This is a genomic window from Legionella sp. PATHC039, from assembly GCF_026191275.1.
GTDB classification, from domain to species: Bacteria; Pseudomonadota; Gammaproteobacteria; order Legionellales; family Legionellaceae; genus Legionella; species Legionella pneumophila.
Genome location: NZ_JAPHOP010000001.1, coordinates 2,896,886 through 2,945,000 on the forward strand (window position 1 = coordinate 2,896,886; position 48,115 = coordinate 2,945,000).

Genomic DNA, 48,115 nt, shown 5'->3' on the forward strand with positions numbered 1-48,115 from the left:
AATTTTTCATGGCTCGGGTTTTGATGAATTAGTCAAACAGGCACGAGCGTCTTTTGAAAAAGTGGTAATCCGTAAGCCATCCGCTTCAAGATCTCGTTCAAAAGAAACCTATTTGCTGGCAAAGGGCTATAATTTATAGTAGTTTTATATATATTTATAAATATGCTTGGCGTTGTTTTGGATGATATGAGCTGTGCAAGAGCTATTTTGGGTCTCGCAACAAAATTGTAAGTAACTAACGAGGTTAATACATTGAACGACATGGTTAAAAATTTATTTTTGTGGCTGATAATAGCGATAGTTCTTGTCTCTGTTTTCAGTAATTTTGGTCCTCGTAACTCAGTTGCTGAGAAAATTTCTTATAGCCAGTTTTTACAGGAAGTGGATCAAGGGATGGTTAACTCCGTTACGATTGAGGATAACAAAATCATCAAGGGCGTAACCAAAAATAATAAACGCTTTGTCACCTACATGCCGATGCAAGACAATGCTTTGTTAGGCGAATTGTTGAAAAGCAAAGTCGATGTCAGTGGTCAGGAAAAGCAACAAGAAAGTTTCCTTTTGCATTTATTTATTAACTGGTTCCCAATGTTGTTATTGATAGGTGTATGGATATTTTTCATGCGCCAAATGCAAGGCGGCGGTGGTCGCGGCGCAATGTCTTTCGGCAGATCAAGAGCTCGGCTATTAGGTGAAGATCAAGTTAAAGTCACCTTTGCAGATGTTGCAGGTGTTGATGAAGCCAAAGAAGAAGTGAAAGAGCTTGTCGATTTTTTACGTGATCCAACAAAGTTTCAAAATTTGGGTGGACGCATTCCCCGTGGTGTTTTGCTGGTCGGTTCCCCTGGTACAGGTAAAACATTATTAGCCAGGGCAGTTGCCGGGGAAGCGAAAGTCCCTTTCTTTACCATTTCAGGTTCTGATTTTGTTGAGATGTTTGTTGGGGTCGGTGCGTCTCGAGTGCGTGATATGTTTGAGCAAGCCAAAAAGCATGCGCCATGTATCATCTTTATAGATGAAATCGATGCAGTAGGTAGACACAGAGGCGCCGGCTTGGGTGGCGGTCATGATGAACGCGAGCAAACACTTAACCAATTGCTTGTTGAAATGGATGGATTTGAAGGTAATGAAGGAGTTATTGTCGTAGCGGCAACTAACCGTCCCGATGTTTTGGACCCCGCGCTTTTACGTCCCGGCCGCTTTGATCGTCAAGTCGTTGTTCCTTTGCCTGATATCAGAGGTCGTGAGCAAATATTAAAAGTTCATTTACAAAAGGTCCCTGTAGATAGCCATGTAGAAGTGAAAGCTATTGCACGCGGCACCCCAGGTTTTTCAGGAGCGGATTTAGCCAATCTTGTTAATGAAGCCGCATTATTTGCTGCCAGGGCTAATAAACGCAAAGTGGGTATGATTGAACTGGATAAAGCAAAAGATAAAATTATGATGGGGGCTGAAAGACGCTCCATGGTAATGGATGATAACGAGAAAAAACTCACCGCATATCATGAAGCAGGTCATGCTATCGTTGGTCTGTCAGTTCCTGAGCATGATCCAGTTTATAAAGTATCAATAATTCCTCGAGGCCGAGCTTTGGGTGTAACTATGTTTTTACCAGAACAAGACAGATATAGTCACAGCAAACGCCGTTTGGAAAGTCAATTATGCAGTCTGTTTGGTGGTCGAATTGCAGAGGAATTAATTTTTGGTCCTGAAAGTGTGACAACGGGCGCTTCTAATGACATTATGCGGTCTACTGAGATTGCTCGCAAAATGGTTACAACTTGGGGCTTATCTGCTTTAGGTCCTCTCACTTTTGGTGAGGAAGAGGAAGAAATATTTTTAGGACGCTCAGTGAATAAACACAAGGAGATGTCCGATAGAACAGCACAGCAAATTGATGACGAGGTTCGTGCTATTATTGACAGGAACTATCAAAGAGCAAAAGAAATATTGGAAACTAATATCGATAAATTACATTTAATGGCACAAAGCCTCATCAAATACGAAACGATAGACACCAATCAAATCCAAGAAATTATGTCTGGTAAAGAGCCTACCCCCCCGGAAGATTGGGGGTCAACAAAACCGATGGATAAGGCTGAGTCAGTTAATGATGCTCCTGCAAAGCCTATTAATGGCGAAACAATAGAAAATCCGGCAGAAGAACATTAATTTTATCACTAGTTATTTATCGAGAGTACCCTGTGAATTCTGAACAGTTCCTCGGTTGGCTTGAGCGAAAGAGCCAACCTCCTTCCTCCATAGTTTTTGAAAAGCCATTAATTATGGGTGTGCTGAATGTTACAGCGAACTCATTTTATGATGGTGGCAAGTATCTGTCTGTTGATAGAGCCTGTGATCAGGCCTTAAAATTAATTGCATGTGGAGCTGACCTCATTGATATTGGTGGGGAATCAACCAAACCTGGTGCTCCGCCAGTCCCTTTAGATGTTGAACTATCAAGAGTTCTTCCCGTAATCAAACAACTTCGTGCGATCGCAGATGTGTGTATTTCTATTGATACTAATAAGCCAGAAGTGATGGAAGCGGCAATCGATGCTGGTGCAAATGTTATAAATGATGTTTATGCTTTAAGAAGGGATGGTGCTTTGAATGTTGCTGCGCAGTTAGATGTTCCTGTTTGTTTAATGCACATGAGAGGAGAGCCGCGAACTATGCAAGAAAATCCTTCTTACCCAGAAGGGATAATTAAGGAATTACAGCATTTTTTTGAAGAGCGCATCGATAAATGCCAGAAAGCCGGGCTGAATAAGAATAAATTAATTCTTGACCCTGGCTTTGGTTTTGGAAAGCGCGTTAAAGATAACCTAAAATTAATTTATTATCTGAACGAATTGCGTTCTTTTGGATTGCCAATTCTTTTGGGCGTTTCACGCAAAAGCACAATTGGTGCTGTATTGAATAATGAAGTTGAGCAACGTTTGATTGGAAGTATTACGCTAGGGATATATGCTGCTCTTAAAGGCACCGCAATTATCAGGACACATGATGTGGATGAAACGAATCAAGCATTAACTATGATTAGTGCAATTTATCAAGCTGCTAAAGAAATTAGTTACTAGCTCATGTGATGATTAGAAGACAACTGAGACTAGAAAAATTAAATAATAAGGTAGGTAAGGATGAGTCAACGTAAATATTTTGGTACAGATGGAATACGGGGTCACGTTGGATTATCAAATATTAACCCTGAATTTGTTTTAAAATTAGGCTGGGCAGTAGGTTGCGTTCTTGCGAACGGAGCGAGGAAAAAGGTAGTGATTGGTAAGGATACCAGAGTATCTGGTTATATGTTGGAGTCGGCTTTGGAAGCAGGTTTGTCCGCAGCTGGAGTTGATGTGGCATTATTAGGACCAATGCCTACTCCTGGAATAGCCTATCTAACACAAACATTGAGGGCTAATGCAGGCATCGTGATTAGCGCTTCTCATAATTTATTTGAAGACAATGGCATTAAATTTTTTTCTGCTGATGGAGGAAAACTTCCGGATAGTGTAGAGCTTGCAATTGAAGCCCAATTAGAAAAACAGTTGCAAACTGTACCTTCAGCCAAGCTGGGTAAAGCAACACGTATTAATGATGCAGCAGGTCGTTACATAGAGTTTTGTAAATCTACGATTCCTTCCCTATCTCGACTATCCAATTTGAAAATAGTTGTGGATTGCGCCAATGGGGCAACCTATCATATCGCCCCAAATGTATTCTCTGAATTGGGTGCTGATGTAGTTCCTGTAGGAATTAAACCAGATGGTTTTAATATCAATCAAGAATGTGGTTCGACAGCGCCTGCATTATTAAGAGAAAAGGTGATTGCTGTTGGGGCTGATATTGGTATTGGTTTGGATGGAGACGGGGATCGAGTTATTTTAGTGGATTCGCTGGGAAATCTCGTAGATGGCGATCAAATTATTTATATCATTGCCAAGGACAGACACCAACGAGGAGTACTGCATGGAGGGGTCGTAGGCACGTTGATGAGTAATTATGGTCTTGAATTAGCAATTACCTCATTGGGAGTTCCTTTTCAACGCTCAAAAGTAGGTGACAGGTATGTTCTTGAAACGCTGCGAGATAAAGATTGGAAGATTGGAGGTGAAACTTCTGGACATATTGTTTGTTTGGATAAAACAACAACAGGTGATGGAATTGTAGCAGCACTACAAGTTCTTTCAATCATGGTGAAGCAAAATAAAGCACTGCATGAGTTAACTGCAGGTATTCAATTGTTACCTCAAACTTTAGTGAATTTAAAAACGAATAATGCTGCCTTGTTAGCCTCTAATCCTGATGTAATTCAGGCGGTTAAAAATTTGGAAAAACATCTTAATGGGGAGGGTCGAGTGTTACTCAGACCTTCTGGCACTGAGCCTTTACTGAGAGTTATGGTGGAAGGTGCTAATGCATCGATAGTCAAGCAACAAGCACAAATGTTATGTGATGACATCAGTCAGATCGATAAAAAAATGACTGAGAGCCTACCGTCCACTTGAGCATCTGTCTTTTTAAGTTCTAATGCAGGGGCTTTTCCAAAAGCCCCTCTGATTCACAGTATTAAGGTATTAACTACTTGTTGGAGCCATGGAGTGGAGCATTGTGTCAGCCTCTTCAAGTAATTGGTGAGTTCTTGTTTTGAAAAAACAAGGCTTTTTTGAATACTCATATTCATCTTGCCCTGTTAACTTACCTATTAACATTCGGAAAAAATCTTCAATATATTCCCATGCTTTTATAAATCCTCTATGCCGTTTTAAAGGCTCATATCGGGGATCTTGAGTAATGAGGGGTATGGCTTCTCGGCTTGAAGTTTTTGCATCAGGGAGTTCCATCAAATGTTTAATTGAAATAAGTGAATGAGTTGCCTGAATAAATAATTCAGCTTCCAATGGATGTTCCTTTTTCAATTTTACATATTGCTGATGAAATTTTTGCAATTCTTCAGGCCAACTCTTTAACTGCTGTTCTTCATCAATCGATTCATCAAGTATAGGCAAAGCAGGTTTTAAACGGAGAATATTTTGTATATCTTGTAATGGGATTGGGCACATGCGCTTGTATGCCAGTAATACAGATAAATCATTTTGATTTTTAAATTCAAACAAGATGTCTTTGAAAAGATGAAGTGCTTTAAGACCCAATGCCTCATTTAAACAAGAACTTTGCGCTGTATCATATAAACCTTTATACCATAGCTGTATTTCTTCTGAATGCTGCTTTATATATTCCATGTTTTGTACATGAAATGAATCTAATTTTTGCTTAAGCAGGATAGAAGATGGTGGTAAAGGGGAGATGCTAGGGGCAGATTCCTGGTGTTGAGGATTTGATAATTTATCTAACTCATGGCCTGTAGAAACAAGCTTTTCTCTAAATGCTTTATCAACTCCTGAGGAAATTACTTTTCCTCTGTCTATGGTCAACGTCTCAGAATCTTCTTCAGATGGGATGCTAATTTGATTACCAGCCTCATCAAAAAAGGCTAAAATATTATCTTCTGATAATTCATCGTGACCATTGAACAATGACAATCCATTTGGTTTCCTGGATATAACTGGAACCTCAGGTGTCGATGGTCTCAATGGTTCCGATGGTGCTGATTTCAGATCAACTTGTTTTTCTTGCCCTTTCTTTATTTCCTGTTTTTTAACTACATGAGTAGATGGTGTTGATTTGACGACAACTGGTGTTTCTTGTCCATTGAGTACTTGTTGTTCTGCGCCAGACTCAGAGTCTTGCTGAATCACTTGGGTAGGGTGCGTTGATTCCAGGACGATTGGTGCTATTTGTCCATTGTCTACTTGCCGTTTTTCGACGATAGTTGCCGAGTCCTTTTGGATCACTTGAGTTGTGTGTGTTGACTCCAGGGCAACTGGTATTTCTTGTCCATTGCCTAATTGCCGTTTTTCGACCGTAGATTCAGAGTCTTTCTGAATCATTTGAGTTGGGTGTGTTAGCTCTAGGGTAACTGGTATTTCTTGTCCATTGTCTACTTGCCGTTTTTCGACGGTAGATTCAGAATCTTTCTGAATCATTTGAGTTGGGTGTGTTAGCTCTAGGGTAACTGGTATTTCTTGTCCATTGTCTACTTGCCGTTTTTCGACGGTAGATTCAGAGTCTTTCTGAATCATTTGAGTTGGGTGTGTTGACTCCAGGACAACTGGCGTTGCTTGTCCATTGTCTACCTGCCGTATTTCGACAGTATATTCAGAGTCTTTCTGAACTACTTGGGCAGGGTGCATCAATTCGACAGTAAGAGGGATTGCTTTATCTACTGCTATTTCCTGTTTTTCCAATGGAGGATCAATTTTTTCGCCGGACAGATTAGGCAAAGGTAATTGATTTAATTCAGACACAAGGGATTGGATTTGATTGGTAAGAGTAGATAAATTTTCTTTAATAGAGTTTATGTCTTCGCTCTTTAGTGGTTGATTTGAAATTAAACGCAATTGCTCAATAAGTGCTTTTGCTTCATTGGTTGTTTGTCCATGATCTTTCATAAGCAAATCAATTTGCTTGGCTGTTTCAAGATAAGACTGGCATAGTTTAATCTGGCTTTTTAACTCTTCTTTAAGTGGATCCTCTTCATTCAATGAATCTTTATTTTCTTCAGCTTCTTGCAAACTTGGAAGTTGTACGTCCATAGTTATAGGTAAATCGTATCCACTTCTTAGTTGTTGTATTTGTTTGCCCAGAGCAGGCATTTCTTGAAGTTTTTCCAATGCTTGTGAAAATTGTTCTTTCTTTTCCGAAACTTTTGGCATGAGAATGAGAAGTACCAAATAAAAATCAGCCGGTGAAGAGTCATAAGAAAGGCCACTTGGTAAAACAAAATTTGGTATACTTTCTATTGGTATTTCATTTATCAGGTCAATGGCATCAGGAACTAATTTTTTATAAATATATATATCCTCTTCATTTGAAGGAGTTTCTGGTATCGCTTTAATCAACAGTTCTTGCTGTTTCACAAGTTCATGATGTTTGATTTTTAGCTCTTTTTGTTGAGCTAATAATTGGAGGAAGCTAACTGAATTCTTAAGTTTTTGCTGATTATCAGAATAATTAGAATCCGAATACCATGAAAGCCAGGCAGATGGGTTAAAATTAGATAATAATCCATCAATCTGGTTTTGGTATTCCTGTATCAATCCTCGAGGCTCTTCACTTTCTTGAAATTTCCTGGTTAACTCTGCTTTTAAATCGGGTGCCAGGGAGTGGTCAGTTACTACGGCTTCAATACGACCCAAGTCTTTAAGTAATAGTTCAATTTGTTTTTCTAGCTCAGTCTCTTTTTTATTAATATCAGTTGCAGATAATTGTTTGGCGAATCGCTTTTGCAATCCATCCCATTTTTCACAAGCGCGAGTTAATTTTTTAATTTCCAATTCAACTGCAGCTATAAATTTTTGTAAACTATCAACAGTATCTTCTTCCACAGGGGGTTGAATGCCCAACTGAGACAAATCTGTCATTAAGGCATTCCATTTATTTTTGAGTAAAACCAACTTTAATTTAGCACGTGTAGTTTCTATTTCCTTAGTGGTTTTGAAGAGATAACTGTAGTGTCCGACGACAATTGATTTTTGAACCTCTCCGTACTCAGGGAATTTATAAGGAGGCGCTAATGGATTTTGTTTGGATAGGACTTCGTTCGCTTTAGGTTCGATTTCTTTGTATAAAGGATTTAATTCATTTTTTGCGTGTTCAATTTTTTTAGCCAAATCAGAAATTTTTCTTTGCAGTTCTTCTCCTTTTTTCATGACCTCATCCAGTTTATGTTTTTTCCTTTTATACTCCTCTTGTTCTTCAGCTAAACTGGAATATTCGTCAACATATTTTTTAATTAACAATAAAAGAATTAATTGGGATTCAACTTCAACAGGAGCTTTTCCTTCCGGCAGTGGGGTCGAACTAAATATTTGCTTTAAATTTAAGGGGTTAATTGGTGGAGTCAAGGTAGAGACTTCATTCATTAAGTGCAGTATGATTTCGTTCATTATAAAACCCTCCTGGTTAAATCATAGTAGGATTCTATCGAAATCAAACTACGAAGCAAGTAGAAAAATGTATTTTTTGCAAAAAAAATGAATAATTAATTCTGAAAAAAAACATAGATAAAGCTACACATCTGAGTGAAGTTTCGGTATATTTCACAGCTGCACACTATCAGTTGTTTACTGATAGGCTGGAAATAACAGAAAGGATTTTGTCCGGCTATACTAGAAATTGTTGGAGGGAGTGTGAGGCAAAAGATAGTTGCTGGTAACTGGAAAATGAATGGCCAGATTCAACAGGTGACTGAATTGGTTTCGCAAATTGAGGAATTAATTGCCTTTGATTGCGCAGCACAGGTTGCTGTAATGCCTCCCAGCATTTATATACCCAAGGTAAGAGACTGCTTAAGGACGGGGAAGATTGTAGTAGGTGCGCAAAATGTTTATCCAAAAGATTATGGTGCCTACACAGGTGAACTGTCAGCTCCCATGCTTAAAGATTTTGATTGCCGATATGTTCTGGTGGGGCACTCGGAGCGCAGGCAATTTTTTCATGAAGATGAAAATTTTGTGGCGCAAAAATTCCACCATGTCAAAGATCATGGTATGATACCTATTCTTTGTGTTGGTGAAACTCTTTCTGAAAGAGAAAATGGAAAAACAGAGCAGGTTATTGCTCAACAGGTGCTCGCAGTGAGTGCAAAAGGGAAAGATTGTTTTCGTGATTGCGTAGTGGCTTATGAGCCTGTATGGGCAATTGGGACAGGAAAAACTGCTACACCTGAACAGGCACAAAAAATACACCAGTTCATTAGAGATCTGGTTGGAGAAATAAATGATAGCGATGCGAAACATTTGACGCTCATATATGGTGGCAGTGTTAATGAAAATAATGCAATAGCCTTATTTTCCATGCCAGATATTGATGGAGGGTTAGTGGGTGGAGCATCGTTGAATGCAAAACAATTTGTGGAAATTGTGAAATGTATCAATTGATATTAATGATTCATGTCTTAATTGCTGTAATTTTAATAGGCTTGGTTCTTATCCAACATGGCAAGGGGGCTGATATAGGTGCTGCTTTTGGTTCTGGCGCATCAAACACGTTATTTGGAAGTCAAGGTACTGGTGGCTTCTTGTTCAAGTTAACTGGTGGTCTGGCAATGACTTTTTTTATTACCAGTTTGATGTTGTCTTATATGGTTTCTACGCAGAACCAAAAGGCAGGACAGTTAGCTATTCCTCAACAAACCGGTGCTCCAGTCAGTTCAGTCCCAGTGCCAGTTGAAAAAAATAATAAGAAGTAACTAAAAAGATGTAGTGTCTTTAGGGCTGTTGTCTTTTGTGATGAACTCAGGATAACAAAAATAAAAATAAGCCGAAGTGGTGAAATTGGTAGACACGCCGTCTTGAGGGGGCGGTGGCGCAAGCCGTGCCGGTTCGAGTCCGGCCTTCGGCACCATTTTAAATCGAGCAAGGTGAACTGATGCTATCTCAATATCTACCCGTTCTCGTTTTTATAATTGTTGCCTTGATTTTAGGTGCAGTAATGATAGGCGCTGGTTCTTTGCTTTCCAAGCATAGTCCGAATAGCGCTAAAAACTCCCCCTATGAGTGTGGTTTTGGCGCCTTTGAAAGCTCCCATATTCCGTTTGATGTACGGTTTTATCTGGTGGCTATTTTATTTATTATTTTTGATTTGGAAACAGCATTTTTTTTCCCTTGGGCCTTGGCATTACGTAAAATAGGATGGTTTGGCTTTTATGCTATGATGTTATTTCTTGGACTGTTGGTTATAGGTTTTATTTATGAATGGAAAAGAGGCGCTTTGGAGTGGGAATAAGGTTATTTCATTCTTTTAAAATATTTGATTTAATCTTTGGTTTTAGCCATTACTATGGGAAGCAAAGGATGCTTAGCAAATCATTACAGAGCTTTTTGCTTTTAGAGGAACCTGATGGATTTTTAGGTTGTTTTTTAAAACTTGGTCATCCTTTGCCAAAACGATAGCTGAGATTATATTTTAAGCCATTGTAATAATGGTTATGTAAAAAAACTGGATTATTAATTATTTAACTGCTTAGAGGCGAACTATGGCGGTTGCAGAGCTAGAAAAAAAAGGTTTTGAGTTGACTACGGTCGAAAAATTGGTTGGTTGGGCACGCAGTGGCTCTATGTGGCCAATGACATTTGGCTTAGCTTGCTGTGCCGTGGAAATGATGCACGTGGGAGCAGCACGCTATGATTTGGACAGGTTTGGTATTATTTTCCGCCCCAGTCCACGCCAGTCAGATGTCATGATTGTAGCAGGGACTTTATGTAACAAAATGGCCCCGGCACTCAGAAAAGTTTATGATCAGATGCCAGAACCACGCTGGGTTATTTCGATGGGGTCTTGTGCCAATGGTGGGGGATATTATCACTATTCCTATTCAGTGGTTCGTGGCTGCGATCGTATTGTGCCAGTCGATGTCTATGTTCCTGGCTGTCCACCAACAGCAGAAGCGTTGTTATATGGCATTATTCAACTACAGAATAAAATCAGGCGGAAACCTGTTTTAGAGGCATAAGCTCATTAAGGGTGCAGATTAGATGACAAAAAATGAGTATTTGATTGAAAAGCTACAAGCTGATTTAGCAAATTATATCACCGAGTTGACCTCCGCATATGGTGAAGTAACTATTGAGTGTGAAGTGCAAAATTTATTGCCTGTTATGATCGAGTTGAGAGACAGAGAGGAATTTTCTTTCGATCAGTTAATTGATCTCTGTGGCGTAGATTATTTGCATTATGGTGATTATGATTGGGAAACAGAATCTGCGACAGAACATGGATTTTCACGAGGTGTCGAGCGTCAGGAAGCCAAGGCTTATGCCGTAAATAAACCAAGATTCGCCGTAGTCTATCATTTATTATCAACAAAAAAAAATCATCGTTTACGAGTCAAATTATTTGTAGAAGAGTCCCATTTAATTGTTCCATCAGTACATCATTTATGGAAGTCTGCTAACTGGTTTGAGCGGGAAGCTTATGATTTATATGGGATTTTATTCGATGGCCATCCTGATTTAAGACGGTTACTGACAGATTACGGCTTTATAGGCCACCCTTTCCGCAAGGATTTTCCACTCAGTGGAGAGGTGGAAATGAGATATGATGCAAAACTGCAAAAGGTAATATATGCCCCTGTAGACATTGTGCCAAGAATTGTAGTTCCAAAGGTTATTCGTAACGATAACCGCTACATAGGTAATGAAGGTAGCAAAAATGATTGAACTTAAAAATTATACCTTGAATTTTGGCCCACAACATCCTGCTGCACATGGTGTTTTAAGATTGGTTCTTGAGTTAGAGGGTGAAACTATCGTTCGTGCTGATCCACATATTGGATTGCTTCATCGTGCAACGGAAAAATTGGCTGAGACCAAGCCTTACATTCAAAGCATTGGTTACATGGACAGATTAGACTACGTCTCAATGATGTGCAATGAACATGCTTATGTCATGGCAATTGAGAAGTTATTGGGTATAGAACCGCCTTTGCGAGCCAAGTATATACGAACTATGTTTGATGAGGTGACTCGAATTCTGAACCATCTCTTGTGGTTAGGAGCTACTGCATTAGATATTGGTGCAATGACAGTGTTTCTTTATTGTTTCAGAGAGAGAGAAGATTTGTTTGATTGCTATGAGGCAGTTTCAGGAGCACGTATGCATGCTACCTACTATAGGCCAGGAGGGGTAGCAAGAGACTTGCCAGATACTATGCCGCAATACAAACCGTCAAGATGGCATAGCGAAAGAGAGATTGAAAAAAAGAATCACAATCGTCAGGGCAGTCTTTTGGATTTTCTTTGGCACTTTACTGAACGATTTCCCCAGTGTGTGGATGAATACGAAACATTGTTGACCGATAATCGTATATGGAAGCAACGAACTGTAGATATTGGTGTCGTTTCACCTGAAAATGCCCTGCAATGGGGATTTACCGGACCAATGTTAAGAGGCTCCGGTATTGCCTGGGATTTACGCAAGAAACAAAGCTATGCTGCTTACGACAGTGTTGAATTTGATATTCCTGTTGGCAAGACAGGGGATTGTTATGATCGATACTTGGTAAGGGTCGAGGAATTGAGACAATCCAATCGAATTATAAGGCAATGTATTGAGTGGTTGCGCAAGCATCCTGGTCCAGTAAAAGTCGATGATTATAAAGTGTCGCCTCCACGCCGTGTAGTAATGAAACATGACATGGAAGCATTAATACATCACTTTAAATTATTTACCGAAGGCTTTTGTTTACCGCGAGGTGAAGTTTATTCATCTGTTGAAGCGCCAAAGGGCGAGTTTGGGATCTATATGGTGTCAGATGGAGCTAATAAACCTTACCGCCTGAAAATAAGAGCTCCAGGCTTTGCTCATTTATCAAGCTTTGATGACATGGTTAGAGGTCACATGCTAGCTGATGGAGTGGCTATATTGGCCAGTCAAGATATAGTGTTTGGAGAGATTGATCGTTAATTTAACGACATGCTTGCTTAAAGTGTATTAAGAGATAATAAACGATATAAAGGTTTCGAAATGTCTGCTAATTCAGCAAAAATATTAAATCAATTGATGCCGTCAAACCGTATGCGCGATATTGATCATTGGATATCAAAATATCCCAAAGATCAAAAACAATCCGCGGTTATGAGTGCTCTTCGAATAGTACAAGAAGAACATGGTCATTTAACAACGGAATTAATGAATGCAGTAGCTGAATATCTTGATATGCCGCCCATCGCAGTTTATGAAGTAGCAAGTTTTTATACAATGTATGAACACAAGCCAGTGGGGCGACATTTAATTAATGTTTGTACCAATATTTCTTGCATGCTGAGGGATTCTGCTGGCGTTGTTGAACATTTAGAAAAAAAATTGGGTGTTAATCTAGGTGGAACAACAGAAGATGGTCGATTTACTTTAAGATCAGTTGAATGCTTGGGTGCTTGTGTGAATGCGCCAATGATGCAAGTTGATAAAGATTATCACGAAAATTTGACTGCTGAATCTATAGATAAAGTATTGGAACAGTACCAATAGAAAATAAAGGTGTTTGCCATGGTTGAACTAAATCAAGTTTGTTACCGAACATTTCATTTACCAGAGCCCTGGTCGCTATCAACTTATGAAAGTATTGGTGGCTATAGCGCATGGCGAAAAATTTTAAAAGAGCAAACATCACCTCAATTAATAATTGAAGAGTTGAAAACTTCTGCCTTGCGCGGACGAGGAGGGGCTGGATTCCCAACCGGGTTAAAATGGAGTTTTATGAATAGAAACTCCCCTGTTCAAAAATACGTAGTATGTAATTCTGATGAAGGCGAACCGGGTACTTGCAAGGACAGAGAGATTCTTACTTTAAATCCTCACCAATTAATCGAAGGAATGGCCATAGCTGGGTATGTTATGGGCGCCACGGTTGGTTACAACTACATAAGAGGAGAATTCTGGCTGCCATTTGAGCGTACTGAGGCTGCAATAAAAGAAGCATACGATGCTGGCTTGCTAGGTAAAAATATATTAGGCTCCGGCGTTGATTTTGATTTATATAATCATTTAGGAGCGGGAGCTTACATTTGCGGTGAAGAAACTGCATTGCTTAACTCGATTGAAGGAAAAAAGGGAATGCCTCGTTTTAAACCACCATTCCCGGCAAATTATGGCTTGTATGGCAAACCGACAACTATAAATAACACTGAAACATTTGCGTCTGTTCCTGTCATTATGGAAAAAGGTGGAGAATGGTTTTTAAAATTGGGTAAACCGAACAATGGCGGTGCGAAGTGCTTTAGTGTTAGCGGCCATGTTAACAAACCTGGTAACTATGAAATTCCCTTGGGTACGCCATTCAAAACGCTGCTTGATCTGGCTGGCGGCGTCATTAAAGGCCGAAAAATCAAAGCCGTGATTCCCGGTGGTTCCTCTATGCCAGTGCTCCTAGGTGACGTCATGCTGGGACTGGATATGGATTATGACAGTATACAGAAAGCCGGCTCAGGCTTGGGTTCAGGCGCAGTCATTATCATGGATGAAACCACCTGCATGGTGGATGCTTTGTATCGTATTTCTGAGTTCTACATGGATGAATCCTGTGGACAATGCACACCTTGTCGAGAAGGCACAGGCTGGTTAGTCAGGTTATTACACAGAATTATAAACGGTCATGGTGAGCCGGGAGACGTGGAGAAGTTAGTGAATGTGGCGAATAACATAGAGGGAAGAACCATTTGTGCATTAGGCGAAGCGGCAGCTTGGCCAGTACAGAGTTTTGTTAAACATTTCTATGATGAATTTGAATATTTCATAAAGCATAAACGCTCGATCGTCGCAGCATAATTAAGAAGGTTAGACCATGGCTACTATTGAAATCGACGGTAAAACATTTGAAGCAGAAAATGGTAAAATGATTATAGAGGTTGCTGATGAGGCTGGCATCTATATTCCACGCTTTTGCTATCATAAAAAATTATCTGTGGCAGCTAATTGCCGTATGTGTTTGGTCGAAGTGGAAAATGGGAGAAAACCGGTTCCTGCTTGTGCTACACCTATAACCAATGGGATGAAAGTATTTACAAAGTCAGAGCAGGCTATACACTCCCAAAAGGTAGTGATGGAATTCCTCTTGATTAATCATCCTTTGGATTGCCCTATCTGTGATCAGGGTGGAGAATGTGAGCTTCAAGATATTTCTATGGGTTTTGGCGCTGATAAATCAGAGTATACAGAAAGCAAGCGTGCAGTAGACGATGAGAATTTAGGAACACTAATATCTACTGAAATGACACGTTGTATTCATTGTACACGCTGTGTACGCTTCGGCGAGGAAATTGCAGGGGTAAGAGAGCTGGGAGCTACCGGCCGTGGCGAAAAGACGCAGATTGGTACTTATGTAGAACACAGTATGACATCGGAAGTTTCAGGGAATATCATAGACTTGTGCCCTGTTGGTGCTTTAACTTCCAAGCCTTATCGTTTTAAAGCCCGGGCATGGGAATTGACTCAACACGACAGTGTTGCTCCTCATGATTGCTTGGGGTCAAATGTTCATATTCATACAAGAAATAATAAATTAATGCGTGTAGTTCCCAGGGAAAACGAATCGATCAACGAAACCTGGCTTTCAGACAGAGACAGATTTAGCTATTTGGGATTAAATGCGGCTTCAAGGGCGAGCAAACCACAAATCAAAAAAAATGGCCAATGGGAAGCGGTTGATTGGGAAACCGCACTTAAGTTTGCGGCAGAAGGGATAAGCCGAGTTATCAAACAACATGGCCCAGAGCAAATGGCCGCTTTTGCCTCCAGTTCTTCTACCTTGGAAGAACTGTATTTACTACAAAAATTAATGAGAGAGCTAGGTGTTCAAAATCTAGATCACCGGTTACAACAAATTGATTTTAGAGATCAGGCATTTTTACCTACTACGCCAGTAAGCACTTTGCCTTACGCAGAGATAGATCATCAGCATTCAATTCTGTTAATAGGATGCAATGTTCATAGAGAAGTACCGTTGGCAGGAACAAGGGTAAGAAAAGCTTTTCGCAATGGCGCAAAAATTTATGCCCTTAATCCGGTAGATTTTGATTATCATTTTGATTTGTCCGGACGAGTCATTATTTCTCCTTTGGAAATGCCGATGCAATTAGCTAAATTAGCTTTAGCGCTTACATCCGAGTTAGCATCGCTTCCAGCAGAAGTTCAAAAATTGTTAATAGGTTTGGAAGTAGATAAACAAACCAAACAAATAGCAAAATCATTAAAAGAAGAGAAAGCCTGTTTGATAACAGGAGCAATAGTTGAAAATCATCCAGAAGCTTCCTTACTGCGAACTTTGGTTGCTATTGTTCAAAAGCTGAGCGGAGCCAAATTAGTCAGATTAACGACTGGAGCAAACAGCGCCGGCGCATGTATTGCAGGTATGCTGCCGCATAGAACAGTTGCTGGGAAATCAATTGCAGAGCCAGGTTTTAATGTACAAGAAGCGTTAAATTCCAAGTTAAAAGGTTATTTACTCATGGGCGTTGAACCAGGCTATGATTTTGCAAATCCAGCCGGGGCAAGGCAATCAATGTTAGCTGCAGAGTTTGTTGTACTCTTATCAGCTTATGAGCATGGATCCATGCATGATTATGCAGATGTTATTTTACCGATTGCCCCTTATGCTGAAACATCTGGCACATACATAAACATCGATAATACCTGGCAAACAGTGAAAGGGGCCATGCTGCCACTTGGAGAATCCCGGCCAGCCTGGAAGGTGCTTCGTGTTTTGGGTAATTTGTTGCACTGTAAAAAATTTGATTATACCTCAACAGAGGACATCTTGGAGGAGGTTAAAGATGCAGTATCGATGACAATGGAGCATGAATACGAACCTTATTATCCTGAGTCATTGCCTGTCATTAATCAATCACTGGTAAGAGTTGGAGAATGGCCTCTTTATCGAATAGATGCTATTACTAGAAATGCAAAAGAGTTACAATTATGTGCAGCATCTGAATCTGCCTGTATAAGAATTCATCCATCAACTGCAGATAGATTGAAATTAGAAGAAACTGCTACTGTATCTCAAGGAGATATTGAGATAACATTGCCGCTAAAACGTGATGAGCGCATTGCGGTTGATGTTGTGTGGGTGGCAAATGCAATGCCAGAAACAGTTGACCTCGGTCACTCGTTTGCTGCAATAACAATAAAGCGCTAGAAAGGTAAAAAAATGCTTCATACTATTGGCATACTAATTTGGATTATTATTAAAATTCTTGTGATAGTTGTCCCTTTACTGCTTTCAGTGGCCTACCTAACCTATGCGGAGCGTAAAGTGATTGGCTATATTCAAGTGCGCATCGGCCCGAACAGGGTTGGTTTAAAGGGCTTGCTGCAGCCATTTGCTGATTTACTGAAATTAATTACTAAAGAAATCATAGTTCCCACTCGTTCAAATAAATACCTTTTTGTTATTGCTCCACTTTTTGCTTTAGTCCCTTCCTTGGTCGGTTGGGCGGTAATCCCTTTTCAGGAAGGTGTTGTTCTGGCAAATATTAACGCAGGGGTCTTATACTTATTTGCCATGAGTTCTTTGGGTGTATATGGTGTTCTTATTGCAGGGTGGGCATCGAATTCCAAATATGCCATGTTTGGGGCGCTGCGTAGTACTGCCCAAACAGTCTCTTACGAAATTGCAATGGGATTTGCTCTTGTCGGGGTACTCCTGGCTGCTGGAAGCATGAACTTGACTGATATCGTTAACTCTCAAAAAGGCGGAATGCTGCATTGGTGGTTTATTCCCTTACTTCCCCTATTCTTGGTTTTCTGGATCGCCGGTATTGCAGAAACTAACAGAGCTCCTTTTGACTTGGCAGAAGGTGAATCAGAAATTGTTGCTGGTTTCCATGTAGAATATTCTGGTATAGGGTTCGCCTTATTCTTTCTCTCTGAATACGCCAGTATGATTTTGATTTCAACATTTATGGCTATTTTATTCATGGGCGGATGGCTGTCACCTTTTGAAGGCATTACGTTCCTGGATCAAATCTTTTTTGTAGTACCCGGATTTGTTTGGTTAATTCTGAAAATTAGTTTCTTCCTTTTTGTGTATTTGTGGGTAAGGGCTACTTTCCCCCGATATCGTTATGACCAGCTTATGCGTTTAGGCTGGAAGGTACTTATCCCTGTGACTATAGTTTGGTTAATAGTAACCTCCCTCATGGTGGTTGCTCATGTCAAGCCATGGTTTTGACGGTTAGAAGAGAAGCCGATGAAAAAAGTATATCATTATATAATTCACTATGTTCGTACCTACTTACTGTTAGAGCTATTAGCCGGTTTATGGCTAACAGTAAAGTATTTTTTCAGGAAAAAAATAACAGTTCAGTTTCCTGAAGAACAAACGCCACTTTCTCCAAGATTCAGGGGACTTTTGGCATTACGCCGTTATCCCAATGGTGAGGAGCGGTGCATTGCATGTAAATTATGTGAAGCAGTTTGTCCTGCATTGGCTATTACAATTGAATCAGAGCAAAGAGAAGATGGATCACGCCGTACGACTCGGTATGATATTGATATGTTTAAATGCATTAATTGTGGATTATGTGAAGAATCTTGCCCTGTTGATTCGATCGTTGTCACTCCAATTCATCACTACCATATCAGCGAACGTGGTCAAAATATTATGACAAAAGAGAAGCTTTTAGCAGTAGGCGATTTGATGGAAACACAACTCGCAGCAGACAGAGCTGCTGATGAAAAATACCGTTGATGGGGTGATTTATGCATGAATGGGTAATCCAAGCAATTTTTTACATCTTTGCATTATTGACCGTATTGTCGGCACTAATGGTAATAAGCCAAAACAATCCAGTTCGTTGCGTTTTGTTTTTAGTGCTCACTTTTTTTACGAGTGCGGTTTTATGGGTTTTAGCAGAGGCTGAATTTTTAGCATTAATCCTTATCCTGGTATATGTTGGCGCTGTCATGACTTTATTTCTGTTTGTCGTCATGATGTTAAACATAGACATCGAAAGCATGAAAAGTCATTTAATAAAATATCTACCATTTGGATTAATTATAGTTGCCTTGTTGACTGGCTTATTAATGATAGCTATCCCTAAAGATTTATTTAAGAACAGTGTGCAAATTCAAGAAAAGCCTTTGAGTGTTAGCTCACAATTAATGGACTTATCTACTCAAGATGAGCTGGTTCCACCTGAAAACGCTACATCGAATACAGAAAAGTTAGGAATGGTTCTTTATACAGATTATATTCTTGCCTTTGAAATAGCTGCAGTCATTTTGCTGGTAGCTATTGTGTCTGCAATTACCTTGGTGCATAGGGGCGCTATCAGGTCAAAACGACAAGATATCACTCAGCAAATTATGACTCGAAGGGCAGAACGAGTGAAGTTGATAAGTATGAAGTCAGAGAAATAGTTATTGGGGAATTCTTTATGATACCTGTTTATGATTATTTAGTATTAGGAGTGATTTTATTCGGCTTGAGCCTGGTCGGTATTATGCTCAATCGTAAAAATATCATCTTATTACTAGTTTGTGTTGAGTTGATGCTCTTGGCTGTGAATACCAATTTCATTGCATTTTCTCATTACTACAATGAAGTAGGCGGACAGGTATTTGTCTTTTTCATTTTAACTGTAGCTGCCGCTGAAGCAGCAATAGGTTTGGCCATAGTCATGTTGCTTTATAGAAATAGAGGCAATATTGATGTTGATAAAATGAATCATTTAAAAGGTTAAAATCGTGAGTATTCAACAAGTCTGCTTAGTAATCGTTTTGACTCCCCTTGTTGGTTCTGCTATAGCAGGATTTTTTAGAAACCAGATTGGACGAGTCGGAGCTCATACTGTAACTATTTTAGGCGTAGCTATTTCCTTAGTATGTTCAATTTTTCTTGCGTGGGGCCTATTTTCTGGCTCGATCCCAAACACAAATAGCCTTGTTTATCACTGGGCTAGCGGGGGGGCGCTAATTCCCTACGAATTTAATATTGGCTTTTTAATAGACCCTCTAAGTGTTGTCATGCTGGTTATAGTTAATTTTGTTTCTTTACTAGTCCATGTCTACAGTATTGGGTACATGGCAGATGATGATGGATATCAGCGGTTTTTTAGTTATATCTCCTTATTTACATTCATGATGCTCATGTTAGTTAGCGCAAACAACTTTCTGCAATTATTTTTTGGCTGGGAAGGGGTTGGGCTTGTTTCTTATTTATTAATCGGATTTTGGTATCAAAAGGAATCTGCAATAGAAGGCAGCCTGAAAGCATTTCTTGTAAACCGTGTAGGAGATTTTGGATTTGTATTAGGAATAGGTTTAATTTTTGCTTATGCTGGAAGCCTTGATTATGAGAAAGTATTTACCAGCGCAAATTATTTGGCAAGCCAGAATATAGAGTTATTTAGCGGCTACTCCTGGTCCCTGATTACAGTTATTTGCCTGCTGCTTTTTGTTGGCGCCATGGGCAAATCAGCCCAGGTGCCACTTCACGTTTGGTTACCTGAGTCAATGGAGGGTCCAACCCCTATTTCAGCGCTAATCCATGCGGCGACAATGGTGACAGCGGGTGTTTTCATGATAGCTCGTATCTCACCTTTAATTGAATTGTCTACAGCTGCGCTTAGCACAGTATTAGTAATCGGGGCTACAGGAGCATTGTTTACAGGAATACTGGCTTTGGTTATGAACGACATCAAACGAGTGGTGGCCTATTCTACTTTATCACAACTTGGATATATGATGGTCGCAATGGGGGCCTCAGCCTATAGTGCCGGGATGTTTCACTTATTGACACATGCTTGCTTTAAAGCGCTATTGTTTCTTGGTGCTGGTTCAGTCATTATTGGCATGCACCATGAACAGGATATGCGGAAAATGGGTGGCTTATGGAATAAAATGCCGATTACCTATGTAACCTATGTCATAGGCAGTTTGGCACTGTGTGCATTTCCTCCTTTTGCTGGCTTTTATTCAAAAGATACCATTATTGAAGCAGCGCAGCTTTCCCTGATACCCGGCAGCAGTTATGCTTATTTTTGTGTAACAGCAGGCGCTATGGTTACAGCATTATATACTTTCAGATCCTTGTTCATGACATTTCATGGCAAGCCGCGCATGGATGAACATACATTAAGTCATATTCATGAATCTCCATGGGTAGTATGGTTACCACTAGTATTGCTCGCTATCCCATCAATAATTTTAGGCTATGTGCTTTACATGCCTATTCTATTTGATACACCAACCCTCTTAGGCTCATCAATTTTTGTTTTACCTGAGCATAATGTTTTAGCAGAACTTGCTCATGAAGTAAGTTCGCCATTTGCAAGTGCTGTTCACGCGATTTATTCCTTGCCATTTTGGATTACAGTACTCGGAGCAGTTATTGCCTGGGTTTGTTATATTGCGACTCCATCTATTCCCGGTTATTTAGCCAGGTATTTTTCAATTATTTACTCTATTTTACTTAATAAATACGGGTTTGATCGCTTTAACGAGCTGTTCTTTGTGAAAGGAGCTAGGGGATTAGGCATTGCTTTTTATAAGATTGGTGATCAGAAGCTAATCGATGGTGCAGTTGTCAATGGTAGTGGACGCCTGGTTCGCTGGTTTTCTGGGAAAGGGCGAAAGATACAAAGTGGGTACATCTATCATTATGCGACAGTAATGGTGTTTGGATTACTGGCCTTTTTATGCTGGTTAATCCTGGACTGAAGATAAGGTGAAGGTATGCATTATTTGCTCAATTTATTAATTTGGTTACCGATATTAGGTGGCGTTTTTGTTTTGCTGACTGGGGATGATAAAAATCCAAATGTATCGCGTTATTTAACATTATTCACCATAGTCCTCTGTTTAGTGCTCTGCATACCTTTAGTTAAAGGATTTGATCTGCAATCTTTTGGAATGCAGTTTATAGAGGAAATCCCCTGGATGCCGGCACTGGGTATTAATTATACTCTTGGTATTGATGGGTTATCTTTACTGTTAATTGTTTTATCCATTTTTACTAATTTAATAGTGATTTTGGCTACTTGGGATAGCATTAGTAAAAAAGTTTCCCAATATTTATCAGCGTTTTTAATTATGCAAGGGCTTCTGGTTGGTATATTTTCTGCCATGGATGCCATAGTTTTTTATATTTTCTGGGAAGCAACCTTAATTCCAATGTATCTGATTATAGGTATTTGGGGTTCTGATAATAGAGTATATGCGGCAATAAAATTTTTCCTATATACTTTTTTAGGATCAGTTCTTATGCTGGCCAGTTTCCTGTACATGGGTTACATTGCAGGTTCATTTAAGATCGAAACCTTTTATGCTATCAAATTAGGCATGACTGCACAAACATTGATTTTTATTGCCTTTTTCTTAGGTTTTGCAATAAAAATACCGATGTTTCCAGTCCATACCTGGTTGCCAGATGCGCATACTGAAGCTCCTGCTGGTGGTTCAGTCGTTTTAGCAGCAATTTTGCTAAAACTGGGTGCTTATGGATTTATCCGTTTTTCTTTACCAATAGTCCCTGATGCTTGCAGCAAGTATGCTCCTCTGATGGTTGCCTTATCTTTGATCGCAGTAGTTTATATAGGACTCATTGCCATTATTCAGAAGGATATGAAAAAATTGATTGCATATTCTTCAATTTCACATATGGGTTTTGTAACTCTAGGCTGTTTCGCTATATTTGCAATTGCTCGTCATGGGGGACTAAGCAATGCCGGTTTAATTCTTGAGGGTGCAATTGTCGTTATGATATCGCATGCTTTTGTCTCAAGTGCAATGTTTGCAGGTGTAGGTTTTATATATGATCGTATGCATACAAGACAGCTCGCCGATTTTGGTGGAATAGTAAATACCATGCCTATATTTGCTTCTTTTTTTATGCTTTTTGCTATGGCGAATGCCGGCTTGCCAGGAACATCCGGATTTGTTGGTGAGTTTATGGTGATATTAGGTAGCATAAAGGCTGGTTTTTGGGTTGCATTTTGGGCTGCAACTACATTGATTATTGGAGCAGCATATACGCTATGGATGTACAAAAGAGTTATTTTTGGTCCTGTAGCTAATAAAAAGGTTGCTGCCTTAAAAGATATATCAGGTTTTGAATTAAGTGCTTATGTATTGCTTGCAATAATGGTCATTGCTCTAGGAGTGTATCCCAAACCCATGTTAGAGTTTGTGCATCAAACTGTAAGTCATACTTTGGCATTGGCTGATAAATCTAAACTCTAACAAAGAACTGCGATAGGCTTAAATTGCAATCAAGTTCCTTAGCAAGGTTAAATATGATGACATTACTAGAAAATATCCATGTGGCAATACCAGAAATGATTATTTTAATAACCGCGTGTTTGGCGTTGCTTTCTGATTTGTTCTTTCGTCATAAATTAAAATCAATTGCATTTTACATATCTTGTGTAGGAATTATAGTTTCTGCAGCAGTAAGCTTTGTATTTATAGGAAGCTATAAGTTACTTATATTCAACAAATTATTTATAAGTGATGATATAAGTCATTTAATGAAACTGTTTATTGATATCACGGTTTTATTAAGTTTTGTCTATTCCCAAAACTATCTGGATGAACGGCAAATGCCTACAGGTGATTATTATGTTCTGGGACTGTTTTCAACACTAGGTATGATGATTCTTGTTTCAGCACACTCGCTGCTGTCCCTTTATCTAGGTTTGGAGTTAATGTCATTGCCGCTCTATGCAATGACCGCTATCCGCCGTACTGATAGTGATGCGTCCGAAGCAGCAATGAAATATTTTGTTATGGGTGCTATTGCTTCTGGTATGCTGTTGTATGGAATATCCCTGGTGTATGGGGCAACAGGAAAACTTGATTTATTAGATGTTGCTAATGCGGTGGCTGTCAATTGGCAGCAACAAAATACTCTTTTTGCTTTTGCAATGGTATTTATACTTGCCGGCGTAGGATTCAAACTGGCTGCAGTCCCTTTCCATATGTGGGCTCCAGACGTATATCAAGGGGCACCAAGCTCTGTAACACTTTTTATTAGTACAGCACCCAAGATTGCTGCACTGGGGATGGCACTGCGTTTTTTGACTATTGGATTAGTCGACATCACCATGCAATGGCAGCAAATTATTTTAGTAATGGCTCTCCTTTCTACCGGCATAGGTAATTTGTTAGCAGTGATTCAAACCAGAATCAAACGCTTGTTAGCTTATTCTGCAATTTCTCATATAGGATATGCCTTATTTGGTGTTTTAGCCGCCAGCTCTGCTGGCTATGCCGCAGCACTGTATTATATTTTAGTCTATGCTGTAATGTCAGCGGCTGCTTTTGGTTTAGTTGTATTGATGTCAAATCATGGAATGGAAATTGATAGTATTGATGATTTAAAAGGCTTGAATAAAAGAAACCCGTGGCTGGCGTTTATGATGCTGTTAGTCATGTTCTCAATGGCTGGCGTACCGCCAACAGTTGGCTTCTTTACAAAATTATTGGTATTGAAGGCATTAGTAGATATTCATATGACTTGGTTAGCTGTTGTAGGTTTGTTATTTACGGTTATAGGTGCCTATTATTATTTGCGAATTGTTAAAATTATGTATTTTGATCAACCTGAAAATGAAGATATAGTAAGAATTGGTACAGGCAATACCATAGTTTATTCACTTAATTGCCTCTCCTTACTATATTTAGGTATTTTCCCAGGCGCTTTAATTGCAGCCTGTATTAATGCATTTGCAAATTAATTAATAAACTTTAACAAAAGTACTTGCTTAGGGACCCAAGTATCAGTATACTTGCCCTCAGTTGACGCGGGGTGGAGCAGCCTGGTAGCTCGTCGGGCTCATAACCCGAAGGTCGTAGGTTCAAATCCTGCCCCCGCTACCAATTTTATAAAACCCCATTTTTGGGGTTTTTTATTATGTTGACTAGGATACTGTCTAAATCTAAGTCAGTTACCAGGCTTGGGCGAGTGCGCCCTTTTTTTGTTTATACATACTATGATAAATGATGACTTGATAGTGCTATTAGAGCCTATAATCAAAAATATGGGTTATGAACTTTGGGGCTGTGAATATCTTTCCCAAGGGAAACACTCGTTATTAAGAATTTATATAGACAAACCAGATGGAATAGGAATCGATGACTGTCAGGAAGTGAGTAAGCAAGTCAGTGCTATGCTTGATGTTGAAGACCCTATTCCAGGGCATTATAGTTTGGAAATATCATCTCCTGGGATACCTCGGCCCTTGTTTAGTATCTGGCAATATCAGCGTTACCTTGGTTATGAAATTCATGTAAAAACTTTTAAGCCAGTCAATGGGAAGCGAAAATTATCAGGTATTATTGTTTCAGCATCAGAAGATACAATAGTATTGGATATTAATAATGAACATCAAGAAATACTTTTATCAAATATTGTGAAAGCAAATTTGACAGTCTAGAGAGGCGAACAATGAGCAAAGAATTGTTATTAGTTGCTGAGGCATTATCAAACGAAAGAGGCGTTAGTAAAGACGTCATTATACTTGCCATTCAGGCTGCACTGGAATCTGCAACTCGAAAGATTCTTGGTTTAGATATAGGTGTGCGTATCAAAATAGATTCTAAAACTGGTGACTATGAAACCTTTAGATACTGGGATGTAGTGAATGAAGAAGAATTAGAGTTTCCGGACCGCCAACTGTCCTTGGAACAAGCAAAAGAGCGAAAGCCCTCGGCTGCTGTTGGTGACCGAATTGAAGAAATTATTCCTTCCATAGAATTTGGAAGAATTGAAGCGCAAACAGCGCGACAAGTTATTATGCAAAAAGTCAGAGAAGCTGAACGTGAATTGATCATAGACCAATTCCGTAGCAAACTTGGGCAGCTAATCTATGGAACCGTTAAAAAAGTAACTCGTGACAATGTAATTATTGATTTAGGTGGTAAAGCAGAGGCTTTCTTGCCTCGCTCTGAAATGTTGCCTCATGAAATGTTTCGTCCTAATGACAGAGTTCGAGCATATCTGTATGAAATCACGCCACAGGCGAGAGGACCACAATTGTTCGTAAGCAGAACTCGAAATGAAATGCTCATTGAATTATTCCGTATTGAAGTTCCGGAAATTGGTGAAAATATAATAGATATCAAAGCCGCAGCGCGCGATCCGGGAAATAGAGCCAAAATTGCTGTTAAAACCAATGATGGGCGTATTGACCCCATCGGTGCTTGCGTTGGTATGCGTGGAGCAAGGGTACAGGCGGTTTCCAGCGAATTAGGCGGTGAGCGAGTTGATATCATTCTATGGGATGATAACCCTGCCCAATTAGTCATAAATGCTATGGCTCCAGCTGATATTACATCCATCGTTGTGGATGAAGATACTCATACTATGGATTTAGCTGTTGCGAAAGAACAACTATCGCAGGCAATTGGTCGAAACGGACAAAATGTTCGTTTGGCCAGCCAATTAACTGGTTGGACATTGAATGTCATGACAACGGAAGAGTTTGAAAGCAAAAATCAAGAGGAATCAAGTAAAATAGTTAATCTGTTTACCAGCGCGCTAGAAATCGATGAGGAAATAGCGACATTATTGGTAGCTCATGGATTTTCTTCTCTCGAAGAAGTGGCTTATGTTCCGAAGGAAGAGCTGCTGGCTATTGAAGAATTTGATGAAGAGATAGTTGAAGAGTTAAGAAACAGGGCAAATGACAAGTTATTGGAGATGGCACTGTCATCGGGCAAAGGATTATCTGGTACTCCAGATGATTCCCTTATCAATATGGAAGGCATGACAGAGGATTTGGCAAATAAATTAGCAAGTAAAGGAATTACAACAATGGAAGATCTTGCAGAGCAATCTGTAGATGAATTAATGGAAATAGAAGGCATTAGTGAAGAAAAAGCAGGTGCTTTAATTATGAAAGCAAGAGAACCATGGTTTCAATAAATTATGGTTATCGAAATTGACCAATACGATGCTAGATGCATTTTAAATATATTCAGCTTTATAAAAAGTTGCTGAGAGGGGATTAAATATGGCGGATGTGACGGTTAAACAATTAGCTCAAGTCGTTGGTATCCCGGTTGAGCGCTTATTGAACCAGTTACAGGAAGCAGGGTTATCTTTTACTGATGATCAACAGACTGTGAATGAAGAACAAAAGAGGATCTTGCTTAATCATTTAAAAGGTAGCTCTAATCGTGATATTAGTGCTGCGCCTGAAAGAATAACTTTAAGGCGTAAAAGCATGTCTCAAGTCACTGTTGGGCATGATATGCATAGTGGCAAAACAGTTAATATTGAGGTTAGAAAGAAAAAAACTTTCATCAAGAGAAGCGCAATTCCTGAGCAAGCAGAGATAGAAGAACCCGTAGTTCCACCTGTTGTTGAAGAGCCCGTCAATGAAGAAATCACTGTAGTTAGTGACGTGTCTGCAGAAACTCCCGAATTGAAAGAGACAGAGGAGCATCCGGTTGTTGAACCTGTAACAGAGTTCGATGAAACAGTAAAAGAAGATGAAAAAATCAATTTAGAGGAAAGCACAGCAGAGAATCAGGATGAGTTAACCCATGCAAACACTGATGTAATAGAAAATCTTGTGGATGTTGTCGAGGAAACCATTCCTGTTTCCAAGAAGGAAGAAGTTAAACCAGAGAAAGTAAGTAAAAAGAAACATCTGGAGCAAACTGATTCTGATATTTCTGAATTTAAAAAGGGTAAGAAAAAGCCTAAATATCATACTTTTGAACATGATGAGGAGGAACAAGACCTTCATCGTCGTGGTGGTCGAAGTAAATTTAAAAAGAAAAAAGGAACTGAAAAATCGGATAAATACAGAGAAGCTGAAGAAACATTAACGCATGGTTTTGCGTTACCTACTGCTCCAATAGTCAGAGAAGTATTGATACCCGAGACAATCACAGTCGCCGAACTGGCAAAACGGATGTCAGTAAAAGCTGCTGAAGTGATTAAAGTAATGATGTCTTTAGGAGCGATGGCAACAATTAATCAGGTCATTGATCAAGAAACGTCTGTAATCGTTGTAGAGGAAATGGGACATAAACCGTTAATTATCAAAGAGGATGCTGTTGAAACCGGTTTAGGCGAGGCAATTTCCAAAGGCACAAAAACAGAAGGAAGAGCCCCGGTTGTTACGATTATGGGACATGTTGACCATGGTAAAACCTCTTTACTGGATTACATTCGTCGAACCAAGGTTGCAGCAGGTGAAGCTGGAGGCATTACACAACACATAGGTGCTTACCATGTCAGTACGCCAAAAGGTAACATTACTTTTTTAGATACGCCTGGACATGCCGCGTTTACCGCGATGAGAGCTCGTGGTGCCCAAGCAACTGATATAGTTATTCTGATCGTGGCAGCTGATGATGGTGTTAAGCCTCAGACAATTGAAGCGATACAGCATGCAAAGGCCGCTAAGGTTCCAATTATTGTTGCAATTAATAAAATGGATAAACCCGACGCTGATCCAGAGCGAGTTATGAATGAACTCTCCGTTCAAGAAGTTATTCCTGAGGCTTGGGGTGGAGATACCATGTTTGTTAATATTTCGGCCAAATCGGGTATGGGCATAGATGATTTGCTGGATGCTATTTTATTGCAATCAGAAGTATTAGAGCTAAAAGCAGTGACTGATGGTGCTGCAAAAGGAGTTGTCATTGAATCACGTCTGGATAAAGGGCGAGGTCCCGTTGCAACGGTTTTAGTTCAAAGCGGAACCTTACATAAAGGTGATATTTTACTTGCTGGCTTTCAGTATGGGCGTGTGCGTGCCTTGGTTAGCGACAATGGAGATTTGGTTGATAGCGCTGGCCCATCCATTCCAGTCGAAGTACTTGGGCTATCGGCTATTCCGCATGCAGGAGACGAAGCGGTCGTTGTGCCCGATGAGAAAAAGGCCAGAGAAGTTGCTTTGTTTAGACAGGGCAGATTCCGTGATGTGAAATTGGCTAGACGTCAAAAAACCTCAATAGAAGGAATTATGGAAAATATGACGGCTACTGAATCCAAAGTCTTGAACATTGTCTTGAAAGCGGATGTTCAAGGATCACTCGAAGCAATTTCTGATGCATTGACAAAATTATCAACAGATGAAGTCAAGGTCGAGGTGATATCTAGTGGTGTAGGTGGAATAACAGAGTCTGATGTCCATTTGGCTATCGCTTCCAATGCCATTTTAATCGGATTTAATGTAAGAGCGGATGGCACAGCGAAGCGTCTTGCTGAACAAGAATCTGTATCGATTCATTATTATAGTGTTATTTATGATATAGTCGACCAGATCAAGGGTGCTTTGACAGGCATGCTTGCGCCACAATTTAAAGAAGAAATTATTGGTATTGCTGAAGTTCGAGATGTATTCAAGTCACCAAAAATTGGTGCTATTGCTGGATGCATGGTCATTGAAGGCGTTGTCAAGCGTAATAATCCAATACGTGTATTGCGTTCAAATGTAGTGATTTATGAAGGTACTTTAGAGTCATTAAGGCGATTTAAAGATGACGTATTAGAAGTAAGACAAGGCTTTGAATGCGGTATCGGCGTAAAAAACTACAACGATGTGAAGCCTGGAGATTTAATCGAGGTTTTTGAGACAGTCGAAATTAAGCGTGACTTATAGAAATGAGTAATAATTTTAAGCGAACTGACAGAATTGCTGAGATGATTCAGCGCAAATTAGCTTTGATCATTCCCCAGGAAATAAAAGATCCGCGCTTGAAGGGTTTTGTTACCATTTCCGCAGTTAAAGTGGCTGCGGATTTAGGTCACGCCAAAATTTATTTTACTGTTCTTAATGAAGATAAATCGGTGGTGACCAATATATTAAATGGTGCAGCCAGTTATTTGAGGAGCGCTCTGGCAAGAAGTATTACTCTACGCACTGTGCCGCAGCTTCATTTTATTTATGATGAATCGATTGAGTATGGACAGCGGTTAAGCCGATTAATCGATGAAGTAAATACCCCTGATTCAAATAGTGATGACAACAATTGAATCTCAGTGTTCCATAGATGGAATCCTGCTATTAAATAAACCACAAGGAATGACCTCTAACGCTGCTCTTCAGAAAGCCAAACATTTGTTTGGTGCTAAAAAAGCTGGGCACACAGGCAGCTTGGATCCTTTAGCAACCGGCATGTTACCTCTATGCTTTGGAGAAGCGACTAAAATATGCCAGTATCTCCTTAATGCGGATAAAAGCTATGAAACAATTGGTAGGCTAGGTAGTAAGACAAATACTGCTGATTGTACTGGTGAAGTGATATTTTGCATTGAAAATTATACTGTTAGCCATGAGGAAATGATTGCAACGCTTGAAAAATATAAGGGTAGAATCAAGCAAATTCCATCCATGTTTTCTGCTTTAAAGCACAAGGGGACTCCTTTGTATCGACTTGCAAGAGAAGGGATAGAGATAGAACGTAAGGCAAGGGATATAGTAATCAGCCAATTGAAGTTGGAACAATTTGATGGTGAATGTTTTACATTAACAGTATCATGCAGCAAAGGAACCTATATACGTAATTTGGTGGAAGATATTGGTGATACGTTGAAGGCAGGAGCTCATATGACAAAATTGCATAGGCTCTACACTGCAGGGTTTGAAAATAATCGAATGTACACTCTCGATGAATTACAGGATATGCCTTTATCAAAAAGACTTGCTTGCTTAATCCCTATTGATCAGGCCACTCAGCATTTAACACCAGTAATTCTTTCAGGTTCTGAAGTAATTGCAATTCGCCAGGGCAAGGTGATTTCGAATAAAACTGATGCTGGTGAAGGAGAAGATTTGCGTCTTTATGGCGAGCAATCCGAATTTATTGGCATTGGCCAAGCTTTAACTCATGGTGATATTAAAGCAAAAAGGTTGGTTTCTTTTGCGTTGTAATGACAATTTTTGTAAGAATTGCTGCCTACTTTGTAATAAGCATAAAATTTTTTACACAAATTTATATCCACTACTTGTTTCATTTGACATGCCTTGGTAGAATGTTTGCCTTTAAAAGAATACTTAGCTGAGTTCCAGGAGTAAATAATGTCGCTAAATAGCGCGGAAAAAGCAGAAATTATTAATGAATACAAACGCGGTGATAAAGATACTGGTTCACCTGAAGTGCAAGTTTCTTTAATTACCGGTCGCATTAAATATTTAACTGACCATTTTAAAGAAAATAAAAAAGATTTCCATTCGAGACGTGGCTTGCAAGAATTGGTTAACAAGCGCCGCAAGTTACTAAAATATTTGAAGCGTAATGATCAAGCTCGCTATCAAACATTAATCCAAAATCTGGGATTGAGAGATTCCTATTGATTGATGGGATTATTGTCTCTATGGGGACGCATCAAATAATAAATCAGTTTTAGAATAAAAGGCGCAGCGTTCTGCGCCTTTTTTTTCTTATATTTACTTAATGGGGAACATTACGTGGCAAAAATTACAAAAGAAATAGTATTCGGTAACCATAAATTAATCTTGGAGACAGGTGAAGTAGCACGACAGGCTGATGGTGCCGTAATGGCAAGTATGAATGGTACACAAGTGCTAGTGACTGTAGTTTGGAAAAAGGATGGTGGTGAAAGTAATGATTTTTTCCCATTAACAGTGAATTATCAAGAAAAATTCTATGCCATAGGTAAAATTCCTGGTGGCTTTAACAAACGCGAAGGACGACCATCTGATAATGAAACATTAATTTCTCGGCTAATAGATAGACCGATCCGGCCATTATTCCCGGATAATTTTTTTAACGAAGTACAGATAATTGCTACTGTTCTGTCCTTAAATCCCGAGGTATCTCCTGATATTATCGCTATGATTGGAGCCTCCGCCGCACTTTCAATTTCTGGTGTTCCATTTAATGGCCCTATAGGCGCTGCTCGAGTAGGCTATAAAGATGGCGTTTATCTGCTCAATCCAAGTAGAAAAGAACAAGAAGAATCCAAGCTTGATTTGGTTATTGCGGGCACAAAAGATGCCATTTTGATGGTGGAATCAGAAGCGCAGGAATTAAGTGAAGACATCGTGCGTGGTGCTATGTTATATGGCCATGAAATGATGAAAAGTGTTATAAAATCAATAGAAGAACTTGCCAGAGAAGTGGGTAAGAGCAAAACTGAGTGGAAAGCTCCTGAAATTGATACAGTACTAAAAGCTAGAGTCAATGACGTAGCAAGGAATGAAGTTGAAGCCGCTTATCTTATTAAAGACAAACAACAGCGCTACCAGCGATTAGACGAGTTAAGAGAGCAAACTATTTCTGCTCTGCTGGCTGAAAATGATGAATTAAATGCAGATGTTATTGCCAATATGTTTGGTGAGTTAGAACGTTCTATAGTACGTAATCGTATTCTTGATGGCGAACCTCGCATCGATGGTCGTGATCACAGAACAGTTAGGCCTATTTCTATTCGTACCAAATTCTTGGAAAGAACTCATGGTTCCTGTTTGTTTACCAGAGGAGAAACTCAAGCTATTGTTGTTGCCACTTTGGGTAATGAACGTGATGCACAGATATTAGACGGAATTAGTGGCGAAAGCAGAGATCGATTTATGCTTCATTATAATTTCCCTCCTTACTCTGTAGGCGAAACAGGGCAAGTGGGTAGTCCTAAACGGCGTGAAATTGGGCATGGCCGTTTAGCCAAGCGCGCTTTAATGGCTGTACTGCCTGATACTAATGAGTTTCCTTATGTGCTACGTATTGTATCTGAGATTACTGAATCCAATGGCTCCAGTTCTATGGCTACTGTTTGTGGAACAAGTCTGGCATTGATGGATGCTGGGGTACCTTTAAAAGCACCAGTCGCTGGTGTGGCCATGGGCTTAATCAAGGAAGGTGATCGTTATGCTGTATTAACAGACATATTGGGTGATGAGGATCATTTAGGTGATATGGACTTTAAAGTAGCTGGTACAGAAAAAGGGATTACAGCTTTGCAGATGGATATCAAGATTTCCGGTATTACCAATGAAATTATGGAGCGGGCTCTGGAGCAAGCATTGGAAGGTCGTACCCATATTCTTGGTGTTATGAACAATGCCCTTGCAGAGCATAGAACCGAGTTATCTCAGCACGCTCCAAGAATCACAACCATGAAAGTTGCTGAAGATAAAATTCGCACAATTATTGGCAAAGGTGGGGCAACAATTAAAGGGCTTATTGAAAGTACTGGCGTATCTATAGATATTGATGACTCTGGGGTTATCCAATTATTTTCTCCGGATAAGATGGCTCTGGAAGAGGCGCAAAAACAAATTAAAGCTTTAATTGCTGAAATTGAAGTAGGTCAGACTTATCAAGGGAAAGTAAGCAAGATAGTTGACTTTGGAGCTTTTATCAATTTACTGCCCGGTAAAGATGGCTTACTGCATATTTCACAAATATGTGCCGACAGAACACAAAAGGTGGAGGAGGTGTTGCAGGAAGGTCAGGAAATTGAGGTCTTTGTTGCTGGGATAGATAAGCAAGGGCGAGTGAAACTGGAATGGAAGGATAAGCCGCAAGCTGAAGCCAAAGAGGTCGAAGACGCCTCTGTATCTGCTACGTTTCTTACAATGGAAGAGCAATCTGAAGAAATTAATTCAGGCAACAAAATCTCTGAAGAAGAGGAATAATAAGATAGTAGCATTTCAAGTTCTATTTATTATAAACTCGTGGAAGGCATGAGCTTTTCGCGAGTTTTAACTGAGTGCTTGCAATTGGTGTATATAACCGCATAAATTATAAGCTACTAAAGTAGAGTTTAAGCATGAAGCTATTCTCTTTTTTTCTTGTATTGATAAGCTCTGCTAGTTTAGGTCAGGATTTACCATTACATCTCCTAAAGTACCAGCCCGGATTTTCAGTAAGTATTTATGCAGCCCCTGTTTCTGATGCTCGAGAAATGGCACTGGGCAGTAAAGACATAGTTTTTGTAGGTTCAAGAAGTGCCGGGAAAGTGTATGCTGTTATTCCAGATAAAAAAAACTCTCATGGTACTCGAGTTTTAACCATAGCTTCTGGATTGAATATGCCAAATGGTGTTGCCTTTCATAAAGGCGCACTTTATGTCGCCGAGATTGGGTGCATTTTACGCTTTGATAATATTGAATCAAATCTGAATAATCCTCCTGAACCAGTTGTGGTTACTACAAAATTACCGAAGGAAAAAGCTCATGGCTGGCGTTTTATTAGTTTTGGACCAGATGATAAGCTTTATATAGGAATTGGCGCCCCTTGCAATGTTTGCTTAATGGAGGATACGCGCTATGCCACTATTATGAGAATGAATGCCGATGGGCTAGATCTCGAGATCTATGCCAAAGGAATACGTAATACAGTGGGGTTTGATTGGGATCCCTTTCATCATAATCTCTGGTTTACAGACAATGGGCGTGACTGGCTAGGTGATGACTTACCTCCAGATGAGCTCAATGTAGCTCCGAGAAAAGGCATGGATTTTGGTTTTCCTTATTGCTATGGTAAAAGTACAGCAGATCCTGTTTATGGCAAAACCCATTCTTGTTCCGAGTTTACTCCGGCTGTTTTTGAATTCCCAGCGCATGTTGCTCCTCTTGGTATGTCATTTTATACAGGCAAATTGTTCCCTTCCAATTATTGGGGACAAATTTTTATTAGTGAGCACGGTTCCTGGAATCGTAGTCATAAGATAGGGTATCAAATTACTATAGTAAAAATTAAGAATGATCACGTAACTGAGGTTAAACCATTTATCAGCGGGTGGTTACAGGGGAAAAAGCATGGGGAAGACCTGTCGATACGCTCGTTATGCCAGATGGGTCACTATTAATCTCTGACGATTATGCTAATGTAATATATCGGGTTGGCTATCAGCAGTAAATGGAGAAATTATTTGTATTATAGGCGGGGATAAAGCCCCTACCTATTTCATATCAGTATTAACGAATTAAATTTAAGAATTCCAAACGGCAACTCGAATTGTTACGCATTTCACCGAGCATAACTGAAGTTGTCATGACAGAATTTTGTTTTTCAACTCCACGCATCATCATGCAAAGATGTTTTGCTTCAATCACTACGGCAACACCGCGAGCTCCGGTGGTGGATTCAATACAATGAGCAATTTCGCCCGTCAGCCGTTCTTGAATTTGTAGTCTCCTCGCATAAAAATCAACAATACGAGCAATTTTAGATAAGCCTATTACTTTACCATCAGGTAGATATCCAACATGGCATTTACCCAAAAAAGGCAATAAGTGATGTTCGCATAATGAGTACAGTTCTATGTCCTTGACGATAACCATTTCACTCATGTCTGAATCAAACAGAGCACCGTTAATGATTTCGTCAAGGTTCTCATTGTAACCTTTAGTTAAATAACGTAAGGCATTAGCTGCTCGTCCAGGAGTATCCTTTAATCCTTCCCGATTTATATCTTCACCTAATTCTTTAAGCAAATTTGAGTATAATTTTTCCATAGCAAGAATTCCTAACCTGGCGGCCAAGTCATTTGACGCCCGCCAAGTAAATGTAAATGAATGTGGTAAACTTCCTGCCCGCCACCAGAATTAACATTAAAAACCAATCGATAACCCATTTCACTTAGTCCTTCGGCCTGCGCTAATTTTTTTGCTCTTATTAGAATACTAGCAAGAAGTTCGCTATCATCATCGTTCACATCATTGATAGTTGCAATATGCTTTTTGGGTATAATCAATAAATGTGTTGGAGCTTGAGGTCTAATATCGCGAAATGCCAAAATATTTTTGTCTTCAAAAACTACTGTTGCAGGAATTTCACCCTGTGCAATTTTGCAAAACAAACAATTCATAGGTCATCCGATGTTTTAGATTCAAAATGCTATTATACATTTCATTTATTATATTGCGAACGCTTGTCTTTGCCTTTTGATGCGATTTTTCGCATAATATTACTTTTATTTATTATTAAGGGTGCGTAAATGAGTTTAATGGAAATTCAGAGCGGTCGTGATGTTCCAAATGAAGTGAATGTAATCATAGAAATCCCTATGCACGGAGAGCCTGTCAAGTATGAGGTTGATAAAAAAACTGGTGCTTTATTTGTAGATCGATTTATGACGACAGCAATGTTTTATCCGACGAATTATGGTTATATTCCGAATACTCTTTCAGAAGATGGGGATCCTGTGGATGTGTTGGTAATAACTCCTGTCCCTTTGATCAGTGGGGCTGTTATTTCATGTCGAGCTGTTGGCATGTTAAAGATGACAGATGAATCCGGAGTTGATGCAAAGATTTTGGCTGTTCCAACAACCAAACTAAGTAAAATGTATCAATCCATGCAAACTTATCAAGATATCCCTCAGCATTTATTGTTATCTATCGAACATTTTTTTAAGCACTATAAAGACTTGGAAGAAGGTAAATGGGTTAAGGTCGAGGGCTGGGTAGGCCCAGATGCAGCTCGAGAGGAAATAACATCCAGTATTAACCGTTATAATCACACAAAAAAGTAAAACAGTGACTTGAACTATGTCAGGTGTTGGGCATTGCTCAGCACCAACCTGACATCTTTAGCTATAATAGCGGCATCATCTCAGCCCCTACTACAAAACAGCACGTTCTATTGTATAATTTGTCATTCTTAAAAGTATAAGGATATTCAGTGCAACTTCCTGTTTCTACTTTATTGGTTTTATTGTTTTTCCTAATTTGCTTGTCTGCTTTTTTTTCAGGTTCCGAAATTGGCATGATGTCTATCAATAGATATAAATTGCGACACTTGGTAAAAAGCAATGATAAGCAAGCCATTCGGGTTAATTCCATGCTGGCTCGGCCTGATAAGCTACTAAGTGTGGTTTTAATTGGGAATACTTTGGCAAATATAGTGGCATCAACTCTCGCCACTTTAATCGGACAGCGGTTTTATGGGAATGCAGGGGTGGCTATAGCAACTGCCTTGTTGACCATATTGATCCTGGTTTTTGCAGAAATGACTCCGAAAACTCTCGCGGCTATTTACCCTCAACAAGTAGCTTTTGCATCCTCATTACCGTTGAGCATTTTACAATGGATTTTTTCTCCTTTGGTGCATTTAATCAGTTTGATTTCCAATGGTATCTTAAGAATATTTAATATATCGGTAAAACGCATGCAAAAGGAGATGCTAACTTGTGAAGAGTTGCGATCAGTGGTTCATGAGGCGGGGGGATTAATGCCGGTAGAGCATAAAAGTATGTTGATTAGTCTATTGGATCTCGAACAAGCAACTGTTGAAGACATCATGGTTCCCAAAGCCGATATTGTTGGGATTGATTTGGATTTACCCTGGATAGAACTTTTAGATCAATTGGAAACAGCACAACATACAAGATTACCAATTTATCATGGTTCTATTGATCATTTGGTAGGGATGATCCACGTAAGAAATATTTTAAATTTAGCATTAGAAAATAAGCTTGATATGGAAAACTTGTTAAATAGTGCTGAAGTTCCCTATTTTATTCCAGAGGCTACCCCATTAAATACACAAATCCTTAATTTCAGGAAAATGAAAAGAAGAAGTTGCTTTGTTGTGGATGAATATGGCGATATTCTTGGGCTTGTAACTATGGAAGATATTCTTGAAGAAATAGTAGGGGAATTCACAACAGATATCGCTGATCTGAGTCGTGATATCACCCCTCAGCAAGATGGGTCGGTCATAGTTGATGCCAGCATAACTATTCGCCATTTAAACCGCATGATGGGCTGGAGCCTGCCTTTAATCGGTCCAAGAACCTTAAGTGGCCTGATTATTGAGCATTTAGGGTATATTCCACCCCCTGACTCTTGCCTGGTTATTGATCATTATCATATTGAAATATTAAGGGTCAGCGATAATATGATAAGGGGCGTAAAGATGATTAAGGCTAATAAAAAAAGAAAATAGCTCTTATAGATTTTGATGCTCAATTGCTCTGTCATTATCAAAGATAGAGTTCGATTTTATCTTCCAAACTATTGTGGTTGACTCATAATGTTCTCAATAGGCTTCAAGCTTGCCCTTATTTTGGTTTACTTAAATTATTATTGATTGATGAAGCGATACAACTTATTAGTTTTTTCACAATAGGCTACTTCGATGCATATACTTAAGATTTGATTTTGAGGGGCAAGACAACATAAAGTTTTAAAAAAAAACAATATTTATTATTTTAACGCATTTGTGTTAAAATAATGCCTTTAGAATATGAAATAGAGCGTATGAAGATTTTATATGTACCTTTCCCTAGAAATCAGGCTGGTGATTTGAAATCAATGGTTGAACTTTGGAAAAAAAACGATGAGCAATTTTCCCCTGATCGCATTGAAATAATTTATTACAATGATGACATTAATTATGATCAATTGGATGAAAAAATTGCGATATATATTTGTGCTCATGGTTCAGATGATGACAATGTAACAAAACTTTTTAATCATGCCAATCCATTAGTTGCAGAAAGCCTCGATATAAAAGAAGTGGCAGAACGCTTTGAAAGAGATATTTTGCCTATATCGTACTGGATATCAGCGGTTCATCTTTATTGCTGTGGAAGCAAGAATAAAAATCAGATGATGGCTGAATTATTAGGGCATTCATTGTTAAGACCAGAAAAGCCCATTTATCACTACAGTGGGTCAGTTTCTATCGTTGACGAATATGGGAAGCAATGGAGTTTTGCAAACCATGTTAAAATACCTGTGCATTTGGTAGCTAAAAGAACGTTTATTCTAAATTTTTTTGATGAAGAGCAACCCCATAGAGCCTTTGTTAAAAAAGCATTTCAAAGCAAGACTTATAAAGAGTTATTAGCCAAGAAGGAAGATTCTTTTTTTGCGAAAGTGAAAGAAAATAGAGCTTCAGTGCTTTTATCCAAACGATTAGGCAAAAAGATTCAGGATGGTGAAGAGAACTCTTTGTTGAGAAAGGGTAATTAAATTTTTTGCCTTTGATACATTTTAGTTTGCAATAGTTCGCCTTATCAAAAGGCATTCTGGAAAGTGTAATAACCATTGAACTCAGAATAAGAGTAAGCATTTTGATATGATAATGTCGTTGTCAAGAGTTACAATAAGACGCTAAAAATGATTTAAAAGGAAGCCAGTTAGCGATGGGACTGGTTTATGGAGTTTCAAGAAAATGGCATTTAATATTTGACAAATTATTTTTTTAAGCTAATCTTGTTTTTGTGCATTGCAACATATGGAGAGTGTAATGAAAGAGCAATTTTTTCAGACAAAAGATTTAAATATTTTGCTTCGATCTGTTGAAAAACCAATTCAGGATTTGTTAGATCTCAATTTTAAAACATTAAAAACTGTGTCTTATGTTACTCCTATTGAATTATTGAATGTTTTAAAACCAGAAGAAGTCCTGGAAAAAAATATGAATGTATTCATTCAAAATAGTCAAAAAGCAATGAGTTACATGTTGAACGTATTTCAAATAATGGAACATCATTGGATTAATATCTATGATCAGATGGCCGAAAATCCAACTGAAAAAAAGGTTAATCCAACAATAAGCAAAGCAAATCGCAAAGTGGATATAAGCACTCCAAAATCATCAGCGAGTAAAAAAACCATTACAGCAAAAAATAAAACAAAGCCTGCTGCAGTACAGTCAAAATCAAAAACAAGTAAAGCGAAACCGAAAATCAGCAGCCCAACAAAAATTAAAACAAATACTCAAGACCAGCCTGCTGCTGTCAAACAACAATCGCAAATGCCCTTATCTTCTTTACAGAAAGACATGGAAAAACAAGGTATTAACAAGCCTGTTGAATTGAAAAACTCAGTTGCAGTATTAAAAAATGAAACAAAGGATATCGTGCTTTCTAATAACAAGCCTAAATAAATTCGTGCTTTATCCTGTTTTCGTTTTGAGCGCCTTTTTGAAAAGTAGCAGACGATGCTTAATAAATCTGGGAGATCTAAAAGCAAGAAATGTTAGGGTGCAATGCCAGCAAGTAAAGGATAAGGTGGGCATTGTGCCAATAAAGCAAATATTAGTTCATCGTTTTTAAAATGCGCTCGATAAATAAGATGAACGAATTTATCTAAATAAGCCAGATAATAATCAATTATAATGTGGCGTCACTTTCTTTAAGGGTTACAACTCGAGCTGTGAACATATAGCCGCCATTGCGAATAGTTTTGATTAAAGCTGGCTTTTTTTTATCTATTTCGATTTTTTGACGCAAACGACTAATTTGGACATCAATCCTTCGGTCAAAAGGAACCAGGTCTGTATTTTTGGTAATTTGCAATAAAAATTCTCTATCCAGGACTCGCTGCGGTTGTTGGACAAAAGTGAGAAGCAAATCATACTCACCGGCGCTTAATTGCAATTCTTCATTATTCTCCCCGAACACTTGTCTGGAAGCTGGATAAAGTCGCCAGTTAGCAAACATTAAAACTTCTTTACCATGGTCTACTTTTTGTTGCGCCCTGATTACTCGACGAGAAATAGCACCAATTCGCGCGTGCAGCTCACGAGGATAAATGGGTTTGGTCATAAAGTCATCAGCACCGGCTTCAAGCATGGCAACACTTGATTCTTCATCAGGTTTATTATTAATAACAATTAATGGCACTGGATACATATTATAAAATTGTTCAATTGCTTCTGGTTCAGTTCTTAAAATTGACCAATTAATTAAAATGGCTGTAGGTAATCCTTTTTCAACATGAATAGGAAACAATTTCTTTTGTTGAATAATATCAAGATTAAACTTTTCAAAGTAATCTTTCAGTTCTTCACTGACAGGCTCATTATCAATAAATAGCAAATAGTGGCGTTGTGACATCAATTTGCCTCAAAGGTCAAAAAATATATTGCTTTAATTTTGGCAAGTTTATCAGTTGCTTGCAATTATTTTTAAATATTTATGCTTTCCAGAGCTTTTTAGAACGTAAAACCTGGTTTATTGCAAAATTTGCATTTTGTTCGTTATAAAAATTAGGAAAATATTTCTTTTCAATGCTATTGTTAAAGTTCAAGTGTCAGGATAATGCTTGAGGAGAAAGGGATGACTCAAAAGACACTTACTCTACCAAATTGGTTCGTTTCGGATAATGACAGAGCCAAGGCGCGAATCAAATATGAGTTGAAACAGTTGGAGACTCAGCTTGGCAAATGCGTTAAGCAGCCGGATGATACTGTCTTTTCAAAGAACAAGTACTCACTTTACATGGCTTTGGCGGATAAATATTCAGAGTATTTGAAGTTAATAGATATGGATTCTACATTTAAACAATTCGTGGGGGCGGAGGTTCCTAAGGATATTAGTTATCGGGAAGCTTGCAATCGGATTATGCATCTGAAACAGAAAAGGTCTGCAGCAGTGAATTTGCTGGAGGAAGCTAAAATTATCATTGAGATATCATTATTGTATCAATGTCTTGCTAAAGCAATTGAGCCAAATGAGGTTTCAGACGTAAGCAATCATTTAATCTTGAATCAGTTTGATAAACTAAAGCAGTTATTTAAGAAAGAGAATCTTGAATTATGGTTATCAACTCTGGTTGATCTTTGGAATCACAATTCTATTTTATTAAGGGAGCCAGCCAAGTTATTTCGCAATTGGGATCTTGAAGAACAAACGATAGCCTTAGGTTTTTTTTCTGAATCTGAAGTTGTTAATTTAGTCAATGCTATATTTTTTTATAAATTGTATCCTGATAAGTTATTTAATGAATTAATTCATCCTGAAAAATTGGTTTCAGTACGTATGCGCCTTGGTTTTTTGCATGAATTTATAGAACTTCTACAAAAACAATTACATAGCAATGCGCTTCAATATGGGCTAAATCCAGGTATTGATTTCCTATTTCATGGTGAAGAACTACCCCAAGGCATTATGATCGAAGTGAATGAGGTTTGTAGAGATATAATCCAATTAGCTGTTAAAAACCTTAGAGTGCAATTTACACCTGAAAATAATGAGAAAGTTACCCTGGAACGTTTACATGATTTGGGAAGGGCATACAAATTTTGGTTTAATCCTAATAGGCTAATTGACGCTGTGATGGTTCTGCAGCAACGCCTGGTAACGGAAAGTATATCTCAAGAGGAGGATTTAGAAAAATTTCATCAAGAAATGCTAGTTCTATATCGTCAGCTCACCACAACAGAATGCCTGGATTTATACGGTTATTTTGCCAACAATGATAGTCGATATTTACTTTATACTTTATATTCAATAATCAATGGTTACTCTTTAGATTGGTTGCCATCATTAAATTCATCTGAAAGAAATGCTATAGCCAGAGTGTATCAAGCGTTGAAGTGTGTTATGGAGGCGCTAAGAAGCGAATTAAAAAACAGATTTATCACAACCGAACCTTATCTATATGATTTGGGGAAAAAGGAAATTCATACGGGAAGACGTAATCGAGAGGCTGTATTTAGAATCATTGCAATTTATGGTTGTGAAAGAATAGTGATGAGTGACTCATTAGAAAGATTGTTTAATCTCATTGAAGAACCAAATCAGTAATTTGAGTAGTAAATATGAATTTTTCAGGTGCCAATTGACTAAGAGTAATTCGTTTTTTGGGATATACCCAACCTCTTTTATAACTTGCTTCTTTCGTTTTACTGCTGCATTGCAAACGTTTCTGTGGCCCTCATTTACTACATATAAATTCTGCTTCTCAAAACGTTTGCGCCTTGCTCTGAAACAAAATAATCAAGTTCTGCAAGAGGTCTGCTGTTTTGTATGGGGGCTTTGCAGTGAGCTTTATAAAGCGCTTTTATTGAATGGGATAAGCCAGTTTTTTACCATAGAATTCTTGAAGTTGTCTCTTTAGTTTTTCTGCCGGACTAGATTTGGCAAAATCACTCTGCAGGTTATCAATCCATTCTCCAGTTGAAAGATTGAGAATAACGGTTATGTAGGTGTTGTCATCTGGATATAAGGCTAAAATCCAGTTTCCACTAATGACTCCGTATAGTTTTTGATTATTCACCTGGATTAATTCATCAGGCTTCAACTCAAGTTGCCCAGTATCCGGATTAACCTTATAGATTTTTTTTCCTAATTCAATGGCTTTTTCTTTAGTAAAATCTTGATTTGGATACATTCCACTTTCAATAAAGAATGTGCGGTGTGGTAGTGGAGTATTTGGGTTTAATACAGTAGGTAGTAATGAAATGCCATCCATTTTCTGATTTTTTGTAATATTTAGGAAGTTCAGAATGGTTGGGGCCAAATCAAATAATGCTACTCTTGTTTTGATTTTGTTTGTTTTTGTAAGTGGCTTTCCATCTTTATAAACATTAAATGCCAGAAGGCTATGATATTGCATAGGGCTTAATATATCAGAACCATGGCCAGCACTTTTATCCAGTTCAGTTGCAGTTTTGGCCTTAAAATACTCTGCGAGTTTGCTAGTTAGTGAGCTTTGATATTTTTGGTAACTTGTCAATCGTGAGTTGGGATAATAAAGTACTTCGCCATGGTCGCTTAGTATAATGACCAGGCTATTTTTAAAATAGCCATGTTTTTTTAAATAACAGAAAATGACTTTAAATTGATTGTCTACTGCTTTTAGCGCTCTTAGGTAAAGCGCATCACGCTTGCTGAGGCTGAATTCATTCTCCACTTGATCAGGCAATGATGCTGCCCAGGCATAAGGCCAATGTGGAAGAGCGAAATGCACCGCAAGGAAAACAGGAGAATTTTGTTGTAAAGACAGTTCTCTTTTTAATTCATTTGTAAAGGTTTCCGGATAGTAGGATATGAAGCTGGCTCTATTACTAAAATTATAGGGGAATAACCAGGCACTAATGCGAAAATTAATCAGTAAATTCCCAAGTGGGAAATCATTATAAGAGCCTAACATGACATCATTAACACCTGTTTTTGGGCCGATGATTTTTTTAAATCCAAAATTCTCATCTATGCTATTGAATCGTCTATCATCAGTCGCATAGATTGTGTTATACCCCAATTTATTCAAATCCCACACAATGCTGAGTTGACTTTTAACCCGGCTTCGCTCAACTAAATTTTCTTCGGCAAGATGATATTTAGGGTATAACCCAGTTAAAATAGAGCTCCAAGCGGGATAGGTTCTGGCTAAAGGACTAATCGTGTTTGTAAATTGAAAACTGTCCAGTAGCACTTGATGAAGAAAAGGCATGTTTATAGATGTGACACTTTCTGGACTTAAGCTGTCTATGCCCAGAATAATGACGTTGGGTTCGGAATCAACATTAGGATTTAAGGGAGATTGCCAATAATTATTTAATAGGAAAATAAAAATGCCAATGGGTAGCGCTATTGATAATAGGCGAGCAGCCATGCGATAAAACAAGCAATTTAATAAGAGTAGCCCCAGGCAAGCCAAAGAAAAATAAAGTAATATTAAAAAAATAAATTCAGGAATTGGGGGTGAAAATAGTTTGCTAAAAACACTCAGAGGGAAATAATAGGCATTAGCGCTTAATATAGCGCATGCAAATAAGGACCAAATAATGGATTGCCATTGCTCAGTAGAAAAATAATGCCAAGATCGATTTAAAATGCCTATAAGCAGCAGGGCTTGAATCATGGAAATGATGATATACAGGCTGAATTGAATTACAAGAGTGCCGATAATTTCAAAATAGATTGGCAAAGGAAGCTTAATCGAACTGATTAGGCTCTCAGCATGCGAATAGAGCAGAAGCAATTGCAAACCAAAAAAGCAAAGATTAAATAAAAAGAACTGACAGAAATATGAAAAATTTGAATTTTTTTGTTTCATGATTGATTGTCTGAAGGACAATTGATATGCCAGTTATAAATATAACTATCAATAGTATTGATATGCTTTAATTGGTTGCGTAGAGGTTCTTTCGCGAATTGTAATAAATGTTTGATGACAGATTTTTTGGTACCACCAAAATCTTCTTCATACCAATCATATAATTTAGAAACAATTAATTTACCCTCAATCACATGAACTCCTCTGAGAGAGTTAATGTATTTGGATGCCGCATCGTTAAGTTGTTGCTCAAGTAGTGCCCCCTGATAAGCTTGTTTGCTCAGATTAGGTGCTCCTATTGTGGCATTATTTAAAGCATAATGAGTTCTTGGGTCATTCCAAATTGGGCGAATAATTCTATTATTGATATCATCCAAGGATAAATTGGTATTTTTGATAGTGATAATATTAGCTCCCCAAGGCCCAACGCTAAATAATCCGGGAGAAATATTAATTTCCTGAATGTTTGCAATGGGATAATAGTTGGCTACCGTTAAAACAGTAAGAGCATTATACAAATTGATCCAATAAGCCAATTGTTCTTGACGGTTATAATTATCAATATCAATTTGCGATAAATTTTTTATATATTCTTTTAGTGAAGCCAGCTCTTTCTCATTGATATTGGTATAGTTTACCAGATTGATGTCTTCTTCATTAGTTATTACATGATGATCAAGAAAATGTTGCCATGCCTGATGAGAAATTGACTGTTTGGAAAGAGGGGCATTGACCAGCCATTTGGGCCATAAACTTCTGTGGAAGGAAGCAGAAGCTGTACTTGTTATGAAACATAAGGATAACAGGAATAAGACCAGTATTTTTTTTCTGCATAAAATAAATATGGATTTAGACATTAATCACTGCTCTGTTCTTAAGGGCACTGCTTATAGTATTCCCATCTAAAAATTCTAATTCACCACCTGATGGTATTCCATGTGCTAATTGACTGATATTGACGGTTTCATCCTTTAGTAACTGATGAATAAAATGAATTGTGGTCTGGCTTTCAACACTGGGGCTTAATGCAAGAATAACTTCCTGAATTTTTTCCCTAATAATTAACTCCTTAAGTTTCGGTAGCCCTATGTCATCAGGTCCCAAGCCATCAAGAGGAGAAATTTTTCCCATAAGGACAAAATATTTACCTTGAAAGGAATTGCTTTGCTCTATGGCAGAAACATCCGCTGGACTCTCTACCACGCAAAGTAATGTTGAATCTCGATTGGGGTTTTGGCAAAGAGTACACAGAGTTTGTTCGGTGTAATTATTACACTGCTGACAATGACTAATGTGCTTCATTGCCTGTTCCAAACAGGAGGCAAGGTGTAAACCTCGCTGTCTTTGGTGCTGCAATAAATGGAACACCATCCTTTGTGCTGATTTTGGTCCCACACCGGGAAGACAGCGAAGCGCCTCTACCAAGCGGCTTAGAGCATCCATAGCCAGGGTTACTCTCCTTCTTTACCGCCCATTAAATCAGTTGGAATATTAAGACCAGCAGTCAGTTGGCTGATTTTTTCTTTGGATGCTTTTTCGATTTTGCGCACTGCGTCATTCACTGCAGCAGCAATTAAATCTTCCAGCATTTCAATATCTTCATCCATTAAGGTGGGTTTGATTTTAACTTCGGTTACATCATGACGTCCATTCATCTTAATAGTAACCATACCACCACCTGATTCTCCACTTACTACCAACTGGCTTAATTGTTGCTGCGCTTCTTGCATACGTTGTTGCATTTTTTGCGCTTCTTTCATTAAATTGCCTAAATTTTGATTAATATCCATTACAGCCTCGTCTATTTATGGTTAGTTTAAGTATTATAAGTCATCTTTTAACAGGACAATAGAATTTTTGACCAATTCTGCTGAAAATTCTTGTTTTAACTGTTGAAATACTGGGTCAGCGTGTAATGCTGCCTCTGCTTGTTCTTGCTTTTCTTGGGTCGCTTTCTCTTTTTGCTGAGCTGGAGAGGCATGCACGGCATCTTGACTATTTAAAATAATTTTTACGGGACTTTTATAATAACCAGCCAATGCGGTTTCAATTCGGTTAATCGTTGTGGGAGTAAATAAGGACTGGTGCCCTTTCTGTACTCCTAATGTAATTTCTCGCTCTTTTTTACCAAGAAATTCTGCATTTTCTATGGCATTAAGTGCTAAACCCGATAATTTTAACTGTGGTATTATGTCTTTCCAGTCACAGTTCATGGACTCACCAGAGTTGGCAGATTTTTTATCGTCTGCTGATAATGATTGGGTCTGATGATAGGCAACGGTGTTGCCCGTCGCTTTAGTAACGGGTATTGGTTCAATTCCAATAGGGTTTTGCGCTGGTGTATTATCATCAACAATTAGTGAGCATCTTTTATGATTTTGCTCGAATGCTAATGGAGGTGTTGTTACATGAGAAGCTGGTTTAAAGGTGTACATGCGCAGCATGGTCATATTAAAGCCAATGGCTAGTGTAGGGGCGAGATGCATCTCCTCACTTCCCTTGATACCTATTTGATAGAATAATTGTGTGTCCTCAGCCGAAAACTGTTTTGCTAATTCTTTAATTTCTGCTTTTGGGCTAATTAATGGATTGTTGTCGCCGAGGCATTGATATACGGTAATTTGATGCAGATAGTTAAGCATTTCATCAAGAACGTATTGAAAGCTCCCTCCTTCGGCAATGATCTGCTGACTTAATACAAGCATGGTTTGTGCTTCTTGCTTGGCCAGGGCTTGTAAGAGCAGCAATGCGTAATCTTGTTGGGTATGCCCCAAAAGCATTTTTACATCACTTGCCAGTAATTTCGTTTCACAACTGGTAATGGCCTGATCCAATAAACTTAATGCATCGCGCATGCTTCCGCGGGCAGCCTGAGCCAATATGTCTAGCGCTTGTATTTCAAAATCCAAGCGCTCCTCTTGGAGAATTAATTGCAATTGTTGATTTATCAACTCAGCAGGCAAGTGTTTTAGATTAAATTGCAAACAACGCGATAAGACAGTAACAGGTAATTTTTGTGGGTCAGTCGTCGCCAGAATAAATTTCACATGCGAAGGTGGTTCCTCTAATGTTTTTAGTAAAGCATTAAAGCTATGCTGGGATAGCATATGCACTTCATCGATTAAATAAATTTTAAAACGGCCATTTGTTGGTGCATACTGTATGTTATCAAGTAAATCTCGCGTGTCTTCAACTCTGGTTTTGGAGGCGCCATCTATTTCAATGAGATCAATATAACGGCCTTGCTCAATGGCAACACAGGTATCGCAATGAAGGCATGGTTCTGAGGTGATGCCTTTTTCACAATTGAGGGCTTTAGCTAAAATACGGGCGACACTGGTTTTCCCGACCCCGCGAGTACCAGTAAATAGATAAGCATGATGTAAACGTTGTTGATTCAGCGCGTTGATCAGTGCTTTATTAATATGCTCTTGGCCAACCAGTTGGGAAAATGTGCGTGGTCGCCATTTACGGGCAAGTGCCAGATAGCTCATACGTGTTTCACAAGTTGGGCGGCGACTCTAAGAGCCACACCCCGGCGCCCGCATCAATTGTTACCGCTGCTCCCTTCCGGGCCTGACGGGGTTCACAATCTATCGTCGCGAGGGGACCAATAGAGTCACCATATTTGAATAGCGAAGAGTAACAAAAAAAATATTTCTGCGCTAGAGCTAATGACTATTTTATTATTTGAGTGCAACTGCTTTCCTAAAGGATAGAAATTAAAAAAGTAATTAAATAACCAGGGCCAATAAAGAGCATATCCAATCTACATGAATAAATATTTCCTTTGAAGCTACAAAATATCAGGAAATAGAAATTTA

General features: G+C 38.7%; 42 protein-coding genes, 2 tRNA genes and 1 other RNA gene (1 of these 45 only partly in view). 35 read left to right on the forward strand and 10 right to left on the reverse strand.

Translation table 11 applies throughout. From position 1 onward, the window contains the following. From rlmE to glmM, 4 genes are all read left to right on the forward strand, one after another. Positions 1–139, forward strand: partial view of a 23S rRNA (uridine(2552)-2'-O)-methyltransferase RlmE gene (gene rlmE, locus OQI99_RS13170; RefSeq protein WP_015443939.1) — the 3' portion only. Its footprint begins 482 nt before the window's first position; 139 of the gene's 621 nt are visible here — the last part of the coding sequence; its start codon lies beyond the left edge, outside the window; the stop codon is at positions 137–139. Positions 140–261: 122 nt separating this feature from the next. Next, complete coding sequence (ftsH, locus tag OQI99_RS13175; protein ID WP_061514319.1) at positions 262–2,172, forward strand: ATP-dependent zinc metalloprotease FtsH; 1,911 nt, start codon at positions 262–264, stop codon at positions 2,170–2,172. 32 nt (positions 2,173–2,204) lie between these two features. Next, entirely contained in the window at positions 2,205–3,083 is an 879-nt protein-coding gene (gene folP / locus OQI99_RS13180; protein ID WP_061514320.1) for a dihydropteroate synthase, read from the forward strand. A gap of 60 nt (positions 3,084–3,143) precedes the next feature. Further along, a complete protein-coding gene (gene glmM, locus OQI99_RS13185; protein WP_061514321.1) occupies positions 3,144–4,511 on the forward strand; it encodes a phosphoglucosamine mutase in 1,368 nt (455 codons plus the stop codon). 69 nt (positions 4,512–4,580) lie between these two features. Here glmM and OQI99_RS13190 read toward each other — a convergent pair whose 3' ends face one another. Further along, on the reverse strand, positions 4,581–8,012 hold the full coding sequence (locus OQI99_RS13190; protein WP_265732130.1) for an interaptin: 3,432 nt from the start codon (positions 8,010–8,012) through the stop codon (positions 4,581–4,583). 243 nt (positions 8,013–8,255) lie between these two features. Here OQI99_RS13190 and tpiA point away from each other — a divergent pair, with 243 nt between their 5' ends. The 26 genes from tpiA (at position 8,256) to OQI99_RS13320 (ending at position 34,360) form a co-directional block, all read left to right on the forward strand. Beyond that, on the forward strand, positions 8,256–9,005 hold the full coding sequence (tpiA, locus tag OQI99_RS13195) for a triose-phosphate isomerase (protein WP_061514323.1): 750 nt from the start codon (positions 8,256–8,258) through the stop codon (positions 9,003–9,005). Beyond that, entirely contained in the window at positions 8,993–9,316 is a 324-nt protein-coding gene (secG, locus tag OQI99_RS13200) for a preprotein translocase subunit SecG (RefSeq protein WP_011216633.1), read from the forward strand. The genes tpiA and secG overlap by 13 nt, the downstream gene beginning before the upstream one ends. 70 nt (positions 9,317–9,386) lie before the next feature. Further along, positions 9,387–9,471 (forward strand) — tRNA-Leu (locus tag OQI99_RS13205). 24 nt (positions 9,472–9,495) lie between these two features. Beyond that, positions 9,496–9,852: an NADH-quinone oxidoreductase subunit A gene (locus OQI99_RS13210; protein WP_014842798.1), complete on the forward strand. Its 357-nt coding sequence runs from the start codon at positions 9,496–9,498 to the stop codon at positions 9,850–9,852. A gap of 250 nt (positions 9,853–10,102) precedes the next feature. Continuing rightward, the gene (locus OQI99_RS13215; RefSeq protein ID WP_010948477.1) at positions 10,103–10,579 is read left to right on the forward strand and encodes a NuoB/complex I 20 kDa subunit family protein; all 477 of its coding nucleotides are present in this window, start codon (positions 10,103–10,105) and stop codon (positions 10,577–10,579) included. Positions 10,580–10,601: 22 nt separating this feature from the next. Further along, on the forward strand, positions 10,602–11,285 hold the full coding sequence (locus tag OQI99_RS13220; protein ID WP_061514324.1) for an NADH-quinone oxidoreductase subunit C: 684 nt from the start codon (positions 10,602–10,604) through the stop codon (positions 11,283–11,285). After that, the gene (locus OQI99_RS13225; protein ID WP_061514325.1) at positions 11,278–12,531 is read left to right on the forward strand and encodes an NADH-quinone oxidoreductase subunit D; all 1,254 of its coding nucleotides are present in this window, start codon (positions 11,278–11,280) and stop codon (positions 12,529–12,531) included. Before OQI99_RS13220 ends, OQI99_RS13225 begins: the two co-directional genes overlap by 8 nt. 60 nt (positions 12,532–12,591) lie before the next feature. Further along, positions 12,592–13,095 carry an NADH-quinone oxidoreductase subunit NuoE gene (gene nuoE / locus OQI99_RS13230; protein ID WP_061514326.1) on the forward strand — a complete coding sequence of 168 codons (504 nt, stop codon included), beginning with the start codon at positions 12,592–12,594 and terminating at the stop codon, positions 13,093–13,095. An 18-nt stretch (positions 13,096–13,113) separates the two neighbouring features. Further along, entirely contained in the window at positions 13,114–14,391 is a 1,278-nt protein-coding gene (gene nuoF / locus OQI99_RS13235) for an NADH-quinone oxidoreductase subunit NuoF (RefSeq protein ID WP_265732131.1), read from the forward strand. A 16-nt stretch (positions 14,392–14,407) separates the two neighbouring features. Then, positions 14,408–16,759, forward strand: coding sequence for an NADH-quinone oxidoreductase subunit NuoG (gene nuoG / locus OQI99_RS13240; RefSeq protein WP_061514327.1), 2,352 nt, complete (start codon positions 14,408–14,410; stop codon positions 16,757–16,759). A 12-nt stretch (positions 16,760–16,771) separates the two neighbouring features. After that, positions 16,772–17,794 carry an NADH-quinone oxidoreductase subunit NuoH gene (nuoH, locus tag OQI99_RS13245; RefSeq protein WP_061514328.1) on the forward strand — a complete coding sequence of 341 codons (1,023 nt, stop codon included), beginning with the start codon at positions 16,772–16,774 and terminating at the stop codon, positions 17,792–17,794. Positions 17,795–17,812: 18 nt separating this feature from the next. After that, a complete protein-coding gene (gene nuoI / locus OQI99_RS13250) occupies positions 17,813–18,313 on the forward strand; it encodes an NADH-quinone oxidoreductase subunit NuoI (protein ID WP_011947670.1) in 501 nt (166 codons plus the stop codon). A gap of 11 nt (positions 18,314–18,324) precedes the next feature. Then, positions 18,325–18,984: an NADH-quinone oxidoreductase subunit J gene (locus OQI99_RS13255; protein WP_061514329.1), complete on the forward strand. Its 660-nt coding sequence runs from the start codon at positions 18,325–18,327 to the stop codon at positions 18,982–18,984. A 17-nt stretch (positions 18,985–19,001) separates the two neighbouring features. Further along, positions 19,002–19,307 carry an NADH-quinone oxidoreductase subunit NuoK gene (gene nuoK / locus OQI99_RS13260; protein ID WP_010948468.1) on the forward strand — a complete coding sequence of 102 codons (306 nt, stop codon included), beginning with the start codon at positions 19,002–19,004 and terminating at the stop codon, positions 19,305–19,307. A 4-nt stretch (positions 19,308–19,311) separates the two neighbouring features. Beyond that, positions 19,312–21,285, forward strand: a complete 1,974-nt coding sequence (nuoL, locus tag OQI99_RS13265) for an NADH-quinone oxidoreductase subunit L (protein ID WP_265732132.1) — start codon at positions 19,312–19,314, stop codon at positions 21,283–21,285. Between the two features lie 15 nt (positions 21,286–21,300). Next, positions 21,301–22,806, forward strand: a complete 1,506-nt coding sequence (locus OQI99_RS13270; RefSeq protein ID WP_061514331.1) for a complex I subunit 4 family protein — start codon at positions 21,301–21,303, stop codon at positions 22,804–22,806. A 53-nt stretch (positions 22,807–22,859) separates the two neighbouring features. Beyond that, complete coding sequence (gene nuoN / locus OQI99_RS13275) at positions 22,860–24,302, forward strand: NADH-quinone oxidoreductase subunit NuoN (protein ID WP_061514332.1); 1,443 nt, start codon at positions 22,860–22,862, stop codon at positions 24,300–24,302. Between the two features lie 65 nt (positions 24,303–24,367). Next, a tRNA-Met gene (locus tag OQI99_RS13280) sits at positions 24,368–24,444 on the forward strand. 113 nt (positions 24,445–24,557) lie between these two features. Continuing rightward, positions 24,558–25,001 carry a ribosome maturation factor RimP gene (gene rimP, locus OQI99_RS13285; RefSeq protein WP_010948464.1) on the forward strand — a complete coding sequence of 148 codons (444 nt, stop codon included), beginning with the start codon at positions 24,558–24,560 and terminating at the stop codon, positions 24,999–25,001. Between the two features lie 11 nt (positions 25,002–25,012). Then, positions 25,013–26,491, forward strand: coding sequence for a transcription termination factor NusA (gene nusA, locus OQI99_RS13290; RefSeq protein ID WP_061514333.1), 1,479 nt, complete (start codon positions 25,013–25,015; stop codon positions 26,489–26,491). A gap of 88 nt (positions 26,492–26,579) precedes the next feature. Next, the gene (infB, locus tag OQI99_RS13295) at positions 26,580–29,186 is read left to right on the forward strand and encodes a translation initiation factor IF-2 (protein WP_061514334.1); all 2,607 of its coding nucleotides are present in this window, start codon (positions 26,580–26,582) and stop codon (positions 29,184–29,186) included. 2 nt (positions 29,187–29,188) lie between these two features. Next, positions 29,189–29,560, forward strand: coding sequence for a 30S ribosome-binding factor RbfA (rbfA, locus tag OQI99_RS13300; protein ID WP_061514335.1), 372 nt, complete (start codon positions 29,189–29,191; stop codon positions 29,558–29,560). Further along, a complete protein-coding gene (gene truB, locus OQI99_RS13305) occupies positions 29,547–30,458 on the forward strand; it encodes a tRNA pseudouridine(55) synthase TruB (RefSeq protein WP_265732133.1) in 912 nt (303 codons plus the stop codon). Before rbfA ends, truB begins: the two co-directional genes overlap by 14 nt. A 147-nt stretch (positions 30,459–30,605) precedes the next feature. Next, positions 30,606–30,881 carry a 30S ribosomal protein S15 gene (gene rpsO, locus OQI99_RS13310; RefSeq protein WP_015961800.1) on the forward strand — a complete coding sequence of 92 codons (276 nt, stop codon included), beginning with the start codon at positions 30,606–30,608 and terminating at the stop codon, positions 30,879–30,881. A 114-nt stretch (positions 30,882–30,995) separates the two neighbouring features. Then, positions 30,996–33,185: a polyribonucleotide nucleotidyltransferase gene (gene pnp / locus OQI99_RS13315; RefSeq protein ID WP_061514337.1), complete on the forward strand. Its 2,190-nt coding sequence runs from the start codon at positions 30,996–30,998 to the stop codon at positions 33,183–33,185. A 134-nt stretch (positions 33,186–33,319) separates the two neighbouring features. Beyond that, entirely contained in the window at positions 33,320–34,360 is a 1,041-nt protein-coding gene (locus OQI99_RS13320; RefSeq protein ID WP_265732134.1) for a PQQ-dependent sugar dehydrogenase, read from the forward strand. A 109-nt stretch (positions 34,361–34,469) separates the two neighbouring features. On the opposite strand, the gene folE is transcribed toward OQI99_RS13320, so the two are convergent. Both folE and OQI99_RS13330 read right to left on the reverse strand, forming a co-directional pair. Further along, positions 34,470–35,009, reverse strand: coding sequence for a GTP cyclohydrolase I FolE (folE, locus tag OQI99_RS13325; RefSeq protein ID WP_011216616.1), 540 nt, complete (start codon positions 35,007–35,009; stop codon positions 34,470–34,472). Between the two features lie 11 nt (positions 35,010–35,020). Then, positions 35,021–35,362: a histidine triad nucleotide-binding protein gene (locus OQI99_RS13330; RefSeq protein WP_061514339.1), complete on the reverse strand. Its 342-nt coding sequence runs from the start codon at positions 35,360–35,362 to the stop codon at positions 35,021–35,023. Between the two features lie 129 nt (positions 35,363–35,491). On the opposite strand from OQI99_RS13330, the gene ppa reads away from it, so the two are divergent. The 4 genes from ppa to OQI99_RS13350 all read left to right on the forward strand — a co-directional run bounded on the left by ppa (position 35,492) and on the right by OQI99_RS13350 (position 39,393). Further along, a complete protein-coding gene (ppa, locus tag OQI99_RS13335; protein ID WP_010948454.1) occupies positions 35,492–36,028 on the forward strand; it encodes an inorganic diphosphatase in 537 nt (178 codons plus the stop codon). Positions 36,029–36,177: 149 nt separating this feature from the next. Beyond that, positions 36,178–37,443: an HlyC/CorC family transporter gene (locus OQI99_RS13340; RefSeq protein ID WP_265732135.1), complete on the forward strand. Its 1,266-nt coding sequence runs from the start codon at positions 36,178–36,180 to the stop codon at positions 37,441–37,443. 314 nt (positions 37,444–37,757) lie between these two features. After that, positions 37,758–38,474: an RNA-binding protein gene (locus tag OQI99_RS13345; RefSeq protein ID WP_265732136.1), complete on the forward strand. Its 717-nt coding sequence runs from the start codon at positions 37,758–37,760 to the stop codon at positions 38,472–38,474. Positions 38,475–38,751: 277 nt separating this feature from the next. Further along, the gene (locus tag OQI99_RS13350; RefSeq protein WP_265732137.1) at positions 38,752–39,393 is read left to right on the forward strand and encodes a hypothetical protein; all 642 of its coding nucleotides are present in this window, start codon (positions 38,752–38,754) and stop codon (positions 39,391–39,393) included. Between the two features lie 226 nt (positions 39,394–39,619). On the opposite strand, the gene OQI99_RS13355 is transcribed toward OQI99_RS13350, so the two are convergent. Beyond that, entirely contained in the window at positions 39,620–40,345 is a 726-nt protein-coding gene (locus OQI99_RS13355) for a winged helix-turn-helix domain-containing protein (RefSeq protein ID WP_011216611.1), read from the reverse strand. Between the two features lie 222 nt (positions 40,346–40,567). On the opposite strand from OQI99_RS13355, the gene OQI99_RS13360 reads away from it, so the two are divergent. After that, a complete protein-coding gene (locus tag OQI99_RS13360; RefSeq protein ID WP_265732138.1) occupies positions 40,568–42,037 on the forward strand; it encodes a hypothetical protein in 1,470 nt (489 codons plus the stop codon). Between the two features lie 256 nt (positions 42,038–42,293). Here OQI99_RS13360 and OQI99_RS13365 read toward each other — a convergent pair whose 3' ends face one another. The 6 genes from OQI99_RS13365 to ffs form a co-directional block, all read right to left on the reverse strand. Then, positions 42,294–44,291 carry a sulfatase-like hydrolase/transferase gene (locus OQI99_RS13365; protein WP_265732139.1) on the reverse strand — a complete coding sequence of 666 codons (1,998 nt, stop codon included), beginning with the start codon at positions 44,289–44,291 and terminating at the stop codon, positions 42,294–42,296. After that, positions 44,288–45,148: a DUF547 domain-containing protein gene (locus OQI99_RS13370; protein ID WP_061514344.1), complete on the reverse strand. Its 861-nt coding sequence runs from the start codon at positions 45,146–45,148 to the stop codon at positions 44,288–44,290. The genes OQI99_RS13365 and OQI99_RS13370 overlap by 4 nt, the downstream gene beginning before the upstream one ends. Next, positions 45,141–45,734 carry a recombination mediator RecR gene (recR, locus tag OQI99_RS13375; protein ID WP_011216607.1) on the reverse strand — a complete coding sequence of 198 codons (594 nt, stop codon included), beginning with the start codon at positions 45,732–45,734 and terminating at the stop codon, positions 45,141–45,143. Before recR ends, OQI99_RS13370 begins: the two co-directional genes overlap by 8 nt. Before the next feature lie 8 nt (positions 45,735–45,742). Continuing rightward, positions 45,743–46,081, reverse strand: a complete 339-nt coding sequence (locus OQI99_RS13380; RefSeq protein ID WP_011216606.1) for a YbaB/EbfC family nucleoid-associated protein — start codon at positions 46,079–46,081, stop codon at positions 45,743–45,745. 33 nt (positions 46,082–46,114) lie between these two features. Continuing rightward, positions 46,115–47,785, reverse strand: a complete 1,671-nt coding sequence (gene dnaX, locus OQI99_RS13385; RefSeq protein ID WP_061514345.1) for a DNA polymerase III subunit gamma/tau — start codon at positions 47,783–47,785, stop codon at positions 46,115–46,117. A gap of 25 nt (positions 47,786–47,810) precedes the next feature. Then, positions 47,811–47,907: signal recognition particle sRNA small type (gene ffs / locus OQI99_RS13390), an RNA gene on the reverse strand. Positions 47,908–48,115: the final 208 nt, after the last annotated feature.

What these genes read in the sequence shown, in the direction of transcription:
- OQI99_RS13330 (WP_061514339.1), bottom strand. Translation starts at nt 35,362, where the DNA reads ATGAATTGTTTGTTTTGCAAAATTGCACAGGGTGAAATTCCTGCAACA.
- OQI99_RS13350 (WP_265732137.1), top strand. Translation starts at nt 38,752, where the DNA reads ATGAAAGAGCAATTTTTTCAGACAAAAGATTTAAATATTTTGCTTCGA.
- OQI99_RS13370 (WP_061514344.1), bottom strand. Translation starts at nt 45,148, where the DNA reads ATGTCTAAATCCATATTTATTTTATGCAGAAAAAAAATACTGGTCTTA.
- infB (WP_061514334.1), top strand. Translation starts at nt 26,580, where the DNA reads ATGGCGGATGTGACGGTTAAACAATTAGCTCAAGTCGTTGGTATCCCG.
- rpsO (WP_015961800.1), top strand. Translation starts at nt 30,606, where the DNA reads ATGTCGCTAAATAGCGCGGAAAAAGCAGAAATTATTAATGAATACAAA.
- folE (WP_011216616.1), bottom strand. Translation starts at nt 35,009, where the DNA reads ATGGAAAAATTATACTCAAATTTGCTTAAAGAATTAGGTGAAGATATA.
- secG (WP_011216633.1), top strand. Translation starts at nt 8,993, where the DNA reads ATGTATCAATTGATATTAATGATTCATGTCTTAATTGCTGTAATTTTA.
- OQI99_RS13255 (WP_061514329.1), top strand. Translation starts at nt 18,325, where the DNA reads ATGCATGAATGGGTAATCCAAGCAATTTTTTACATCTTTGCATTATTG.
- ppa (WP_010948454.1), top strand. Translation starts at nt 35,492, where the DNA reads ATGAGTTTAATGGAAATTCAGAGCGGTCGTGATGTTCCAAATGAAGTG.
- OQI99_RS13360 (WP_265732138.1), top strand. Translation starts at nt 40,568, where the DNA reads ATGACTCAAAAGACACTTACTCTACCAAATTGGTTCGTTTCGGATAAT.
- OQI99_RS13270 (WP_061514331.1), top strand. Translation starts at nt 21,301, where the DNA reads ATGCATTATTTGCTCAATTTATTAATTTGGTTACCGATATTAGGTGGC.
- OQI99_RS13365 (WP_265732139.1), bottom strand. Translation starts at nt 44,291, where the DNA reads ATGAAACAAAAAAATTCAAATTTTTCATATTTCTGTCAGTTCTTTTTA.
- OQI99_RS13320 (WP_265732134.1), top strand. Translation starts at nt 33,320, where the DNA reads ATGAAGCTATTCTCTTTTTTTCTTGTATTGATAAGCTCTGCTAGTTTA.
- OQI99_RS13380 (WP_011216606.1), bottom strand. Translation starts at nt 46,081, where the DNA reads ATGGATATTAATCAAAATTTAGGCAATTTAATGAAAGAAGCGCAAAAA.
- OQI99_RS13190 (WP_265732130.1), bottom strand. Translation starts at nt 8,012, where the DNA reads ATGAACGAAATCATACTGCACTTAATGAATGAAGTCTCTACCTTGACT.
- glmM (WP_061514321.1), top strand. Translation starts at nt 3,144, where the DNA reads ATGAGTCAACGTAAATATTTTGGTACAGATGGAATACGGGGTCACGTT.
- truB (WP_265732133.1), top strand. Translation starts at nt 29,547, where the DNA reads ATGACAACAATTGAATCTCAGTGTTCCATAGATGGAATCCTGCTATTA.
- nuoG (WP_061514327.1), top strand. Translation starts at nt 14,408, where the DNA reads ATGGCTACTATTGAAATCGACGGTAAAACATTTGAAGCAGAAAATGGT.
- OQI99_RS13345 (WP_265732136.1), top strand. Translation starts at nt 37,758, where the DNA reads ATGAAGATTTTATATGTACCTTTCCCTAGAAATCAGGCTGGTGATTTG.
- ftsH (WP_061514319.1), top strand. Translation starts at nt 262, where the DNA reads ATGGTTAAAAATTTATTTTTGTGGCTGATAATAGCGATAGTTCTTGTC.
- OQI99_RS13225 (WP_061514325.1), top strand. Translation starts at nt 11,278, where the DNA reads ATGATTGAACTTAAAAATTATACCTTGAATTTTGGCCCACAACATCCT.
- rbfA (WP_061514335.1), top strand. Translation starts at nt 29,189, where the DNA reads ATGAGTAATAATTTTAAGCGAACTGACAGAATTGCTGAGATGATTCAG.
- recR (WP_011216607.1), bottom strand. Translation starts at nt 45,734, where the DNA reads ATGGATGCTCTAAGCCGCTTGGTAGAGGCGCTTCGCTGTCTTCCCGGT.
- nusA (WP_061514333.1), top strand. Translation starts at nt 25,013, where the DNA reads ATGAGCAAAGAATTGTTATTAGTTGCTGAGGCATTATCAAACGAAAGA.
- nuoH (WP_061514328.1), top strand. Translation starts at nt 16,772, where the DNA reads ATGCTTCATACTATTGGCATACTAATTTGGATTATTATTAAAATTCTT.
- nuoI (WP_011947670.1), top strand. Translation starts at nt 17,813, where the DNA reads ATGAAAAAAGTATATCATTATATAATTCACTATGTTCGTACCTACTTA.
- nuoE (WP_061514326.1), top strand. Translation starts at nt 12,592, where the DNA reads ATGTCTGCTAATTCAGCAAAAATATTAAATCAATTGATGCCGTCAAAC.
- OQI99_RS13215 (WP_010948477.1), top strand. Translation starts at nt 10,103, where the DNA reads ATGGCGGTTGCAGAGCTAGAAAAAAAAGGTTTTGAGTTGACTACGGTC.
- dnaX (WP_061514345.1), bottom strand. Translation starts at nt 47,785, where the DNA reads ATGAGCTATCTGGCACTTGCCCGTAAATGGCGACCACGCACATTTTCC.
- nuoN (WP_061514332.1), top strand. Translation starts at nt 22,860, where the DNA reads ATGATGACATTACTAGAAAATATCCATGTGGCAATACCAGAAATGATT.
- OQI99_RS13220 (WP_061514324.1), top strand. Translation starts at nt 10,602, where the DNA reads ATGACAAAAAATGAGTATTTGATTGAAAAGCTACAAGCTGATTTAGCA.
- rimP (WP_010948464.1), top strand. Translation starts at nt 24,558, where the DNA reads ATGATAAATGATGACTTGATAGTGCTATTAGAGCCTATAATCAAAAAT.
- OQI99_RS13210 (WP_014842798.1), top strand. Translation starts at nt 9,496, where the DNA reads ATGCTATCTCAATATCTACCCGTTCTCGTTTTTATAATTGTTGCCTTG.
- nuoF (WP_265732131.1), top strand. Translation starts at nt 13,114, where the DNA reads ATGGTTGAACTAAATCAAGTTTGTTACCGAACATTTCATTTACCAGAG.
- OQI99_RS13355 (WP_011216611.1), bottom strand. Translation starts at nt 40,345, where the DNA reads ATGTCACAACGCCACTATTTGCTATTTATTGATAATGAGCCTGTCAGT.
- nuoK (WP_010948468.1), top strand. Translation starts at nt 19,002, where the DNA reads ATGATACCTGTTTATGATTATTTAGTATTAGGAGTGATTTTATTCGGC.